Source organism: Achromobacter sp. UMC71 (assembly GCF_014170305.1).
Classification (GTDB): domain Bacteria; phylum Pseudomonadota; class Gammaproteobacteria; order Burkholderiales; family Burkholderiaceae_B; genus Achromobacter.
The window spans coordinates 1-44,871 of record NZ_LZZT01000013.1 but is presented as its reverse complement, the minus strand read 5'-3'; the positions used below and the strand labels follow the sequence as shown (position 1 = coordinate 44,871).

The window sequence follows — 44,871 nt, the reverse complement described above, 5'->3', positions numbered from 1 at the left end:
GGGGAGGGCTGGGCTGCGGGGGGTGTTGCGGTTCTGCATTCGCGGAATTTTATTGGAATAAAATAAGGGTTAACACCGATATTCCCTTGGGCTGGGCTGCGGGGGGTGTTGCGGTTCTGCATTCGCGGAATTTTATTGGAATAAAATAAGGGTTAACACCGATATTCCCTTACCTCATCAAAGTTCGAATGCCGTTAGGCAGAACCCGATTCCAATGCCCGATCTCGACGACCGCGACCGTAAATTATTAACGCTGCTGGCTGATGACGCCTCGCCGAGCTATGCCGACCTGGGCAAGCAACTGAACCTGTCGGCGCCCGCCGTGCACGAGCGGGTCAAGCGCCTGAAGCGCGACGGCCTGATCAAGGGCATCGCCGCCAAGCTGGACGGCGCCCGCATCGGCCGTCCGCTGCTGGCCTTCGTGCACGTCGACACCAATAACTGGAGCATCACCCAACAGGTGCTGGGGCTGGCCGAACTGACCGAGGTCGAAGAGATCCACACCATCACCGGCAAGAGCGCCATGCTGCTGAAAGTGCGGGTGCGCGACACCCAGGCGCTGGAGGCGCTGCTGGCGCGCATCCATCAGATCGACGGCATCACCAACACTACCAGCGATATTGCGCTGACCAGCTACCTGGAACGCGGGCCGCTGCCGGATGACGCGGCGTAAAGGGCGCGCCGGGCCGCAAGCAGGGGCCCGGCGCGCCCTTTAACGCGCTGGGGCGCGGCGCAGCCGCAGGCGGGTGATTTCCGACGGCGCGCCCAGGCGCTTGGGCGGGCCCCAGTAGCCGGTGCCGCGGCTGGTATAGACCCACATCCTGCCTTGGCGGTGCAGGCCCGCCGTGAATGGCTGCTGGAAGCGCACGAAGAACCCCCACGGGAAGAACTGGCCGCCATGCGTGTGGCCGGACAGCTGCAGGGTATAGCCCAGCGGCTCGGCCGCGGCCGCGCTGCGCGGTTGGTGCGCCAGCAGGATCTTGGGCAGGGCGTCTTGCGGGGCGCCGGCCAGCGCGGCCTTGGGGTTGCTGCGCTGTTGCGGATCGAACGCGCCCGCGCTGTAGTCGGTGACGCCCGCCACCACTACGGGCAGGCCGGCGGGGTGGATCACCACGTGTTCGTTCATCAGCACGCGCAGGCCCATGCGGCGGAATTCCGCCACCCAGGGCGCGGCGCCCGAATAATATTCATGGTTGCCGGTGACCAGGTACACGCCGAACGGCGCGCGCAGCTGGCCCAGCGGGCTGGCCTGCGCCGCGAGCTGTTCCACGCTGCCGTCCACCACGTCGCCGGTGATGGCGATCACGTCGGCGGCCTGTTGGTTGACCGCGTCGACGATGGCCTGCACGTAGCGCTTCTTGATGGTGGGGCCGACGTGGATGTCGCTGATCTGCACGATGGTGAAGCCGTCCAGGTCGGCCGGCAAGCCGGCGATCGGCACGTCCACCGTCACCACCTGGGCCCGCCGACGGGCGTTGTAGAAGCCGACCAGCGTGGCCGCCAGCGCCAATGCGGCCACGGCTAGCGCGCTGCCGCGCCGCAGCCCGGCCCAGGGCAGGCCGATGCCGGCGGCCAGGTCGATCAGCCAAGTGACCAGCAGCAGCACGTCGCGCAGCACCGTCAGCACGAATAGCGACGAGAACAGGCCCATCGCAATCAACCCGACCCAGGCGATGCGGTCGCCCCAGGGCGGATGCACCGACGAGCGGCCCAGCATGCCCAGGGGGATCAGGATGCACGACAGGATCAGCAGCAGGATGGCGGTGGCGGTGCCCGTGCCGGCAAAGCCGGCATCCGGAATGAGGCGGGCGCCGACATACACGTGGGCGAGGGCGCCCAGGGTCAGAAAGCGCAGGAAGAATGAGGATTGGCGTAGGGACACGGGCGGCGGGGCACGGGCCGGCCAGGGAGCCGTCCCACGGGTAGCGAAGGAACTCCCATTCTATGCGTTGTGCGGGACGCCCTGCGCGCGTAGCGGCCGCCTGACGGGCAGCCGGCAGCGGGCTCTCGACGGGGCTGCCGCTCAGGCTGGCGCCAGCAGCTCGGTCCCCAGCTCGGCCAGGCCGTTGACGCCCAGCATGGCCATGTTGCGGTCGACCTCGGCGCGCAGCAGGCCGATCGCATGCGACACGCCGGCCTGGCCGCCCACCGCCGCGGCGTAGTTGAACGGGCGGCCGACGAACACGAAGCGCGCACCGAGCGCCAGCGCCTTGAGCACGTCGCCGCCCCGGCGCACGCCGCTGTCCATCATGACCGGCATGGCCCCGGCCGCGGCCACCACGCCCGGCAGCGCGCGCAACGGCGAGATGGCGCCGTCCAATTGGCGGCCGCCATGGTTGGACACGATCACGCCGTCCGCGCCGTGCTCGCGCGCCAGCCGCGCGTCATCCGGGTGCAGGATGCCCTTGATGATCAACGTGCCCGGCCACTGGCGCCGGATGCGCGCCACGTGTTCCCAGTTCAAGTGGTCGCGCGCGCTGAAGTCGCGCAGCACGGAGGCCGACACGATCGGCGCGCCGCGGGTCGCGAACGAATTTTCGAAATGCGGCATGCCGTGATTGAGCAGCGTGCGCAGGAAGGTGCCGGCCAGCCAGCGCGGCCGCGTCAGGCCGTCCCACGCCAGCCGCAGGCTGGGCTTGAGCGGGGTGGAAAAGCCGGTGCGCACGTTGTTCTCGCGGTTGGCGGACACGGGGATGTCCACCGTCTGCACCAGCGTTTCGTAGCCGGCCCGGGCGGCGCGCGCGATCAGCGCATCGATGCGCGCCGGGTCGCCGGGCAGGTAGGCCTGGAACCAAGTGCCGGGCGCTTCGCGGATCACGTCTTCCAACGGAATCAACGCCGTGCCGCTAAGGATGGCGGGGATGCCTTGTTCGCGCGCGGCCCGCGCCAGCACGATGTCGCCGCGGTAGGCCGACAGCGCGCTGATGCCCATGGGTGCGATGCCGAACGGGGATTCGTAGCGGCGGCCGAACAGCTCGGTATGCTGGCTGCGGCTCGACACGTTCACCAGCACGCGCGGCTGGAAAGCGTAGCGGCCGAAGGCCTGGCGGTTGGCGAGCAGGGACTGGTTGTCTTCGGCCGCGCCGGCCACGTAGCCGAAGATCGGGCGCGGCAGGCGCCGGCGGGCGGCCGCCTCGAAATCGTCCAGCGACAGCATGCGCGCCAGGGCGCGGGGCAGACGGGCGGGCGCAGCCGCGGCGGCGGGCGTGGCGGGGAGGGTCGTGGTCATGGCGGGCGGCTGAAAAGCCCACAATCTACCGGCACCACTTCATCGTATAAAGCGAATAAATACGGATAATCTATTTCGCTTTTATGGATATAGGACAGTCTGAGACCCGCGGCCGCCGCCAGCGCTGTTCTGCGTCCGGCCAAATAAAAGGCGCCTTTGCCCAAGGGCGAAGGCGCCTTGCGTGCCTGGACAGCCTTTTAGCCGTGCGCCGGCAGCGCCAGCAGCTCGCCCATGCGCACGGGGCCGCGCACGGACGGCGTGTCGGACCAGCGCACCTTGCCCGGTCCGAACAACACGATGGCGGTCGATCCGAGTTTGAAGCGGCCCATCTCGGCGCCTTTTTCCAGATGGATCGGCGCGCGCGCGGCATCGTCGTAGCGCACGGCCTTGACGCGGCGCTTGTACGGCGTGACCAGCCCGGCCCAGACGGTTTCGATCGAGGCGACGATCATGGCGCCGACCAGCACGACGGCCATCGGGCCGTGTTCGGTATCGAAAATGCAGACCACGCGTTCGTTGCGCGCGAACAGGCGCGGCACGTTGCGGGCGGTCAGCGGATTGACCGAGAACAGCCGGCCCGGCACGTGGATCATTTCGCGCAGCGTGCCGGCCACCGGCATGTGGACGCGGTGGTAGTCCTTGGGCGACAGGTAGATGGTGGCGAATTCGCCGCCCTGGAACGGCGCGGCGCGCTCGGCGTCGCCGCCCAGCAGATCGGCCAGGCCGTAGCTGTGGCCCTTGGCCTGGAAGATGCGGCCATGTTCGATGGCGCCCATCTGGCTGATGGCGCCGTCCGCGGGACAAAGCACGCCGCCGGGTTCTTCATCCAGCGGGCGCGCATCGGGCTTGAGCGCGCGGGTGAAGAAATCGTTGAAGCAATCGTAGGCCAGCGCGTCTTCTTGCTCGGCCTCGCGCATGTCCACGCCGTACTTGCGGACAAAGCGCGAGATCATCCAGTTCTTGACCGCGGGTTCTCGGCAATCGGAGGCGACTCCGAAGAAACGCGACACCAAGTGGTGCGGCGCGAGATACTGGCTGGCAAGGAATAGTTGGTCTTTGATCGGCATCTAAGAGCGCTAAAAAACGCGTCCCGCGGACAGCGGGACGTGGTTGGAGGTTGTCGCGCGCGGATCGGCCTGTGGGGGCCGGGCCGCAAGGGCGTGCGCGCGTGCAATCGGCGAGATTGTAACGCGTTCAACCGCGAATGGACGGCCAATCGCGCAAGGGCGCCGCGGCCCCATGCGATGCCCGATCCGCACGCCGCGTCAGGCGGTGGCCTTGGCCGCCAGCTTGGTCTTGTAGAGCCATTCCTTGTAGTCGTCCAGGTCGCCGTCGAACGGGCTGACGCGGCCGTCGGCCACGATGATGAACTGGTCGGTGGTGGCGCGCAGCAGGTGGCGATCGTGCGAGACCAGCACCAACGTGCCCTCGAACTGCGCCAGCGCGGTGGTCAGCGCTTCGCGGGTTTCCAGGTCCAGGTGGTTGGTGGGCTCGTCCAGCAGTAGCAGGTTGGGGCGCTGCCAGACGATCAGCGCCAACGCCAGGCGCGCTTTTTCGCCGCCGGAGAACGGCGCGATCGAACTGGTGGCCATGTTGCCGTTGAAGTTGAAGCTGCCCAGGAAGTTGCGCAGTTCCTGTTCGCGCACGGTGGGCGCGATCTTGGTCATGTGCCACAGCGGCGATTCGTCGTGGCGCAGCATCTCGACCTGGTGCTGGGCAAAGTAACCGATCGACAGGCCCTTGTTGAACTGCGTGTCGCCGGCCAGCGATTCGAGGTCGCCCGCGATGGTCTTGATGAAGGTCGACTTGCCGGCGCCGTTGATGCCGAGCAGGCCGATGCGCTGGCCCGCCTGCAGCGAGAAATTGATGCCCGACACGATGATCTTGTCGGATACCGCGCCGCTGTCCTCGTCGGTGTTGCGATAGCCGGCGCTGACCTTGTCCATGGTCAGCAGCGGATTGGGCGCCCGCAGCGGTTCGCGGAACTCGAACGAGAATTCCGCGGCCGCGCGCAGCGGCGCCACTTCTTCCATGCGGGCCAGCGCCTTGATGCGGCTTTGCGCCTGGCGCGCCTTGCTGGCCTGCGCCTTGAAGCGGTCGATGAAGGACTGCAGGTGCGAGCGCTGGCGCATCTGCTTTTCCATCATGCCCTGGGCCAGCTCCAGCTGGGCGGCGCGCTGGCGCTCGAACGAGGAGTAGTTGCCCGAGTAGCGCTTGAGCTTGCGCTCGTCGATGTGGACGATCACGTTGACCACGCCGTCCAGGAAGTCGCGATCGTGCGAAATTACGATCAGCGTGCCCGGGTAGCGCTTGAGCCAGTCTTCCAGCCAGATGATGGCGTCCAGGTCCAAGTGGTTGGTGGGCTCGTCCAGCAGCAGCAGGTCGGACGGGCACATCAGCGCCTGCGCCAGGTTCAGGCGCATGCGCCAGCCGCCCGAAAAACTGGTCAGCGGCAGATGCATCTGCGCCTGCGTGAAGCCCAGGCCGGTCAGCAGCTGTTCGGCACGCGAGTGCACCGTATAGGCGTCGGCATCGGCCAGCGCCGCATAGATGTCGGCCATGCGCAGGCCGTTCTCGGTGCTTTCGGGTTCCGCTTCCAGCGCAGCCAGCTCGGCTTCCAGCTTGCGCAGGGTCACATCGCCGTCGATCGCGTATTCGATGGCGGGGCGGTCCAGCGCCGGGGTTTCCTGCGCCACGTAGGCCATGCGCCAGCTGGCGGGATAGTCCAGGTCGCCCTGGTCGGCATGCAGCGTGCCGCGCAAAAGCCCGAACAGGCTGGACTTGCCGGCGCCGTTGGCGCCGATCAGGCCGATCTTGTCGCCGGGGTTCAGCAGCAGGTCGACCTTGTCGAGCAAGGGCTTGACGCCGCGCATGAGTGAAACTTGTTGGAAGCGGATCATGAATCGTGTGGCTGGGGTGGCGCGGCAAGGCGCGCGGCTAGGCTCCCGCCACAGGGTGCGGCGCAAAAAAAGGAACCTGGGAGAGATCGCGCGGGCGGCGCAGGCCGTATCAGCAAACTAGCGGCAATTGCCGGGCGCGAAAGGCGGAACGAGGCAGCGCCTGTCCGATCGTGGCCAGTATTGTAGCTGGCCGCGCGCGCCGGCGCTTGGGCAGGCAGGCCCGGGCGTTTGCGGCGGCGTTGGTGGCCGCATCGCGGCGGGGCCGCGGCGCCCGCTGTCAGGCCGCCATGGCGGCGATGGCCGCGGCCAAGGCCAGCAGGCGCTCGGCCTCTTGTGCGTGCAGGTTTTCCACCAAGGCGCCGTCCACCACCGCCACGCCCTGGCCGGCGGCCTGGGCCGCGCGCCAGGCGTCAAGGCGCTTGCGGGCGCTGGCCAGTTCGGCCTCGCTGGGCGCAAAGGCCGCGTTGGCCGCGGCGATCTGCTTCGGGTGGATCAGCGTCTTGCCGTCGAACCCCTGGTCGCGCCCTTGGACACAAGCGGCGGCCAGGCCGGCGTCATCGTCCAGGTCCAGGTGCACGCCGTCCAGCACGGCCAGGCCATGCGCCCGGGCGGCCAGCACCGCCATGGATCGGGCCACCAGTGTTTCGTGGCGCTGCGGCGTGTGGCGGGCATGCAGGTCCTTGACCAGGTCCGAGGTGCCCACCACGATGGCGGCCAGCCGGGCATGGCCGCCGGCAATCGCGTCCAGCCGCAGAAAGCCCAGCGGCGTTTCCAGCATGGCCCACAGCGGCAGCGTGGCGGGCGCGCCGGCCGCATCCAGGGCTTGCGCCAAGGCCTGCAGTTGCGCGGCCGACTGCACCTTGGGCAGCAGCACGGCATCGGCGCCGGCCTGCGCGATCGCGTGCACGTCGTCCTGGCCCCACGGCGTGTCCAGCGCGTTGATGCGCACCACGCATTCGCGCCGGCTATAGCCACCGGCGCGCAAGGCTTCGGCGACTTGCTGGCGCGCCTGCGCCTTGGCGTCGGGCGCCACGGCGTCTTCCAGGTCCAGGATCAGCGTGTCGGCCGGCAGGCTGCGGGCCTTGTCCAGCGCGCGGGCGTTGGCGCCTGGCATATACAGGACGGAACGGCGGGGGCGGGCGGTAACGGGCATGGCAGGCGGATTGAAAGCGTCAGGGTTTGTTGTTGCCGACGATCTGCACCGGCATGGTGCAGACATAGCCGACGCCATAGACGGTGCGGATGCCCATGTCGCCGCCGGCCTGCGCACGCAGCTTGCGCCGTAGCCGGTGCATGTGGGCATCCAGCCGGTGGGTGTCGTAGGCCTCGGCGCTGGCGCCCAGGGCCTCGACCAGGCGGCCGCGCGACAACGGCAGCGGCGCGGCCTGGATCAGCGCGCCGATCAGGCGGCTTTCGGTATCGGTGATGTCGACGTGGATGCGCTTGGGCGAGACCAGCACGCGGCGGCCCGGATCGAAGCGCCAGGTCTCGGCGGCGGGGGCCTTCGGGTCGGTGGCCGGCACCACGCGCAGGCGCCGCGACAGCGACACCAGCGTCGCGCCCAGCTCGGCCAGGTTGACGGGCTTGGTCAGGTAGTGGTCGGCGCCCAGGCTCAGGCCCGACACTTTGTCTTCGCTGAGCAGGCGGCCGGTGAGCATGATGATGCCCATTGACGGATAGGTGGTACGCAGATGCGACACGCGCGCCAGGCCATCGCCGTCCGGCAGCATGGCGTCCAGCACCAGGATGCCGGGCGTGATGGTCAATAGCAGTTGGTCCAGTTCGGAGAGCGAGCCCGCGGTGAGGATGGCTTCGCCCAGGCCGAGGTCGTGGATGTATTCGGCAATGGTGTCGCGCCAGTCCCCGTGATCGTCAACGATGATGATGGTCACGGCGCCGGGCTAGTCAGTACGTAAGGCGCTCCGAGGGCAAACACGCTTTCCGCTCCTTTCATGCAACGGCTTCTTATTAGTGTGGATGAGTCCGCCTGGCGCGATGCCGGCTGGCGCGCCATCCGGCCTGATCCCTGGCGGCGCTTCGCGGAGAATATCACTATCGACGTTGCGGCGGCGCAGCGAATCCGCGCGGCTTCGTCTCGGGGGCCGGGAGCGCGTGCGCGGGGATGGGGTTGCTCAAAAATTGACCAGCCCCTGCGACAGCCTTGTGACGGCCACCAGGCCTGCGCGTGCGTTGTTTTTATCCACAGTTTCTGTGGATAAAAACAACGCACAAAGTTATGCACCGCGGCGTGTCATCACGCGGACCGCGTACGGTGTTTCACGCCGTGGGCACGGCGGGCTCCGACAGGTACTCCACCGGCACGCCTTGCGGCACCTTGCGCACGCGGTCGCGTTCGATGCGGGGCGGGGCGAAGCGGGTCTTGCGCGCGGCGGCGTTCTGCAGCAGCACCGACAGCACGGCGCCCTTGTCCTGAATCCAATGGGTTTTGCCGCGCAGCAATTTCATCGCGTTCTCGGCGGTTCCCAATTTGTAGGACATGGAGTTGATCTGGACCGAGGTCTTGCCGTTGAAGACGGCCTCGTCCTGTTCCGTGATGGCCGCGGCGTCCAGGTTGTTGCTTTCGTGGTCGATGCGGTAGACGAACTTGATATTGCTGAACGGGTCCAGCACCACGACGAGCTTGTCCGATCCCGAGACGTCGGACAGCATGCCGATGACCATCGATTCGACCAACTGGTTGCCCCGTTGTTCTTCGGTGTAGATGAAGATGCTGCGGCGATTGTGTCCGAGCGGCGCGGGCGGGGCGGGGGGAGAACGATCCATACCTGACTTGAAAAGTGCGGGACGGGCGGTGGAAAGCTTGCCCCGCTGCACTGCGTTAACGGCGCCCGGTTGCTGGAACTTGAGCGCCGGCCGAAACAAAGAGCAAGGATCGCGGGGGTGACGGCTACTGGCGGCGCAGGCGGGCCTGCAGGCGCGCTTTGACCGAGGGCCAGTCCTCGTCGAGGATGGCGAAATAGACCATGTCGCGGGTACGACCGGACTGCGCGATCAGGTGTTTGCGGAACACGCCTTCCTCGACGCCGCCGATGCGCAGGATGGCCTGCCGCGATCGCGTGTTGGACGCCTCCGTCTTGAACACGACCCGCATGATACCAATTGTTTCAAAGGCGTGCTGCAATAAAAGCATCTTGGCTTCGGTATTGGCGCCGGACCGCTGGCTGGCGGGCGACAGCCAGGTGGCGCCGATCTCCAGGCGCCTATGCGGCAGGGCGATGTCCATATAACGCGTGGTGCCGATGACCTGGCCGTCGCTGCGGCGCACGATGACGAACGGCAGACAGGTGCCCGCCGCCTGGCCGGCCAGCGCGCGCTCGACATAGCGGCGCATGTCGCCGGCCGATTCGACCGGTTCGGGCTGCAGGCGCCACAGCTCCGGGTCCAGGCCGACGGCGGCCAGCGCATCGGCATGGTGCAAGGCCAATGGTTCAAGGCGCACGATAGCGCCTTCAAGGGTGACGGGCTGCAAGGGGGCGGGCGTAGGCATGCACGGGGCTCCGAAAGGACGCCGCAGCCGGTGGCGGGCCACCGCGGCCAGCCCGAGGGCGCCGCCAGATTCTACGCCTGGCGAACGTGCTTGCACGAACCTCGCGCCGGGGCGCAGAATGCCGCGCATGAAAACAGACGTGATAGTCCTGGGCGCCGGCATCATCGGCGTGAGTACCGCGCTGCATTTGCAGGCGCGCGGCCGTTCGGTGACGTTGCTGGACCGGCGCGGTCCGGGCGAAGAGACCAGCTACGGCAACGCCGGCCTGATCGAACGCGCCAGCGTCATTCCCTATGCCTTTCCGCGCGACTGGCGCAGCCTGCTGCGCTATGCCGGCAACCAGACGCCCGACGTCAGCTATCACCCGCGTTTCCTGCCGCGCATCGCGCCCTGGCTGCTGCGCTACTGGTGGCATTCGGCGCCGTCGCGGCTGGCGCGCGCGGCGGCGGCCATGCTGCCGCTGATCGAGCGCAGCGTGGCCGAACATGACGCGCTGAAAGACGCCGCGGGCATCGGTCATCTGTTTCGCCGCAATGGCTGGATCGACGGCATGCGCACGCAGCAAAGCCTGGACCGCGCCGCGGCCGAGGCCGCCGCCTTGGCGCCGTATGGCCTGGACTACCAAGTGCTGGACCGCCAGGGCCTGACCGCGCTGGAACCCTCGCTGTCGCCGCGCATGGTGGGCGCGATTCATTGGCGCGATCCGGTCAACGTGTCGGACCCGGGCGCCGTGGCGCGCGGCTACGCGGCGCTGTTCCAGCAGCGCGGCGGCGCGCTGGCGCGCGGCGATGCGCGCAGCCTCGAAGCCGCGGGCAGCGGTTGGCAGGTGAAGGGCGTGACGGGCAGGGTCGAGGCGCCGGACGTGGTCGTGGCGCTGGGGCCGTGGTCGCCCGACGTGCTGCGGCCGCTGGGCTACCGCATTCCGATGGCGGTCAAGCGCGGCTATCACCAGCATTTCGCGCTGGAGGACGGCGCGGCCTTGTCGCATCCGGTGGCCGATATCGACAGCGGTTTCGTGGTGTCGCCCATGACGCTGGGCTTGCGCTTGACCACGGGGGCTGAATTCGCGGCGCGCGATGCGCCGCCGTCGCCGATCCAGATCGAGCGCACGCGCGCGCTGGCGGCGCAATTGCTGCCGCTGGGCGAGGCGGTGGAGAAAAAACCTTGGATGGGTTGCCGGCCCTGCATGCCGGACATGCGGCCGGTGATCGGCGCCGCGCCGCGCCACCGCGGGCTATGGCTGGCGTTCGGCCACGCGCACCACGGCTTCACGCTGGGGCCGGTGACCGGCAAGCTGCTGGCCTGCCTGGTGACGGGGCAGGAGCCGGAGATGGACCCGGCGCCGTATGCATTGAACCGCTAGGGCCTGTTAATACTAGAAGGAGCCTCGCGGGTTTGCGCAAGCGGCGCCGCTTCCCGGCGGGGCCGGCAAGCGGCGCGTTGCGCGCGGCAGGATCAGGCGCCCAGCTTTTCGCGGCGCTGGCGCACCGCCAGGGCCAGCGTATCCAGCACGGGCAGCGTCTGGCTCCAGCCCAGGCACGCGTCGGTGATGGACACGCCGTGGCGCAGCGGCTGGCCGGGCTTGAGGTCCTGGCGGCCTTCCTCGAGGTGGCTTTCGATCATCACGCCGGTGATGCGGCTGTCGCCCTGGGCGAGCTGGGCGGCGATGTCGCGCGCCACGTCGATCTGGCGCAGGTGCGACTTGTTGGAGTTGGCGTGCGAGCAGTCGATCATGACCTGTTCGCGCTGGCCGGCCGCGCGCAGCACCGCGCAACAGGCGTCGACGCTGGCGGCGTCGTAGTTGGGGCCTTGCTTGCCGCCGCGCAGGATCACGTGGGTGTCTTCGTTGCCGCGGGTTTCGAAGATGGCGGCCATGCCCATCTTGGTCATGCCCATGAAGGCGTGCTTGGCGCTGGCGGCGACGATGGCGTCGGCCGCGATCTGGACGCCGCCGTCAGTGCCGTTCTTGAAGCCCAGCGGGCAGCTCAGGCCCGAGCTCAGTTGGCGGTGGCTGGGGCTTTCGGTGGTGCGCGCGCCGATGGCGCCCCAGGCGATCAGGTCGGCGATGTACTGCGGGCTGAGCAGGTCCAGGAATTCAGTGGCGATGGGCAGGCCCAGTTCGCTGATGTCCAGCAGCAGTTCGCGCGCGCGGCGCAGGCCTTCGTTGATGCGGAAGCTGCCGTCCAGGCGCGGGTCGTTGATGTAGCCCTTCCAGCCGACAGTGGTGCGCGGCTTTTCGAAGTACACACGCATGACGATCAGCAGGTCGTCCTGGTATTGGTCGGCGGCGGCGCGCAACTGGCGCGCGTATTCCATGGCCTGGCCGTGGTCGTGGATGGAGCACGGGCCCACCACCAGCACCAGGCGGTCGTCGCGGCCATGCAGCACATCGGCGATGCGGGCGCGGCTCTGCTCGACCAGCGTCTGGATGGCCGGCGAAACCGGCAGCTCGTCCTGCAGCAGGGCGGGCGAAATCAGTGGGCGCACCGCACTGATGCGGGTGTCGTCCGTACGGGTATTGTCCTGGGTGGAGTCGGCCGTACCGACCTCGCGGTCGTGCAGGGGGTCGTCAATGCGGGTCAAGGGAAGCTCCGTGCCGTAGATGCGGGAAAGACCACTATTATCGCACCGGCGGCGGGCAGGCCGTACCGGCGGCGTCGTGCGTGTGCGTGACGGCGGGCCTGGGCAGCCTTCACTAATTAATAGTGACTAGCCCGTCCTGGGTCAAGGCGCGGCCGCCGAAGATGCCTTAGCATTAGCAGAACGCGTTCCAGCAGCCCGCCGGAAAGGCCTACGATCCAGGATTTGCGCGATGCCCAAAACCGACACCGGCGCGAACCGGCGGATTCTCCTCGTGGAAGACCACCCGGTGGAACGGGCTTATCTGCAGAACCTGCTGCTGGCGCTGGGCTATCGGCGGGTGGCGGGGGTGGGCAGCAGCAACGAGGCCATCGGCACCCTGGCGCGCCAGTCCTACGACGTGGTGGTCAGCGACATCGTCATGGGCGAGGGCGACGGCACCCGCCTGCCCAACGAACTGCGCCGGCTGTTCGACAGCGGCCGGATCAAGCACATGCCGCCCATCATCTGGATCAGCAGCTTGTCCGACGAACTGCTGCAATCACACGTGCGGCTGGCCCTGCAGGCCGGCTGCCCGGCATCGCAAGCGCTGTCCAAGCCGGTGTCACGCACCGCCATGCAGCACGCCATCAAGCACGCCTTGCACAGCATCGACGACGACCTGGCGTCGCCGCGCCAGACCTCGGTGCGGCGTGACCTGTTGGAAGCCGAACTGGGCCAGGCCCTGGCCTCGGGCGAGGGCATGAGCGTGGTGCTGCAACCCCAGGTCAACCTGACAACGGGCCGCGCCGTGGCCGCCGAGGCGCTATCGCGCTGGCGTCATCCCGCCCTGGGCGCCATTTCCCCTGCCGACTTCGTGCCCGCGGCCCACCGGCTGGGGCTGGACCTGATGCTGTTCAATCGCGTGGCCGGCCGCGTGGTCGAAGTGCTGGCCGCGATGCATGCCGAGCACATCGCGGTGCCGATCGCCATCAACGCGTCCGCGTCCACCTTGTGCGCGCCCGACCTGCCCGAGATGCTGGAGCAGCGCGTGGCGCAAGCGGGCCTGCCGGCCCGGCTGGTCAAGGTGGAACTGACCGAAGACGAACCCGTGACCGACTGGCTGATGCTGTCGTCCGCGCTGAACCTGTTGCGGGTGCGCGGGTTCGAATTGGCAATGGACGATTTCGGCGCGGGCATCGCGTCCATGCGGCTGTTTTCCGCCATGCCTTTTACCGAACTGAAGATAGACCGCGATTTCATTGTGCACATGCACCGCGAGCCGGCCTCGCGCGCCGTGGTGGCGGCGGCCATCGAAATGGGCCGCGCGCTGGGCCGCCGGGTGGTGGCCGAAGGCGTCGAGCAAGAGCGCGATCTGCAGCTGCTGCGCGAGCTGGGCTGCACGGTGGCGCAGGGCTACGGCATTTCCATGCCGCTGGCCCCGGCCGATTTCATCGAGTTCTGCCGCCAGCACTAGGCGCTGGCGGCGGCGCCGTGGCCGCTCAGAGGCCGGCGACGTCGATGTTGCCCGGATAGTCGACCGAGAACTTCAATACGGTGTCGCGCGATTTGCCCGGCTCCAGTTCCCAATTCCAGGCCAGCACGCCGTCGTCCTCGCGCTTGATGTCGCGGTCGGCCGGCGACAGCAGCTTGACCTCGATCTTCTCGTTGCGCGACACCGGCAGGCGGTCCTTGAAGGTGACCTGTTCCTTGGTGGCCTTGTTGTTCTTGACGGTGATCTTGTACTCGTAGGTCACGCGCTTGCCGTTGCCCGAAAAGCCGGTGCTTTCGGTAAACCGGTTGACCAACTGGCGCTTGATCGAAATGCCGTCATCGGCACCCATCGACAGCTCGACCTTTTCGCCAGGCATCACGGCCTTCATGGCCGAGGCAGCCACGAAGGCGTCGTCCAGGAAGGTGTTCAGCGTGCCCGCCAGGAACGGGAACTCGGTGTTGTTGCTGGCCTGCGCGGTCAGGTACACGGCTTCGCGCAGCGACGGCGTGGACTGGTATTGCAGCGTCGCGGGCAGCTTGGCGGTCGTGATGGCCACGCGCTGCACGCTGTTGTCGGATGGCAGCGTGGCGGGGGTGCGGATCTGGAACGACGCGCTGGTGGCGGCGGACTGGACCTCGGCGGTCGAGACCTGGGCCGCTTCCGGTTCGGGTACCGCGTCGACATAGGCCATTTCGGCCGGCGCGGCCTTGGGGGCGAGCTTGGCGCGGGCGTCGTTGCGCATCACCGGCGCCGCGGCGGCCACCGGCGTGGGCATAGGCGGCGGCGGGGCCGCCACGTCGATGATCCAGGGATTGAGCTTGGGTGCGCCGCCGCCCAGTGACGGGCGAGCCGTGGACAGCGTCAGCTTGACGTTGTTCCAGTCTTCGCCGGTGCTTTGGCGGATGACGCCGAAGTAGCCCAGGTCGACGCTGCGGTCGGCGGGACGCAGGCGCGCGTCGTAGGCGGGCGTCCAGCGGGCGCCGGCCACGGCATACGACACGTCCAGGTCGAGCTTGCCGGCGCGCGCCAGGTTCACGCGCAGCGTGACGGTCTTGGTGCGGCGGTTCAATTGACCCTGCAACTGGCCCAGCTCGCTTTGCGCGGCGCTCAGTTGGCGTTCGAGGTCTTCGCGCTGTTCGGCCACGCGGCGCAGGCCGGCCAGGGCGCTGCTGAGCGTGTCGGCGCTGAGCGCCTGGATGGCTTTCAGTTCGTCCAGGGTGGGGCGCGGGCCGTCCTTGGCGGGCTCGGTGGCGCCGCGCTGCATCATGGCCACCAGTTCGCGCTGGTTATCCAGTACCGCGGCCTGGTCATCCAGGGCGGCCTGCTGGCCCTCGAGCTTGCGGATCTGGTCTTGCAACTGCTTGACGCGGTCGTTGGCGGCGTCGGCCTGGAACGCGTCGCGCACCTTTACGTCGAGCAGCGTGGCCTGGCCGGTGCTCTTGGCCGAGACCTGCAGCGAGTTTTCCTGCAGGCTGGCCGGCAGTTTTTCCAGCACCAGCTCGTGTTCGCCCGCGGGCAGCTCGCTGCTGGCGCTGCGGGTGACGACCGCGCGGTCCTGGTAGACCGTGACCGCACCGATGGAAGAAGCCAGGCCGGCGGCGGCGGCAAGGCCAGGAAGCGTGGCAATGGCCAAGGCCAGGAGAGTACGTTGCACGAGAGCACCTTTGGGCAGGTTGACCGGGTCCGGCCCCCCGTGATGGATCGGCCGGCCCGGCGATAGCGCGACAATTTACAGGGCGCCGCGCCGGTCGGGTTTACAGAAGATGACAAAAGCGACAGGGCGATACTGCCCTGTTTTTCAAGCATCCGCGGCCGGGTCGGGATGCGCCAATTGCCGCAGCATGTCGACGGCGTTGCGAGCGGCAATCGAACGGTCGTGGCGGCGGTAGGCCATGTCCAGCAGCGCATGCGGCGCGTCGCCCTTGATCTGCCGGTATTCGATGCCTTGGGCGCCCATGTGACGCATGGCGGCGGGCACGATGGAAATACCTACGCCGGCCGCCACCAGGCTGACGATGGACGCCATCTGCGGCGCTTCCTGGATGACCCGGGGGGCGAAGCCGGCGCGCAGGCACGCGCTTTGGATCGCGTCGTACAGACCGGCGCCGATCGGGCGTGGATAGAGGACGAAATCCTCGTCGGCCAGGGCGGCGATGGGCACGCTGCGCTTGCGGCTGAGCGGATGGTCGGGGGGCAGGGCGATGAGCATGGGCTCGTCCAGTACGCGTTCGGATTCGAACTCGGCGTCCAGCACGTAGGGCGGGCGCACGAAAGCCACGTCGACCGCGCTTTCGCGCAGGCCGCGCAGCAGGCTCTGGGTGTTGCTTTCGGTCAGGGTGATGCGCACGTCCGGGTAGCGGTCGCGATAGGCGCGGATGGCTTGCGGCAGGTAAGGGTGGAATACGGCTGATGCGGTGAAGCCTACGGTGATCGCGCCGCGTTCGCCGCGGCCCAGGCGGCGTGCGGTGTCGATGGCGCGCTCGGCGTTCAGCAGGATGGCGCGCGCGTCTTCCAGGAATTGCGCGCCGGCCTCGGTCAGCTCGACCCCGCGCGGCAGCCGCAGGAACAGCGGCGTGCCGATTTCGCGTTCCAGCTGCTGGATCTGCTGGCTGAGCGGCGGCTGGCCAATGCCCAGGCGGGCCGCGGCGCGGGTGAAGTGCAGCTCCTCGGCGACCACGGTGAAATAGCGCAGGTGTCGGAGTTCCATCGTTTTAAAATATAGCTAGTGCCGGTTTCATATATTGGACATATGCAGGGGAAATGTCTACCTTGAATGTACGGGCGATTGCCCGGTGTTTTCGAGAATTCCGATGTCTTCCCCCTCAGCCGAATCCGGCGCCTCGCGCAATACCCCGTCCACCTCAGGCGCCAGCCCGCCCGCGTCCGACTATCTGGCGCGCGGCACGCCCGGTTTGCGCCGGGCCCAGTGGGCCTTGTTCGCCGCGGGCTTTTCCACCTTTTCGCTGTTGTATTGCGTGCAGCCGCTGATGCCGCTGTTCACCCATGCGTTCGACGTGTCGCCGGCGCAGAGCAGCCTGGTCCTGTCGCTGTGCACCGGCCTGCTGGCGGTGGCGATTTTCCTGGTGGGCCTGTTTTCGCAGGCCTTGCCGCGCAAGCGCATCATGGCGCTGTCGCTGTTTGCCTCGGCCGTGCTGGGCACGGTGGCCGCGGTGGCGCCCGACTGGCATAGCCTGCTGGTGCTGCGCGCCTTGCAGGGCGTGGCGATGGGCGGCGTGCCGGCCGTGGCCATGGCCTACCTGGCCGAAGAGGTCGAACCCGATACGCTCGGCTTCGTCATGGGCCTGTACATCAGCGGCAGCGCGTTCGGCGGGCTGTCCGGCCGGGTGATCACGGGCCTGGTGTCCGACCATTTCGGCTGGCGCGCGGCCCTGGGCACGCTGGGGCTGCTGGGCATCGTGGCGGCCGTGCTGTTCGTGTGGCTGCTGCCGCCTTCGCGCCGTTTCGCGCCGCAGCGCGCGCGGGGCTGGGCGGGGGTGTTCGGCGACGTGCGCGCGGGGATCGGCGCGCATCTGAAGAATGGTCCGCTGTGCAGCCTGTTCGCCATGGGCGGCCTGCTGATGGGCGCGTTCGTCACGATCTACAACTACGTGGGTTTCCGCTTGCTGGCGCCGCCGTTCTCGCTCAGCCAGACCTTCATTGGTTTCATCTTCGTGGTGTATCTGGTGGGCATTTTCGCCTCCACCTATTTTGGCCGGCTGGCCGACCGGCATGGCCGCGGCGCCATGCTGATGGCCGCGACCGGCCTGGCGCTGGCGGGGTTGCTGCTGACCTTGTCCGACGCCTTGCCCGTGCTGATCGCTGGCATTGTCGTCTTTACCTTCGGCTTTTTTGCGGCGCACGCGGTGGCCAGCGGCTGGGTCGGCCAGATGTCGCGTGGCTACAAGGCCTTGGCGGCGTCGCTGTATCTACTGGTGTACTACGTGGGTTCCAGCGTGCTGGGATCGCTGGGCGGCCAGTTCTGGACGAGCGGGGCCTGGCCCGGCGTGGCCGCCATGGCAGGCAGCCTGCTGGGCGTGGCGCTATGCATCAGCGCGGGGCTCTACTGGCGCACGGCGCGTGCGCCGCAAGCGTCCGTGGCGCAGCGCGGCGCGTCGTGATCCGGTCAGGCAGGCAAGAGCGTCAGGCGGGCGCGCGGCTGGGGACTTCTTCGGCGGTCAGCGTGGCATCCATGCCCTGGCTCAGCGCCGCCAGCAGGCGGTGCGGCGCCAGGTCCAGCTGCGCCAGCAGCACGCTGCATCGGGCCAGGCGGGTCAGGTCTTCATGCCTCAGGCCCACGAGCCATCGGCTGGCCTCGACGGATATCTGCAGGCCCGCCAGCGCCTGAAGATTGCCGGTGCGGGCCAATCGCTGCAGCAGCAGCAAATACATCAGATTGGTTTCGTGGATATCGCGCAGAAGTTCGGCGGATTTGTGCATCGGGCGCCCCTTCCTTCGTTGAATCCGCGGTCCGGCGGTTGCACGGACCAGGAACAAGCAAAGCAACAAGCTGGGCGCGAAGCGTCCTAGGGCGGGCGTCTCGTCAAGCTGTAAAAAGCTTGCGGCCGGTATGATTTGTCGATCATATTTAAGCGATCTGACGCCGTCAGTAATGGATTTCCCTGTGCCGCATACGGCACATATCGATATAAATTAAAAGCGACTCATTCTCATTTATAATGCCCGGCAAGTCGGACGGCGCTGGCATGCGCCCGCCGTGTTGTATTCACCGAATCCGAGGCCCGTGATGACGTTATCTTTCCAGGCGCCCAACTCCCTGCAGCGCGAACACGCGGCCTTGCTGGCCGCCTACGGACAGGCGCAAGCGCGTTGCAGCCGCCTGCTCAGCGCGCAGGCCCAGCGCATTGCGCACCTGGAAGCCGAGGCGATGCGTCTGCGGGCCGCGGTGATCCAGCGCGATACCGCGCTGGCCTGGGCCCGCGAAGACCGCGCCGCACTGGAAGGGGCGATTCCCGGGCTGCCCAAGCGCGTGGCGTTGGCGCGCCGCGTGACGCAATTGATGGACCGGGTGCAAAGCCTGATGCGCGAGCGCCTGGCCTGGCAGGACCGCGCCGCCCAGGCGCGCCAACGTTCGCTCGATAGCGCGGCCGAACCGGCGGCGCGGCCGGCGGTGATCGCCGCGGCGGCGCTGCGCGAAAAGTCCGTGCTGTGCGTGGGCGAGGACGCGATGGCGCTGATGCTGACGCGCAAGGTTGTCGAAATGGCCGGCGGCCGCTACCTGGGCCACTGCGGCGGCGAAAACACCGACGGCGACACGCTGGAGGCCAGCCTGGTCGCGGCCGACCTGGTCATCTGCCAGACGGGGTGCGTCAGCCATGGCGCCTACTGGCGCGTGAAAGACCACTGCACCCGCACGGGTAAGCAATGCGTGCTGGTGGACAAGCCCGAGGCGCTGACGGCACTGGAACTGGCGCGCGACCGCGTCGAAGTGACACGTTAGTTTGCGGCTTGCCGGATGCCGCGCCGCACACGGCCCGGCGCACGGCACGTGCACACCGCCCCGCGCTGTAGCGTCGAGTTACCGAGGGTTTCCGACAAGGAGGCGATCCCGCAATACAGTCGGGAAACCCTCACGGAGAGCCCATGCTGACCCAGCGAGACCGCGTATCGCACCCCTGGACCGACACGCTTGCGCGGTTGGAAGACGAACGGATCATGCTGCAGCGCATTGTCGCGGGCGAGCCGTTGGCCGAGGTGCTGGCGCATATGCTGCACTTGATCGAGGCGCAGTCCAGCGTCGAGTTGCGCGCGTCAATCGCCTTGATCGACGACGCCGGCCGCGTGCTGCTGCACGGGGCCGCGCCGAGTCTGCCGCAGGCCTTCAACGCCGCCGTCGACCGTGCGCCGATCGGACTGCAATCGGCGTCCTGGGGCCAGGCCGCCCACACTGGCAGCCCGGTGTATGTGGAAGACATCGCCAGCCATCCTGCCTGGGAGGGGTGGCGCGACCAGGCCCTGGCGCATGGGCTGCGGGCCTGCTGGTCGACGCCGATAAAATCGGCCGACGGCCGGCTGCTCGGCGTGTTCTCCAATTACTACGGCAGGCCGCGGTCGCCGTCGGCGCACGACATCGATGCGATCGCGGTGGTAACGCGCAGCGCGGCGCTGGCGATCGAGCGGCACTTGACGGAACTGGCCCTGCGGCGCAGCGGCGAACGCTGGCGCGCCATGTTCGAGGGCATGCAGGAGGCCTTCTTCCTGAGCGAGGCCTTGCGCGACGCCCAGGGCCGCATCGTCGATTTCCGCTTCCTCGAGGTCAACCCGGCCTTCGAACGTCAAAGCGGCATGAAAGAGGGCGACACATTGGGCCATACGCTGCGCGAGATGATCCCCGGCGTGCCGGGACGGATCATGGACGCGTTCGCGCAGGTGGTCGAATCGGGTGAGTCGGCGCAGTTTGAATTCGCGGTGCCCGGACCGCGCCCGGCCTGGTACGAGGCGCGCGCCCGCAAGGAAGGCGCGGACGGCATGATGGCGCTGTTCCTGGACGTCACCGCGCGCAAGACGGCCGAGGCCGAACTGTGGGAAGGCCAGCATCGCAAGAATTTCCTGATGGCGCTGGGCGACCGGCTGCGTGAGCTGCCGCTGCAGCCGGCTATCGAACAGACCGCTTGCGACAGCCTGGGCCAGCATCTGGCGCTGGGCCTGGCCGCGGTGGTGGATTGGCCGGACGAGAGCGCCGAACCCGTGGTGTCGACCTGCTGGCGGCGCGATGCCGACCGCGATGCAGCCCTGGGGCCCGGCCTGTATACCGATGCGTTCTACGAAGCGCTGCGCACGGGGCGCACCACGTTTCTGGAGCCCCTGCTGGCGCAGGCGGATGGCGACATCCTGCCGTCCGCGATCGTCGTGCCGACCGCCCGCTGGGGCCGCCACGGCGGCGCGCTGGTGGTGCGGCCCGCCATCGACAGCCGCTTCAAGCGTGGTGACGTCGCCTGTATTGAAGAAGTGGCCGAACGCATGTGCGGCGCGGTGGAGCGGTCGCAGTATGCGCGCATGCTGGAGCAGCGGGTCGAGCACGCCATCGCCGAGCGCGACCGCATCTGGCGTCTGTCGCCGGAACTGCTGGCGGTGATCGATGGCCAGGGCCGCTACGTCAGTGTCAATCCGGCGGTGCGGCCGATTCTGGGATGGACGCCCGCGCAATTCCTGGCCATGGGGCTGCGCCAGCTTATCCATCCGGACGATTACGAGGCCACACGCGGCGCGTTGGCGCAGGCGCGCCGCACGGATGGGCCGCAGGGCGTGCGCCATCTGGAGAACCGGGTGCTCAAGCGCGACGGCGGCTACGCCTGGATCACCTGGAGCATGTCGTGGGCGCAAGACAGCCTGTACATGACCGGCCGCGACGACACCGACATGAAACAGCAGGCCGAGACGCTGCTGGAAACCGAGAACGCGCTGCGCCAGGCGCAGAAGATGGAAGCGGTGGGCCGGCTGACCGGCGGCATCGCCCATGATTTCAACAACATGCTGCAGGGCATCACCGGGGCGCTCTACCTGATCCAGCGCAAGCTGGCGGCCGGCACGCCGGAGCAGGCCCCGCGCTTCATCAACGTGGCGATGGAATCGGCCAACCGCGCGGCCCACCTGACACAGCGGCTGCTGACGTTCTCGCGGCGCCAGCCGATCGATCCGCAGCCGTTCCGCGTGGCGCCGACGCTGCAGTCGATGGCGGACTTGTTTCACCGTTACACCGGCGAGGGCGTGTCGTTGGCGTTCGATCTGGAGCCGGGCCTGTGGCCGGTGCGCTGCGACCGCAACCAGTTCGAGAACGCGTTGCTGAACCTGGTGATCAACGCCTGCGACGCCATGCCGGACGGCGGCGTGCTGACGGTGGCCGCGTTGAACACGCGCCTGGACGCGGGGTTTCTGCGGCCGTATGCCGGCGTGCAGCCCGGTCCCTTCGTCGAGGTGTGCGTGACGGACATCGGCTGCGGCATGTCGCCCGACGTGCTGGCGCATGCCTTCGATCCGTTCTTCACCACCAAGCCGCTGGGCCAGGGCACGGGGTTGGGGCTGTCGATGATCTATGGGTTTGCCAAGCAGGCCGGCGGCATCGTGACGCTGGACAGCAAGGTGAACGTGGGCACCTCGGTCAGGATATTCCTGCCGCGCTATGACGGCGAACTGGCCGATGCGGCGGCGCCGGGCCCGGACGTCAGCCAGCCCGCCGAGCACGCGCGCCAGGCCGTGGTCGTGCTGGTCGAAGACGACGTCAATGTGCGCGAGATGGTGCGCGAATGCCTGGCCGAGCTGGGCATGCGGGTGGTCACCGCGAACGACGGCGACGCGGGCCTGGAACGCGTGCGCGCCATGACGGACATCGATCTGCTGGTGACCGATGTGGGGTTGCCGGGGCTCAACGGCCGTCAGTTGGCCGATGCGGCGCGCGCCGCGCATCCGGGCCTGAAGGTGTTGCTGATGACCGGCTACGCGGAAAGCGCCGCGCGCGGCTCGGGCTTTCTGGACAGTGGCATGGAACTGATCGTCAAGCCGTTCGCGCTGAATGTACTGGCGGCGCGCGTGCAGCGCATGCTGGACGCGGCGGCAGGGGACTCGGGCCCGGTTCATGCTCCGGTCACGCCGGCCGTGCCTCACGGGTAACCGGGCTTCAAGCACCGGTAAAAATTTCCTGCCAGGCCGGGCGCGCCAGGGCGGCATGCGTCTGGGCATGGGGATTGCTGTAAGGAAATGGCAATCCAACAAGGAGTCTATCTATGAAGATCCGTGCCTTGACCTATGCAATCGTGATGGCTGCCAGCCTGGGCGCCTCCGGCGCCGCCTTGGCGCAATCCGCCAGCCCGACGGCCCCGTCCACCACACCCAATGACGGCACCGCCGTACAGCCGAACCGGCCCGTGCCGCCGGGGCAGGCCGCGCCGGCGCCCAATGCCGCGCCCAATACGATGACCACGCCGCCGAACCTGGACAAGAACAGCGCGACGCCGTCCGACAAGCGTAGCGGCGAAATGCCTGCGCGCCATCGCGAGGCCAACGATAACGTGCCGCGCACGCCGGCGGCCGGCGCGGCGCCGCCTCCGGGATATCCGAACAGCGGCGGCAGCAAATAGAGATGCCTCCACGCTGCGCGCTTGCAACCCCCAAGGGGGCTGTCCGGCCTCCGGGCGGCTGGGTGGCCGGGCGGCATTTCTTTGCGCAGGTTGTTGCTGCGCAGTATGGGTGAGACCGGCTTTATCTTGCGCTCAAAAGGATGCCCTCATTGCGAGGGCATCTTTCTTGTGCCGGGCCTAGGGCCTGTTGACACCCAAAGGCGCCTCGCGCAGGCCCTAGTGCTCCCGGCGTAGTTCGGCCGGCGGAAGGCGGAGTTGGCCGCGGTACTTGGAGACGGTGCGGCGGGCGAGGACGATGCCGCTGCTGGCCAGTTGCTGGGTCAGGGCGACGTCGGACAGCGGCATGGCGGGGTCTTCGGCGTCGATCAGTTCCTTGATCAGCGCGCGGACCGCGGCGGCCGAGCAGGTGCCGCCGGAATCCGTGTGCAGCTCGCGCGAAAAGAAATGGCGGAATTCGAAGACGCCGCGCGGGGTCACCATGTACTTGCTGACCGTGGCGCGCGAGACGGTGGATTCATGCATGTCCAGGTCGTCGGCCACTTCCTTGAGCATCAGCGGGCGCAGCGCGACCTCGCCATATTCGAAGAAGGTCTGCTGGCGCTTGACGATGGCTTCGGCCACGCGCTGGATAGTGGTGTAGCGCTGTTCCACATTGCGCACCAGCCAGCGCGCTTCCTGCAATTCCTGCGCCATGGGGCTGCGGTCGTCCAGCCGGGCGTGGCGGAACAGGTCGGCATAGACGCGGTGCAGCCGGGCCTGCGGCATGGCGCTGCGGTTGGGCACCACGCGCCAGCGCGAATGGTATTTGTCGACGAACACATCCGGCACCACATAGGCCGGCGCCTGCACGTCGTAGCGCCGGCCGGGCTTGGGGTCCAGGCCGCGGATCAGCGCGCACGCCTCGCGCAGCTGGTCTTCCGAACAGTTCAAGGCCCGGCGCAGGCCGGCGGCATCGTTCTTGGCCAGCCGCTCGATCTGCTCGCAGACGACGCGCAGCGCCAGTTCGCGCAGCGGCGCGCTCACGCCGGGCATGGCGTCCAACTGCAACGACAGGCATTCCTGCAGATCGCGGGCGCCCAGGCCGGGCGCGTCCAGCTGCTGCACCAGGCGCAAGGCGGCGAGCCATTCGCCTTCGTCCGGCGGCGGTGTGAAATCCGGGCTGAGCGCGCTGCACAGATTGGCCAGCGGCGTGCGCAGGTAGCCGTCTTCATCCAGGGCGTCGATGATGAATTCGGCCAGCAGGCGTCCGCGCGGCTCCAGCCGGTAGTTGCCCAGGTCCAGCGACAGTTTTTCGCGCATCGACACGGGTGCGCTGGCCCATTGTCCCAGGTCGTGGTCTTCGCCGTCGGCGCGGCTGGCGGTCGGGTAGTCGCCCGAGTATTCCGGCGCGGCCGGCGCATCGGCCATGCCCTCGGTGTCGGACGGCTCGGCAGCGGCAGAGACGGACACGTCCGGCTCGGCGGCGGACTGCGCCGGCGGACCTCCACCGCTGTCGGCCTGGGTCGAAGGCGGGTCCGCGACTTGCTCATCGCCATCCTCAAGAAAGGGATTGGTGGCCAACGCGAGCTCGACCGCGGTCGTGAATTCCAGCGCTGACATCTGCAGCAGCTTGACGGATTGCTGCAGCCTGGGGGCCAACGTCATTTGCTGGCGCAGCCGCAGTTCTTGCATGGGATGTCCCAATCTCGTCTCCTGGAGCGGGCGCCGCCGGAAGGCGGCTCATCCTTCTATCCATGCAAGAACCATGCCTGCTTTGCGGCCGGGCGGCGAGCCGCCCGGGGACGGCGCGTGTCCGTTCAGGTTTACAAGGGGACGGTAAAAACTGCGCTGCGCGGGGGGCGATCAGGCGGCGGCCGGGCCGCCCTGTTCCTTTTCGTAGACGTCCAGGCGGTTGTAGAGGGTCTTCAGGCTGACGCCCAGGGTCTCGGCCGCCAGGCGCTTGTCGCCGCCATGATGAGCCAGCGTGGCCAGGATGAAGTCGCGCTGGGCATTGCCTAGCGCCGTGCCCACCGGCACGTTCAGGGCACCGTCCTTGAACTCGGCGCGCTGTGCGGCGCGAGGACGGGGCAGCGCGATGTCCAGGACGTCGTCGCACAGGATATAGGCACGCTGGACGGCGTTGCGCAGCTCGCGCACATTGCCGGGCCAGTCGTGCCGGGCAATCGCGTCGAGCATGGGTTTGGCGAAGCTCTTGCGGGTGCCGTGCTGACGGTTCAGCGCATCCAGGAAGCGCTGCGCCAGGATCAGCGCGTCGCCAGTGCGTTCGCGCAGCGGCGGCACGCGCAGCGGAATGACCAGCAGCCGATGCAGGAAGTCCTGGCGTAACCGTCCGTCGGCCACCGAAGCGGCCGGATCGCGGTTGCTGGCGCAGATGATGCGCACGTTGGCGCGCAGCAGGTCGGCGCCGCCCACGCGCTGATAGGTGCCCACTTCCAGTACCCGCAGAAAATGTACCTGCATGTCGGGCGGCATTTCGGTCACTTCGTCCAGGAACAGCGTGCCGCCGCTGGCGTATTCGAAATACCCCGCGTTCTGCGCCACCGCGCCGGTGAAGCTGCCTTTTTCGTGGCCGAACAATTCGGCATGCGCGAGCGAGCCGCTGATGGCGCCACAGTTGACCGCCACGAATGGCCGGTCGCGGCGTTCGCTGGCGTCGTGGATGGCGCGGGCGACGACTTCCTTGCCGGCGCCGCTTTCTCCCACGATGAACACGCTGGCATCGGTCGCGGCGGCCAGCCGCAACTGCGTGGCCAGCTTTTGCATGATGGGGGACAGTCCGGAGACATCCATGGCGGCGGAATCCGGCGCCGCGGTCTCTCCGCGGTCGCCGGCGGAGCGATCAGGCATGCATTTTCCTCGGCCCGGCTGGGGCGCGTGACGGTTAGGTCGATGGTAGAGGCTGCGATGCCATGCGGATGCGACCAGTTGAAAGCATTAGAAAACTTTAGTGGATCGTATCGAATATTTACGTCCGCGCTTCGCAGACTGGCTATGCTCGAACTTGGTCGGAAAAGGCCCGGGCGCCGCCCGGGCGGCCGTGCCATGGAGCCTTCATGCCTCACTTGTTGATCGTCGAAGACGACGACGCCATCCGCGAAACGTTGGCCGAGATCGGCCGCGACAGCGGCTTCACGGTAGCCTTGGCGGCCAGCGTGAAGGACGCGCTGATCCAGCTCGAGCGCCAAGCGCCTGACCTGGTGCTGACGGATGTGCGCCTGCCGGGCGGCAGCGGCATGGATATCTTCAAGAACGTGGCCGTGGCCAGCGCCGAAGTGGTGGTGATGACCGGCCATGGCACGGTCGACAATGCCGTGCAGGCGCTGCGCCTGGGCGCGACCGACTACCTGGTCAAGCCGATCTGCATGGACCGCCTGAACGAGATCCTGGCGCGCATCATGACCAACGCGGGCGGCGAACTGCCCGGCACGCCCTTCGAAGAAGCGGGGCGTTTCGGCAAGATGTATGGCGCGTCGCCGCCCATGCGCGAACTGTATCGCCAGATCGGGCGGGTGGCGCCCACCAACGTCACGGTGCTGCTGATCGGCGAAAGCGGCACCGGCAAGGAACTGGCGGCGCACGCCATCCACGAACTGAGCACGCGGCGGCAACGCCCCTTCATCGCGGTCAACTGCGGCGCGATTTCGCCGCACCTGATCGAAAGCGAAATGTTCGGCCACGAGCGCGGCAGCTTCACCGGCGCCGATCGCCAGCACAAAGGCTATTTCGAGCGCGCCGACGGCGGCACGCTGTTCCTGGACGAAGTCACCGAAATGCCGCTGGACCTTCAGGTCAAGCTGCTGCGGGTGCTTGAGACGGGCCAATTCATGCGGGTGGGCACCAACCGCGAGATCGGTTGCGACATCCGCATCATCGCCGCGACCAACCGCAACCCCGAGCAGGCCGTCCAGGAAGGCAAGCTGCGTGAAGACCTGTATTACCGGCTGAGCGTTTTTCCCCTGGAACTGCCGCCGCTGCGCGAGCGCGGCGAAGACATCGCATTCCTGGCCGACCGCTTCCTGCAGGCGCAGAACCAGGAAACGGGCAGCGCCAAGGCGTTTTCGGCGCGGGCCGCGGCGGCGCTGGCGCAATACGAATGGCCCGGCAATGTGCGCGAGCTGAAGAACTTCGTGCGGCGGGCCTTCATCATGGCCGAAGGCGACGAACTGGATGCCGACCTGCTGGCGCCGCAGGTATCGCCCAGCGGCGACCTGGGCGGCGGACAGGTCAGCGTGCCAGTGGGTGAAACCCTGGCCGATGCCGACCGCCGGTTGATCCTGGCCACGCTGGAACGCTGCAAGGGCGTCAAGAAGCAGGCCGCGGCGATATTGGGCATCAGCCCCAAGACGCTCTACAACCGCCTGGAAGAATACGCGGCGGCCGGCTACACGCTGCCGGGCGAGCCGCCGCCGTCCTCGCGCTGACGCCCGCCAGGCGGCGGGCGGCGCGGGGCATTATTTGCCGTAGCGCGTCTTCAGGTCAGCCACGCACGCGTCCTTGGCGTTGCCCGACATGGCGTCGCATTTCTCCTTGCCGACCTTGTAGTCGGCATCGTTGCGCACCTTGGCGGCGTCGTGATTGGCTTCGGCCTTTTCCTTGCCGGCCTTGGCGTCAGCCTTGGCCTTGTCGCGGGTGGCTTCGGCCTGCTTCTGGCAGACGTCCTTCTGGTTGCCCTTCATCGCGTCGCACTGCTTCTTGTCCATCTTGTATTGATTGTCGATCTGTTCGCTGCTGCGCACCTGCGCGGTTTGCGCGGCGGCCGGCAGCGCCAGGAAGGACAGGCACAGGGCCGCGGCGGGAATAAGCGTCGTGGACAGACGGGTCTTGGACAGATTCATGGATGACTCCTTTGGATGAGGTCGGCCGGATGGTTGGCCGTCCTGCGCCAGTCCTTTAGCAAGCGTCGTTCCCGCATTGGCCAGGCATGGCGCTTGCGCCGGCAGGGGCTGGGCGTCGGCTGGATTGGGCTGGCGCGGCGTAAGGAGAGGCAAATGAGCCACATCGATGCAAAAAAGACAGCGGCCGGCAAGACGGACGCCGCGCGGGCAGACACCGGCAAGGCGGATGCCGCCAGGACCGGCGACGGCAAGGCGAACACGCCGCGGGACGACACCGACGCCGCCAGCCGTAGCGGCCAGTTCGGTTCGGACAAACCGGGGTCGGACAAGGATTCCGCGCCCAAGCGCGGGGCCGACAAGAAGCCGCATCCGGGCGGACCGGAATATGAGGAAGGCGGGCAGTATCCCGGCACCCGCAAGCCGGGCGCGCGGGGCTGAAGCGACAGGCGACGGAGGCGGACCGCCGCCGTCAGTCGCGCGGTCAGTCGTCTTCCGCGCCCAGCCGGAACAGCAGCACCACGCAATGCAGCGCCGCCAGGCCAACCAGGCCGTAGGCGACGCGCGTGGCCATGGCCGAGGGCAGCACGCGCGCAAAGACATCCAGGTTGACGGCGGCAATCAGGCCGCAATTGACGCCGCCGGCGACCAGGGCAATCAACGCGATCCAGTCCAGCGGCCGCAAGCCGCGCCAGCCGCCGCCATCGGGCACGGCGGCCTCGCCCGGGACGGCGGGCGTTTCGTTGTCTTCGCCATAGGCGTACATGGTCTGTTCCTTTGCCGGCGGCGGCAATGCGCCGCCGCCGGGCCGAATGATGTTCGCGCGTGCGGGTACGCCGCCTCAGCAAGCCGCGTGCCGCGCGCAGGCGGGCATGGCGGTTGCTGCCTTTGCGGCGGGGCGGGCAGCGGGTCTGCTGACAGGTGATTGCCCTGTCCCTGAATATCCGCCCGCCGTGCGGGCAAGGAGACCATCATGACCAGGAAGACGCTGATGCAAGGGCTGGCCGCGGCCTGCCTTTTCGGGCTGCTGGCCGCGCCGCTGGCGGCCGGCGCCGCCGGGTTGCCGGACGCGGATAGTCATTTCCTGCAGGCGGCCGCGGCGGCGGATGCCTTCCAGGCGCGAGCCGCGGCGCTGGCACACGACCGTGCCGCCAGCACAGAGGTACGCACCTTTGCCGCCAAGATGCAGTCGCAGCATCAGGCCGGCGCTGCGGACCTGCAACGCCTGGCCCGCAGCAAGCAGGTAGCCTTGCCGGACAAGCCCGAGCCAGCCGACCAGCGCACGCTGGACGGCCTGGCCGGCAAGACCGGTGCGGCGTTCGATGCGCTGTATATCGATCAGGTGGCGGTGGACGCGCACGTCAAGACAGTGGCCCTGTACCAGGATGCGGCCAAACAGGCCGGCGATGCCCAGGTGCGCGAATTCGCCGCCCGGGCCGCGCCCGCGTTGGCCGACCATCTGGCGCTGGCGCGGGCGCTCAAGCGCGATCCGGCCGCCAATCAAGAACGGATGCCACCCGCGGCCAAGGATGAGCCTGCGGCCATTTCACCGGCGGCGCGCGAGGCGCCGGCCTCGGTGGCGCCGACCAAGTAGGGCGCCCTTGGCACGAGACCAGGCACGCCACTTGCTGAAAGGACGCCGCGCGCGCCGTCCGGCGTTGACGCTTTATCCACGCAATGAGGAATAGCCATGAACAAGGACCAGGTGAAGGGCCGTGTCAACGAAGCCGCAGGCAAGGTGAAGGAAGTGGCCGGCAAGGTCACGGGCAGCACGTCGACCGAACTGAAGGGCGCGGCCCAGAAGGTCGCGGGTAAGACCCAGGCGGCATACGGCGACGCCAAGGACAAGGCGCAAAAGTAAAAAAACGGGACGCGCAGGTAAAACAGGCATGCAGGCGCCGCGCCCCGGCGGGCGCGGCGCTCGTGTCTATTGCTGCCGGCCCACGATGACGCCGAACAGGAAGGCGGCGCCGGCCACCAGGCCAACCGCTTGCCAGGGGCGCGCGTGGATGTATTGCTCGGTGCAGTCCAGCGTTTCTCGCACCATGTCGTGCGCCGTATCGGATGCGTCGCGCAGACTGCTGCGCGCGTCATGCAACTGGTCCGCCAGGCGCGCCTTGAGCGCCTCGAGGTCGGTGGAGGTTGCGTCGCCGAGCGTGGCCTCCAGATCGTCGATCCAGCTTTCCGGATGCCGCCGGCGCCGGCGTGTGCCGCGGTCGTCGGGGCCGTGCTCGGGAAAGTCGGAGGGTAGCGGGGTAGGGTTGTTGGCCATCGTTAGCTCCTGGGGGGGTGTGGGGGGAATTTCCTTTTTACCCAGCAAGCGCCGCGCCTGCCATCAACGCCACATCCGCTTGCAATTTTTGGACGCCGCGACGCGTCAGGCCGCCGATGCTTTGGCGGCGAAGTTCACGCGCGCTTCAAGAAAGCCAGCAGCCGGCGTTCGTCGGCGCTCAGGCCGCGCGGGCTGGCGGGCGCCACGCCGCGCGGCGGCAACTGCCCCGCCAGATAGGTGTCGATGATCGACGGGTGCACGTAGCACGCACGGCACACGGCCGGCGTGTTCGCCAGGCGTTGCGCGACCGCCTTGATTACCTCCACCACTTCCTGCCGGGCCTGGCGCTCGTCGACGTAGGGCCGGCGTTGCAGCGCGGCGTAGGCCAGCACGGAGCCGGCCCAGGTGCGGTAGTGCTTGGCGGTGAAGTCGGCCGCGCCGGCTTCGCGCAGATAGGCGTTCACGGACTCCGAGTCCACGGCGCGGGGCTCGCCGTTGTCGTCCAGGTACTGGAACAGCTGCTGCCCGGGAATATCCAGGCAGCGCTTGATCACGCGGGCGATGCGCCTGTCGGTCACGGTCACATCGTGCTCCACGCCGCTCTTGCCGCGAAAGCGAAAACGCAGCCGGTCGCCGCTGACCGTGGCGTGGCGCCGGGTCAGGGTGGTCAGGCCGTAGGAACGGTTCGCGCGCACGTATTCGCGGGCGCCGATGCGGATCAGCGTGTCTTCCAGCAGCTGCACCACCACCGCGATCATCTTCTCCTGCGCCAGCCCCTGGGCCTGCAGATCGCGCCGCACGCGGTTGCGGATGCGCGGCAGGCGGGCGCCGAATTCGGTCAGGCTCTGGTATTTGTCGGCGTCGCGCAGCCGGGCCCAGGCGGCGTGGTAGCGGTACTGCTTGCGGCCGCGCGCGTCGCGCCCGGTGGCCTGCAGATGGCCGTGGGGCAGCGGGCAGATCCAGACGGATTCATAGGCCGGTGGAATGGCCAGGGCGCGAATGCGGTCCAGCTCGTCTTTGCGGGTGATGCGCTTGCCGGACGCATCCAGGTAGCGGAAGGTCGTTCCGTCGACGCGCACGCGGGTATAGCCGGGCCGGGTGTCGTCCATGTAGACCAGCTTTGCGGCGGCGGGCGCCTGCGGTTTGACTTGCCTGCGCTCTGGCATCGTGCCCTCCTGAAGGTCGCGGCAGCCCTCGCAAGCCGTGTGCCCAGGGCATGGCCGCCGGCCCGGGCACGCCGCTTGCTGACAGGCGGTTCACGGCAATACAGGAGCTTTGCATGGCGAAGACACTACAGGACTTCAATGTGGCCATCCTGGTGGTGGATGGCTTTGAACAGGTCGAGCTGACCGGCCCGCGCGACGCGCTGCACGAGCAGGGCGCCCGTACCGTCATCGTATCGGCCAAGCGCGGACCCGTGCAGGGCATGAAGCACAACGACAAGGGCGACCGCTACGAGGCGGACCTGATGTTTGCCGAGGCGCGCGAGGATGCGTTCGACGCGGTCCTGTTGCCGGGCGGCGTCGTCAATGCCGATGAGATCCGGCTGCATCCCAAGGCGCGGGAGTTCGTCCATGCGATGCACGAGGCTGGCAAACCGCTGGCCGTGATCTGCCATGGCGCCTGGTTGCTGATTTCCGCGGGCTTGGTCAAGGACCGCAAGATGACCAGTTGGCCGTCGCTGGCCGATGACCTGCGCAATGCCGGCGCCGACTGGGTGGATGAAGAGGTGGTGGTGGACGGCCGGTGGATCAGCAGCCGCAAGCCGGATGACATCCCCGCCTTCAACCGGGAATTACTGCGCGTATTTGCGCTGGCGCGCCGTTGAGTGCCGGCGCGTTGCCGGATTCGCGCGGCCGGAGGTTTCCGGTCGCGCCCAAAGCAGCACCTTTACAGGAGAGTGCCATGTCAGCCGATCTGTTCTTGCATGTTCCGCCCAAGCCGGACCCGATTCCGCCGGGCTCGCCGCCTGGCGATCTGCCGGTCGATCCCGATACCGATGAGCCGGAGGTGGATCTGCCGCCGCTCGAGCCGCCGGTGAAGGAAAAGCTGTCGCGGACCCGTTGGACCCATTAATGCGGCTTGGCCGCAACGACAAATCAACCAAGAATAAAGGGTGAAGCCATGTCCACCATTTTGCTGATCATTCTGATATTGCTGCTGGTCGGCGCCGTGCCGGCCTGGCCGCACAGCCGCAGCTGGGGCTACTACCCCAGCGGCTTGCTGGGGATCGTTGTCATCGTGCTGATCGTGCTCTTGCTGATGGGACGGATATAGCGCCGGGGCGCCCCAGCGTTTTCCGGCGGTTCAGGCGCGCCCGGCCTGCGGCCTGGGCGCCTGGGCCGCCGCTTGCCGTCCGCGGTGCTTGAGCCGCCGGCGGCTGATCCAGATCACCAGTCCCGTCACGAAGAACAGCAACGGCAGCAGTCCCAGCACAGCAGTCAGGATGCGGGTGGGCAGCCCGAAGAGACTGCCGGAATGCAGGGGAAACATCACGGCCAGGAAACGCTGGCCGGCCGTGCCTGACAAGGGGTCGGCCGCCGACACGCGTTCGCCGCTGCGCATGTCGATGAACAGGCGCAGGGTGCCGACCGGTTGCCAATCGTCAGCGCGGCGCACGCGGGCCTGGTAGACGCCGCGCGCGGCGTCACGGCGCAGCATCACCAGTGTCGCGTCCGCGGGCGCCAGTTCGCGCGCCTTGGCGGCCGCGCCATCCCAACCCAGTTCCGGGTCGCCCGCGGCCAGCGGCGCCAGCGCCGCCGCGCGCGCGTCGGCCGGCACGTTGGCCACGCTGGCGACCAACTGCCGCCCCAGTTGCGGCAACCCCATGAAAAAGCCCGAGCCGGCCACCACCAGCAGGAACACCGCCGAGATCAGGCCCGCCGCGCGGTGCAATTCATAGCTGGTGCGAAACGCGCCGACCCCGCGCGTGACCGACACCGACCGGCGCCAGTGGCCGGGCCGCGGCCAGGCCAGGTACACACCTGCCAGCAACAGCACGATCCAGGCCACGGCCAGCCAGCCCAGCACCTCGCGGCCGGTCTTGCCCTGCAGCAGCGTCATGTGCCAGCGCAGCAGCAGCGGCATCAGGTGGGCGCGGTCCAGCGACACCGCATCGCGGTCGCGGCTGGCCAGCAATTGGCCCGAGCACGTGTCGACGCCGGCTTCGTTGTCGGCGGTGGCGGCGTGCTTGAATTGCACCCGGTAGCTGTCGGCGGGCGCCTCGGGCAGCGTGATGGCATTGATGCTGGCGCCCGGCCAGGCCTGCCGCACGGCATGGGCGGCGGCCGAAGGCGGCAGCGGGGCGGCGCAGACGCCGGTGCTGTTGCGCAGCATGGCCGAATTCAGCCAACTGTCCAGTTCGTGGTCGAAAGCGAGCAAGCTGCCGGTCAGGCCGGCCAGCACCAGCACCCCCCCCAGGATGAATCCCACCCACCGGTGCAGGGTGGACAGGGCGGTGCGCAGGGACTTGCGTAGCTTGGCTTTCATGACGCGTTCAAAGGCGGGACAGTCGGGTGGCGCGCAATTGTACCGAGGCGTAATATCTGGCAGCTAATTTTGGCGCCACTGGCTTTCATGCCGACGACATGGCCGCGCTGCCCAAGCTGGAGCTGGTCTGTCCGCTGGGTGTGGGCTTCGAAAACATCGGCCTGGCGGCGGGTGCCGCCGGGTCCCAGGCCCTAGTGCGAGAACATGATCGGCACGGTCATGCTTTTCAGGATCGACGCCGTGGCGCCGCCCATCGCCCATTCGCGGAACTTGCTGTGGCCGTAGGCGCCCATCACGATCAGGTCGGCGCTGTGGTCGGCCGCCGCGTTCAGGATGGTGCTGCCGACGCCTACACCCTTGATGTCGCGACGCACGTGGCCGGGCGCCGGCATGCCCTGGGCGATGCAATAGGTGGCCAGGTCTTCGAACGGCACGGCTTCGTCCTTGCGCGTGGCGGCGCCTTCGTCCATGGTCAGCACCGCCAGGTGCGAGGCCGAGCGCAGCAGCGGCGCCGCGTCCGCCAACGCGCGGGCCGCTTCACGGCTGCGGTCCCAGCAATACAGCACGCGTTCGCCCACGACAGGGAAGTCGCCGCTGGACGGCACCACCAGCACGGGACGGCCGGCGGTCAGCAAGGTCTGTTCGACGAATTCGGTTTCGTGCGCGGCTTCGATGTCCTCGCGGTTCTGCTGGCTGACGATGATCAGGTCGCTGCTGCGGCCGAACAGCGCCACGCTGGCGCTGGGCGTGCTGTCGCCGGCCCGCACCACCGCCGGCACGTCGGCCCTGGCCGCGGCCTCCAGGAAGGCGTTCTGCACCGCGCCGCGGTTCTGTGCCTGCAGGTCGCGCATCACGCTCAGGGTCTTGGACATCAGCACCGATTCGCCGTAGTAGTACTGCGGCGGCGCCGAGCTGGCGTAGATGCCGACCAGTTCGGCCTTGTGGCGCTTGGCCAGGGCCAGCGCGACCTGGGTGCGGCGTTGGCAATCGAACCCGTGGTCCAGGTGTACGGAAATGCGGCGATACATGGCGGCCTCCTTTTCAGCGCGACAGGCCTTTATCGTGGCGCGTCCCGGCCATTGCGCCTTTGACCCGCGTCAAGCAGGACGCAGATTGACGGGGCTGGCGCAAACGCGGGCCCCTTGCGGTCCGGCGGGCCGGGGTCTCAGGCTTGCTGCACCCGTTCGCGCAGTTGCCTGACCTGGCGCGCCTGCTGGGCAATGCGGTCCAGCGGGCCGGCCAGGCCCGGCGCGGCAGCCGCCAGCGCGGCTGGCACCGCCAGTTGCCGGATGGCCGCGGGGGGCTCCGCCTCCTGCGGATGCAGGGCATGCGCCAGCACCAGGCCATAGTCGCGCAGGGCCGGGGCAGCGGGGCTGTCCGGCGGCAAGGCGGGCTGGATCTCCAGCACGGTGCCGGCCGCGGTGACCCGGCGCATGGCATTCAGGAGATTTACCGCAGTGTCCACGTTGCGGTCGCGGTGCACGGGGTTCTGCTGCAGGCGTTGCAGCGAGGCCTCGGCGTTGTCGGCCGACAGGCAGGCCAGGCGGCGCAAGCCGACGATGTCCTGGCCGCCGCCGGCGCCGCTCTTGTCCTGCGTCAAGGCCTGGGCATAGGCGGCGTGGCGTTCCAGCGCGCGGCTGAGCGCGCCGGCCAGTTGGCGCGGTTCTTTCTCGGGCCACACCAGAAAGCCCACCAGCAGGGCCAGCACGCCGCCCAGTACGCTGTTGAAGGCGCGCAGCGCCGCCAGCATCGGTTCGTAGATGTCGGGTTGCTGGATATGGCTGACGAGCACGAACTGCGAGGTCAGGAAAAAGGTGAACAGCGCGTAGTGGATGGTACGGGCGGCGAAAGTGCCCAGGGCGATGGGCAGCACCGCCAGCGCCACCGACAGCGGCGTGCTCAGCAGCAGCCCCAGCAGCGACGCGCCGATCGCGCCGGCCACGCTACCGATCACGCGCTCGACGGTGCGCTTCCAGGTGGTGGCGAAATACGGCTGCAGGATGAACACCAGCGTCAGCGACATCCAGTAGCCGTGGTTGACGGCAAAGGTCTTGGACAGCGCCACCGCGATGGTTGCGCCGATGCCCACGCGCAGCGCATGGCGGAAAGCGTCGGATTCAAAGCGCAGGTTCTGGCGCAGGCTGCGCCAGGCCGCGCGCGCGGGCGATTCGGCGCGCGCGGCCAGCGCGGGGGCATCGGGCGCGCCGTCCCGGTCGAACAGCGCCTGCATCACGGACTGGGCGTTTTGCTGCATGCGGTCCAGTACCGGCACCATGGTCGCCAGGTCCGGGGCGTAGGCCATGGCCGCGCCGCGCAGCTCGTGCAGCCCCGCGCCAAAGTGCGCCAGGCGTTCGCGCAGGCATTCGGCCTGCTTGGCATCGGTGACGTCCGAGGTGCTGGCGATGGCGTTGGCGACGCTGGCGTAGCGGTGGAACGCATGCGAAAGGTTGGCGCCGGCGCCGCGGCCGAGCCAGCGCGGCGCGTTCGATTCCAGCAGGTCCGCCGCGGCCACCAGCGCAATGAAGCTGTCCTCGGCGTTATCGAGCAGGTAGAACAATTGCTGGGCCCGGGCCCGCCGCGACGGGCGCGCGTCCTGCACCTCGCGGATGCGGCCGCGGGCGGCTTCCAGCGCGGCGCGCAGGCTGCCGCGCTGCGCCCGGGTGACGGCGCTCCAGGCTTGCGGACCGCCGGCGGGCGCCAGGCCCGAATACAGGCGCGCCAAGGCGTCGGCAAAATCGGCCAGGCCGCGATAGCAATGCGCCACCGCGTGGGTCGCGTCCTTCCAGGGGCGGCGGCGCCAGACCAGGGCCGTCATCAAAATGGCCCACAGCGCGCCCGCTACGAAGAACAGGGTATATGACAGGCTGGCCGCCAGGGTGGGCGCGGGCAACTCGGCGGCCACTACGAAACCGGCCGACAGCAGCGTGCCGACAATGGCCGCCGCCGGCCCCAGCACCCGCAACAGGCCGCCGAAGGTGCAGCACAGGAAGGTCAGCGGCAGCAGCAGCCACAGATGGCCGGCGCTGATGCTGGCCAGAAAGCAGAACAGCGCGCCGATCAATCCCAGCGCCAGCATTGACCCGGCGCGCTGGCGCAGCGGGCCGCCCGGATCGCCGAAGCAGGCCCAGAACGCGGCGATGGCGGTCCAGCCCAGGCGGGGTTCGTGCACCAATACGGCCAGGATGACGGGCGCGGCGCTGATGGCGGCGGCTTGCAGGGCGTCCAGCCAAAGAACATTGCGCAGGGAGTTGCGCCAACGGGAGAGCAGGGTAGTCACTCGGAAAATACGACGGCAATGGGGCCGGATCGGCGGAAAAGACGCAACGCTACCATGTCGACAAGACAAAAAAATAATGAATTTTCAGAGCGTCCGATTATTGGGATTTTCATGAATACACGGCGTTGAATACTCATGGTTACATATGTGTGACTTTGGCGCCGCAAGGGAGCACAATTGCCTGGAATAAATGTTCGAAATCGCATAAAAAACAATGGCGATCAAATGAGATAGCGATTGGTACATAACGCTAGGCAGTAAGAATATCCATCCCTGCAAGCCGAATGTGAATATTCATGTCCAATGTGCCTCGGTCTGCGCCCGGACAGCGCAGGCCGTACTCCGGGGCGCTTCAGGAGCGAACATGATGCCAAATCACGAGGCTTCCACAAGCTCGGTGGTCAGCGACGAAGAAGTCGCTGCCATGATTACCGGCAAAGAGGGCCTGAGGGTGCTGCTGCAACCCCAGGTCGATTTATTGACCGGCCGTATCGTATCGGCCGAAGCGCTGGCGCGCTGGCAGCACCCCCGGCTGGGCATCGTGATGCCGGCCGAATTCATTCCCACCGTCAATCGGCTCGGGCTCGACCGCATCTTGTTTGAACGGGTCGCGCAGCGGGTCATCGACATGCTGCAGACCATGCGCCGCACGGGGATGGCCATACCGGTGGCCATCAACGCGCCGGCCTCCACCTTGTCCGACGAGCGTTCGGTCGATTTTCTGCTGACCCGTATTCACGCCGCGGAATTGCCGGCGTCGCTGCTACGCGTTGAATTGACCGAAGACCAGCCCATCAAGGAACTCGAGGCGTTGCGCGCCACCTTGGCCCGCCTGGAAGAGGCCGGTTGCGAGGTCAGCCTGGACGATTTCGGCACCGGCCACGCGTCCCTGAAGCTGCTGTCGGCGATTCCGCTGTCCGAGGTCAAGATAGACCAGTATTTCGTGACCCGCATGCGCCGTAGCGCGGTGGCGTTCGAGGTGCTGCGCACCGCCGCCGAATTGGCGACCCGGCTGGGTTGGCGCGTGGTGGCCGAGGGTGTCGAAAACGTGGCCGACATTCCCGCCTTGCGGGCCGCGGGATGTCGTTACGGCCAGGGCTACGCGCTAGGGCGGCCCATGCCGCTGGAAGACCTGATCATGCGGCTGCGCATGCAACGCGATGGTGGCGAGCCGCTGGCGGCGCCGGCCAGCTACGCCTCGGCCTGGCTGGACGCCTTCGACCCGCAGGACGCAGAAACCGGGCTGCCGGTGCACGTCACGACGCAATAAGGGCCAGGGCTGCACGCTCGCGCCGCCGCCATTTCTACTCGTCATTCCCCTAATTTACCGGGGCCGGACCGGCCTTACGGGGCGGCGCGCGCCGTTCGCCCAGGCGGCGGCGCGGTTGGGCACGGCAGTTGCTACGTCAGGGTTGGCGGAATGGTTCCGCCTACTAGGAGACTTGCAATGGCAAACCCGAATCAGCCCGACCAGCAAAAGCAGCCCCAAAAGCAGCAAACCCAGGAAAGCCCGAAGGACGGCAACAAGTCCCCGGGCCAGCAGCAGCCCGGTCAGGGCGGCCAGCAAATGGACAAGGACGGCAAGCCGGGCCAGCAGCCTGGCCAAGCCGGCCAGCGTCCGCAGACGCAGCGTTGATGCGCTAGCAATACCCGATTGAGCCCGCGTGGCAGCGCCTGATGGCGTTCGCCGGGTGAGTAGCGGCGATGCCCGCGTGGACTATCCGCGCGGGCATCGCCGCATCCGCCGTTTGGATGGTCATCGCCTTGGTGGCCCCGCACCGGTAATGGCGCAAGCCTTGCGCCACGGCTGGGGCGTCGGTAAGGTGCCGGGGGGGAGGGCCGCAGGCGCTCCGCGGGGCCCGAGTCGCGGCCCGGCCATCGAACAGGATCTTCAATGGGCACGAATACCGCTACCGCGCGCCGCCGCTCGCCTCTGGGCATGGCGCTGGCCATCATCGTGCTGGCGGCCGCCGTGCTGGCGGTGCTGGCGCTGGCCGGCACCCGCATCGTCGAACTGCGTATCGCCAATATGCTTGGTCCGCGCGCGCAGGTGGGCAACGTGCAGGTCGGTTTCAAGCAGCTGGTGCTGACCGACGTGAAAATCGCGGGTAGCGCGGATGCCGCACCGGCGAGCGCGCGGCGCGTGGTGGCCGAACCTGAATGGACGTCATTCCTGCGGCACGAGGCCGTGTTCCGCAAGATCACCATCGAGGGCTTCGATTTTGCCGTGCTGCGTACCCCGGATGGCGACATGCAGATATCCCCGGCACTGCAAGCCGCGTTGCGCGAGGCCGACGGCGGCAGCGATGGCGTCACGCGCCGCAAGCATCCCATCCGCGCCGACGACATCGTGCTGACCGACGGCCGGCTGGACTTCCTGGATGCCGCCATCGCCAAGCCGCCGCACCGCATTCCGTTCAATCGCGTATCGGCCCGCCTGACGCCACTGGTGCTGCCGGCCGGGGGCCAGCGCAGCGACATGGAATTCAAGGGCTCGGTCGAGGACAACCGCAACGGTGCGGCTACGGTCACCGCCACGGGGTCGCTTGAAGTCGGCGGCACCGACGCCGATATCAAGGTGGCGGTGCGCAACATGGATATCCGTTACGCGGCGCCGTATCTGGCCGAAAACGGCGCGGGGTCGCTGTCCGGCGGCGCGATGGACCTGGACATGCAGACCCGCATCGCCAAGCGCCAATTGAAGGCGTCCGGCGTGGTGGCGTTGCGCGACCTGAAATTCAGCGGCGACGGCTCCTTGTTCTCGTTGCCGCGCAAGGCGGTGCTGGCCGCCATGCAAGACCGCAGCGGCGCGCTGCGCATGGAGTTCAGCCTGTCCGGCAGCCTGGACAACCCCAAGTTCTCGGCGTCGCGCGGGTTCGCGGCGCAGATCGCCCGGGGTGTCGGCCACATGATCGGCGTGGGCGCCGAAGGCGCGGCCGGCGGCGTCGCCGGCGCGGTCAAGGACGTGGGCGACGCGATCTCCGACCTTTTCTCGCCAAACGATCAGAAGCGGTAGTTCGCGCTGAGCTCCACCCGGCGTCCTTCGCCCAGCAGCCATTGCGTCTGGTTGTAGTAGGCGGTTTCGGCGTACTGGCGGTCAAACACATTGAACGCGCGTAGCGCCAGTGTCAGGTCGCGGCGTGGCTCCCATTGCAGGGCCAGGTTGGTCGTGGTGTAGCCCGCCATCTCCAGCCGGTTGGCGGCATCGGCAAAACGCCGGCCCACGTAGCGCAGGCCGGCGCTGGCGGTCCATCGCGGCGCGAACTTCCAGCTGACCCAGGCATTGGCCACGCGTTCGGGCACGTCGGTGGGCACGTTGCCGGCTCGCGAGACGGCCGTGCCGTTGACCGATTCGCTGAAGTCGTCGTAGCGCGCCCGCAGCACCGCGGCGTTCAGGTCCACCCGCCAGGCCGGGGTCAATTCGACGCCCAGCGTGGCTTCCAGCCCGCGCGAGGATTGCTCGCCCACCTGGATGCGCAGCGACGGGTCGTTCGGGTCGCGCGTCACCAGGTTGTTCTTGCGGATATGGTAGGCCGCCAGGGTCCACTGGCCCATGTTGTCCCAGAACGTCTGCTTGACGCCGACCTCGATCTGGCGCCCCTTGGACAGCTCGAAATCCTTGTTGGCCGGCGACAGCAGCAGCAGGCTGCCGATCGGGTCGGCGGCCTCGGCATATTGACCGTAGACGGACAGCGTCGGCAACACGTCGTAGACCGTGCCGATGCGCCAGCCGACGTTGTTGAAGGTGGTGTCGAAGGCCGTCTGCCCGGCGACCAGGTCGCGCCGCTTCAGGTCGATGTGGTCGTAGCGCAGGCCACCCAGCACCGACCAGCGCTCGGTCAGCATCAGGCGGTTTTCGGCGAACAGGGCGTACTGGTCGGCCGTGTTGCGGTAGCGCGGCGTGGTACCGGCCACGTTGATGAAGCGGCCATGGTCCACGTCGTATGGGTCCACCAGCGACGTGCCCGAATAGGGCGAGTTGTTGGTGTGCTTGAGCGAGGCGCGGTTGACTTCAAACCCCATCGCCACCTTGTTGGCCAGGCCGAACAGGTGGCCGTCGAAGCTGGCGTCGGTGACGGTGCCGACCTGTTCCTGGTCGTGGCGGATGTCGGTGTAGGCGCTGCGCTGGATCAGGCCGCTGGCCGGCTGCCACGTATAGTTTTCGGCGTCGCGGTAGTCGCGGTCGCTGCCGATGTAATAGACGCGGCTGCGCACCCGGGTGGCGGGATTGGGCGTCCATTCCGCCTTCAGTTCCGTGCGGCTATCGCGGTAGATGATCTTGCTGTCGGCGGCGTTGTAGTTCTTGCCGCGCAGGCTGTAGTCGATATCGCCGTTGATCAGCGGCGTGCCGAAGTAGCGCATCGGCTCCTGCCAGGCATAGGCCTGGGTCAGGGTGAAGTTCAGCTCGGGCGACACGTCCAGGCGCAGCGCGGCGGTTACGGCCAAGTCGCGCGAATCGCCAAGGCTGATGCCCGAATCGCTGTGGTTGCCGCTGATGTCCAGCCGGTACGACCACTTGTCGTCCAGCGCACCGCCGCTGCCAAAGCCCAACCGCTGCGTGTCGTGGGTGCCGATAGTGGTCTGGATCTCGTTTTCGATCGGGCCGCGGGTGGGCTTCTTGGGAATCACGTTGACCACGCCGCCGATCGCGCCTTCGCCATACAGTACCGACGCCGGGCCGCGCAGGACTTCGATGCGGTCCACGGCCCAGGGGTCGTAGATGAACGTCTGGCCGACGCCGCCGAACTGCCGCACGCCATCGTACAACTGCGCCACGGAATTCGAATCGGTGAAGCCGCGCGACGACAGCGACGAGCCGCCGTTGCCGGGATGGCGCATGGCGCTGATGCCGGCCGCCTGGGTGATGGCGTCGGTCACGTTGACCGCGCCGCGTTCACGTAGCTGCTCGTTGCTGATGACCTCGATGCTGGCCGGGGTGTCGAAGGGCGTCAGGCCCAGCAGCGTACCGGTGCTGGCTTGTTCCAGCAAAGTGGCGGAGGGCGCTTCGGCCGAGACGGAGATGGCCGGCAGCGTGGCGATGCCGCGGGGCGCGGCAGCGGGTGCGGGGGCAACGGTCTGCGCGTGCAGCGCGGGCGTGAAGGCGAGCGCGGTCCAGACGGCCACGCGCCGTTTCAGGACGCGGCGCGTCCTGGCGGAAGAAAAAGACATGGAAACTCTCGGTAAGCCAATAAAGCCGCAAGGGGGCGGCGGAGCGACTAGCTGAGGACCGAGACAAACGGAGGGGCGCGGGCGCCTAGCGGCGGGCCGCGCAGGAAGCCTTCGGCGACGGGCGGCGGCGCGCGCGCGGCCAGCGGATGGGCCATGACGGCGCTGCTGGCCAACCGCGGCGCAGGGGACGGCGGTAACGCCAGCGCCGCCAGCATGGCGCCCATCGGGCAGGCGGCAGCCTGGGCCGCATGGCGTTCGTCTGGGGCATCGCCGTGCTTGGCGGGACCGGCCACCCAGATGGTGCCAGCAGCCGAGCATAGCTGGATCAGCGTGCCTTGCTGGGCGGCGGGCATGAAGCCCTGCGGCACCAGCGCCTTCAGCGCGAACAGCGCCAGCACCAGCCAGAGGGTGGCGGCGTTGCGGGCGATGGACAGGAACGGGCGGCGCATGGTCGGCGCCCATTCTAGAGGGTTTTGGGGGCGTCGTCGCCCTTGCGGCGGGCCTGGGCATGCGACGCATCGCCGCATGCCGCCAGGCTGGCGCTTGCGGCGTTACACCGTCCTGGCGGCCCAGAATGCCGTGCGGATGCCGGGCGCGGCGGCAATGCGGGCGGTGACGCGGTCCAGGTCCAGTTCGTCCACCGAGGCTTCGCTCAAGGCCGCTTCGATCTCGACCTCGTTCTCGCCGAACTGGTCGATCTTCAGTTCCGACAGGGGCAGCTGTTCGTCTTCCAGCACGTCTTCCAGGACGGCCATGGCGGCTTGGCGCTGGTCGACATGGGCGATGACGTGGATGACGGTGGTGACTTCCGTGGTCTGTGCGTCCACCGGCTGGCGGTTGACGTAACTGACCACTGGCCGCAGCAGCGTGTTGGCCGCCAGGACAAAGGCGGTGGCCGCCACCGCTTCGAGGATCAGCGAGGCGCCCGCGCAAGCGCCGATGGCGGCCGAGCCCCACAGCGTCGCCGCGGTGTTCAGGCCGCGAATGCTGCCACCTTCGCGCATGATGGCGCCGGCGCCCAGGAAGCCCACGCCGGACACAACGTACGAGACGACGCGCGCGCCGCCATCGGGGCCGCCGATGCGAAATGCCATGTCCACGAAAATGGCCGCACCCACCGCTACCAGGGCGTTGGTGCGCAGGCCAGCAGTGCGCTGGCGGACTTGGCGCTCGAAGCCCACGATGGACCCGAGCACGAAGGCCGTGGCCAGGCTGATCAAGGTGTTGGCCAGCGTCAGCAGCTGGATGTTTTCGAAGTTCTTCATCTTGTTGTTCTCGGGTGCAGCATGTGTTGGGGTACTGCCGGCCAGAGGCTGGCGGCGCTCAGGGCAGTTGCCAGACCGAGAGCGCCGTCAGCACGAAGGCCAGCAGCCAGATGAGCAGCAGGGCCGCCACGCGGGCGACGAGGAGGCATTTGTACGGATCTTTCATGACAGTCTTCTTTCCGTCACTCGGTTCCGTCGTTCAGGCCGGCAGCACGGCGATGCTGGCGCCGGCTTCGTTTTCCCAGTGGACCCGGCGCACGTCGGGGCTTTGGCCCAGGCGCAGCGCGACGGCGTTCAGCAGGCTGCGCAGCTGCGGCGGGCATTGCAGCGTGACCGTGGTGCTGGCCAGCTGGCCGGCATCCTGGCGCGAGATGCGCACGTTCAGCACGCGCAGGTCCAGGGCTTGCAGCTCGTAGTACAGCTGCTTGCGCAGCACGTTCAGCGTGTCGGCGACGCTGACGATGGTGAATTGGTAGGTGGGAGCCGAGGGGCGGGCAGCGGGCGCGGCAGCGTGGGCCGCGCCGCGCGCGGCGGCGGCTCCGTCCAGGAAAGGGAGGAATTTCTTGATGCGCATGATCGTCTCCAGGGGGAGTACGGTGGAAGGTCCACATGCATGCGCCGCTTGCCCGCTACGTGGCGGGCGCAACAAAGCCCGCGAATCGCGTCGGTAAAGAGGGTCTTAGGGGGAGGGCTGCGGCCTGGGCAGTGCGCGCATCGCGCGGGGGCTGTCCGAGGCCGAATGGCCTTGTCCTGGCTTTACGCAGGACTCGGCAGAAAACTCTGCGGATCCTGCGTCAAGCGGCGCTAGCAGTCGTGTATCGACTACATCCGTCGTTGTCCACATTGATCTCGGGGTGGTTGAAAGTGCTGCGATTATAAGAAGGGATTAGGGAAAACACCAAGAAAAAAATGGACCCCAAGACGGAGCCCACGGGGATCGGCTGTTCAGTGCGCGGCTTCAGCGCGCTCCGGCGTAGTACTGGCCCAGCGCGTCGACCTCGGCGTCGGTCAGGCGCTGCGCGAACGCCCGCATCACGCCCACGTCGTCGTTCTGGCGCGAGCCGTTGCGAAAGGCGTTGATCTGGTCGGCGAAATACTCCTTGGACTGGCCGGCCAGCCGGGGCAGCAGCGGCCCTTCGCCCATGCCGCGCAGGCCGTGGCAGTTGGCGCAGGCGGGCAGGGCGCGCGCGCCGTCGCCCACCTGATCCAGCTTGCGCGCCGCCTCGCCGCCGGCTTCCCCGACGTGCAGGGGCGGCCCCGCCAGGGTGCCGTAGTAGGCCGCCAGTTGCCCGATCTCCTGCTCGGTCAGGGCCTGGGCGATGGTGTTCATCAGCGGCTGCTTGCGCGTGCCCTGGCGGAAGTCGGCCAGCTGCTTGGCGACGTATTCCGGCGTCAGGCCGGCGAGGTTGGGGAAGATGCCGCTGGCGGGCGTGATGCCGGCCTGCCCGTGACAGGCCACGCAAGCCTGGACGCCGGCCGCGGGCTTGCCGGTGGCGGCCAGTTGCTTGCCCGCCGCCGGGTCCGCGCCCTGCAGATAGCCTTCCCAGGCGGGCCGCGAGGCGCTGAAGTCCAGCGCGCTGCGGCCGGGGACGGGGGGAGGCGGGGCGGGAAGGCTATCTGCAGGGCGCGGACCCGGCGGCGGGCAAGCAACTGGCCGCCACCGGCAAGCCCGCGGCCGGCGTCCAGGCTTGCGTGGCCTGTCACGGGCAGGCCGGCATCACGCCCGCCAGCGGCATCTTCCCCAACCTCGCCGGCCTGACGCCGGAATACGTCGCCAAGCAGCT

General features: G+C 68.1%; 43 protein-coding genes. 17 read left to right on the top strand and 26 right to left on the bottom strand.

What is annotated here, in order from left to right; translation table 11 throughout:
• Positions 1-214 precede the first annotated feature (214 nt).
• Complete coding sequence (locus tag A9974_RS05860; protein ID WP_183003213.1) at positions 215-673, top strand: Lrp/AsnC family transcriptional regulator; 459 nt, start codon at positions 215-217, stop codon at positions 671-673.
• A 39-nt stretch (positions 674-712) separates the two neighbouring features.
• Here the strand turns inward: A9974_RS05860 and A9974_RS05855 are convergent, their stop codons facing one another.
• From A9974_RS05855 to A9974_RS05820, 8 genes are all read right to left on the bottom strand, one after another.
• A complete protein-coding gene (locus A9974_RS05855; protein ID WP_183003212.1) occupies positions 713-1,882 on the bottom strand; it encodes a metallophosphoesterase in 1,170 nt (389 codons plus the stop codon).
• A 141-nt stretch (positions 1,883-2,023) separates the two neighbouring features.
• Positions 2,024-3,229: an alpha-hydroxy acid oxidase gene (locus A9974_RS05850; RefSeq protein WP_183003211.1), complete on the bottom strand. Its 1,206-nt coding sequence runs from the start codon at positions 3,227-3,229 to the stop codon at positions 2,024-2,026.
• 197 nt (positions 3,230-3,426) lie between these two features.
• Complete coding sequence (gene asd, locus A9974_RS05845; RefSeq protein ID WP_183003210.1) at positions 3,427-4,296, bottom strand: archaetidylserine decarboxylase; 870 nt, start codon at positions 4,294-4,296, stop codon at positions 3,427-3,429.
• Between the two features lie 198 nt (positions 4,297-4,494).
• The gene (locus A9974_RS05840; RefSeq protein WP_183003209.1) at positions 4,495-6,129 is read right to left on the bottom strand and encodes an ATP-binding cassette domain-containing protein; all 1,635 of its coding nucleotides are present in this window, start codon (positions 6,127-6,129) and stop codon (positions 4,495-4,497) included.
• A gap of 277 nt (positions 6,130-6,406) precedes the next feature.
• Entirely contained in the window at positions 6,407-7,282 is an 876-nt protein-coding gene (locus A9974_RS05835) for a CoA ester lyase (RefSeq protein ID WP_183003208.1), read from the bottom strand.
• 19 nt (positions 7,283-7,301) lie between these two features.
• Positions 7,302-8,021: a response regulator transcription factor gene (locus A9974_RS05830; protein WP_183003207.1), complete on the bottom strand. Its 720-nt coding sequence runs from the start codon at positions 8,019-8,021 to the stop codon at positions 7,302-7,304.
• A gap of 385 nt (positions 8,022-8,406) precedes the next feature.
• A complete protein-coding gene (locus A9974_RS05825) occupies positions 8,407-8,913 on the bottom strand; it encodes a hypothetical protein (protein WP_183003206.1) in 507 nt (168 codons plus the stop codon).
• A 124-nt stretch (positions 8,914-9,037) separates the two neighbouring features.
• Positions 9,038-9,637: a GNAT family N-acetyltransferase gene (locus A9974_RS05820; RefSeq protein ID WP_183003205.1), complete on the bottom strand. Its 600-nt coding sequence runs from the start codon at positions 9,635-9,637 to the stop codon at positions 9,038-9,040.
• Positions 9,638-9,764: 127 nt separating this feature from the next.
• On the opposite strand from A9974_RS05820, the gene A9974_RS05815 reads away from it, so the two are divergent.
• A complete protein-coding gene (locus A9974_RS05815; RefSeq protein ID WP_183003204.1) occupies positions 9,765-11,000 on the top strand; it encodes an FAD-binding oxidoreductase in 1,236 nt (411 codons plus the stop codon).
• 92 nt (positions 11,001-11,092) lie between these two features.
• On the opposite strand, the gene A9974_RS05810 is transcribed toward A9974_RS05815, so the two are convergent.
• Entirely contained in the window at positions 11,093-12,220 is a 1,128-nt protein-coding gene (locus A9974_RS05810; RefSeq protein WP_304503306.1) for a 3-deoxy-7-phosphoheptulonate synthase, read from the bottom strand.
• Positions 12,221-12,449: 229 nt separating this feature from the next.
• Here A9974_RS05810 and A9974_RS05805 point away from each other — a divergent pair, with 229 nt between their 5' ends.
• Positions 12,450-13,673, top strand: coding sequence for an EAL domain-containing protein (locus A9974_RS05805; protein ID WP_183003203.1), 1,224 nt, complete (start codon positions 12,450-12,452; stop codon positions 13,671-13,673).
• Positions 13,674-13,698: 25 nt separating this feature from the next.
• Here the strand turns inward: A9974_RS05805 and A9974_RS05800 are convergent, their stop codons facing one another.
• Both A9974_RS05800 and A9974_RS05795 read right to left on the bottom strand, forming a co-directional pair.
• The gene (locus A9974_RS05800; RefSeq protein WP_370539578.1) at positions 13,699-15,345 is read right to left on the bottom strand and encodes a mucoidy inhibitor MuiA family protein; all 1,647 of its coding nucleotides are present in this window, start codon (positions 15,343-15,345) and stop codon (positions 13,699-13,701) included.
• Positions 15,346-15,489: 144 nt separating this feature from the next.
• Positions 15,490-16,398: a LysR family transcriptional regulator gene (locus tag A9974_RS05795; protein WP_183003202.1), complete on the bottom strand. Its 909-nt coding sequence runs from the start codon at positions 16,396-16,398 to the stop codon at positions 15,490-15,492.
• A 103-nt stretch (positions 16,399-16,501) separates the two neighbouring features.
• Between A9974_RS05795 and A9974_RS05790 the strand changes: the two genes are divergently transcribed.
• Positions 16,502-17,809 carry an MFS transporter gene (locus A9974_RS05790; RefSeq protein WP_255468046.1) on the top strand — a complete coding sequence of 436 codons (1,308 nt, stop codon included), beginning with the start codon at positions 16,502-16,504 and terminating at the stop codon, positions 17,807-17,809.
• 22 nt (positions 17,810-17,831) lie between these two features.
• On the opposite strand, the gene A9974_RS05785 is transcribed toward A9974_RS05790, so the two are convergent.
• Positions 17,832-18,128 carry a flagellar transcriptional regulator FlhD gene (locus A9974_RS05785; RefSeq protein WP_183003201.1) on the bottom strand — a complete coding sequence of 99 codons (297 nt, stop codon included), beginning with the start codon at positions 18,126-18,128 and terminating at the stop codon, positions 17,832-17,834.
• A 307-nt stretch (positions 18,129-18,435) separates the two neighbouring features.
• On the opposite strand from A9974_RS05785, the gene A9974_RS05780 reads away from it, so the two are divergent.
• From A9974_RS05780 to A9974_RS05770, 3 genes are all read left to right on the top strand, one after another.
• Positions 18,436-19,149: a DUF2325 domain-containing protein gene (locus A9974_RS05780; protein ID WP_183003200.1), complete on the top strand. Its 714-nt coding sequence runs from the start codon at positions 18,436-18,438 to the stop codon at positions 19,147-19,149.
• 143 nt (positions 19,150-19,292) lie between these two features.
• Positions 19,293-22,316: a GAF domain-containing protein gene (locus A9974_RS05775; RefSeq protein ID WP_183003199.1), complete on the top strand. Its 3,024-nt coding sequence runs from the start codon at positions 19,293-19,295 to the stop codon at positions 22,314-22,316.
• A 113-nt stretch (positions 22,317-22,429) separates the two neighbouring features.
• Entirely contained in the window at positions 22,430-22,783 is a 354-nt protein-coding gene (locus A9974_RS05770; RefSeq protein ID WP_183003198.1) for a hypothetical protein, read from the top strand.
• A gap of 216 nt (positions 22,784-22,999) precedes the next feature.
• Here the strand turns inward: A9974_RS05770 and A9974_RS05765 are convergent, their stop codons facing one another.
• Positions 23,000-24,454, bottom strand: a complete 1,455-nt coding sequence (locus tag A9974_RS05765; RefSeq protein WP_183003197.1) for an RNA polymerase factor sigma-54 — start codon at positions 24,452-24,454, stop codon at positions 23,000-23,002.
• 171 nt (positions 24,455-24,625) lie between these two features.
• Positions 24,626-25,573, bottom strand: a complete 948-nt coding sequence (locus tag A9974_RS05760; protein WP_255468049.1) for a sigma-54-dependent Fis family transcriptional regulator — start codon at positions 25,571-25,573, stop codon at positions 24,626-24,628.
• A gap of 263 nt (positions 25,574-25,836) precedes the next feature.
• Between A9974_RS05760 and A9974_RS05755 the strand changes: the two genes are divergently transcribed.
• Complete coding sequence (locus A9974_RS05755; protein WP_183003196.1) at positions 25,837-27,204, top strand: sigma-54 dependent transcriptional regulator; 1,368 nt, start codon at positions 25,837-25,839, stop codon at positions 27,202-27,204.
• Between the two features lie 30 nt (positions 27,205-27,234).
• Here the strand turns inward: A9974_RS05755 and A9974_RS05750 are convergent, their stop codons facing one another.
• On the bottom strand, positions 27,235-27,618 hold the full coding sequence (locus A9974_RS05750; protein WP_183003195.1) for a hypothetical protein: 384 nt from the start codon (positions 27,616-27,618) through the stop codon (positions 27,235-27,237).
• A gap of 153 nt (positions 27,619-27,771) precedes the next feature.
• Here A9974_RS05750 and A9974_RS05745 point away from each other — a divergent pair, with 153 nt between their 5' ends.
• Positions 27,772-28,056 (top strand): hypothetical protein, encoded by a 285-nt coding sequence (locus A9974_RS05745; protein WP_255468045.1) that lies wholly within the window; start codon positions 27,772-27,774, stop codon positions 28,054-28,056.
• A 43-nt stretch (positions 28,057-28,099) separates the two neighbouring features.
• Here A9974_RS05745 and A9974_RS05740 read toward each other — a convergent pair whose 3' ends face one another.
• Positions 28,100-28,381, bottom strand: a complete 282-nt coding sequence (locus A9974_RS05740) for a DUF378 domain-containing protein (protein WP_183003194.1) — start codon at positions 28,379-28,381, stop codon at positions 28,100-28,102.
• Positions 28,382-28,588: 207 nt separating this feature from the next.
• On the opposite strand from A9974_RS05740, the gene A9974_RS05735 reads away from it, so the two are divergent.
• Positions 28,589-29,209, top strand: coding sequence for a DUF4142 domain-containing protein (locus A9974_RS05735; RefSeq protein WP_183003193.1), 621 nt, complete (start codon positions 28,589-28,591; stop codon positions 29,207-29,209).
• A 96-nt stretch (positions 29,210-29,305) separates the two neighbouring features.
• The gene (locus A9974_RS05730) at positions 29,306-29,476 is read left to right on the top strand and encodes a CsbD family protein (RefSeq protein ID WP_183003192.1); all 171 of its coding nucleotides are present in this window, start codon (positions 29,306-29,308) and stop codon (positions 29,474-29,476) included.
• Positions 29,477-29,542: 66 nt separating this feature from the next.
• On the opposite strand, the gene A9974_RS05725 is transcribed toward A9974_RS05730, so the two are convergent.
• Together A9974_RS05725 and A9974_RS05720 are read right to left on the bottom strand one after the other, a co-directional pair.
• Positions 29,543-29,887, bottom strand: a complete 345-nt coding sequence (locus tag A9974_RS05725; RefSeq protein WP_183003191.1) for a YqjD family protein — start codon at positions 29,885-29,887, stop codon at positions 29,543-29,545.
• Between the two features lie 134 nt (positions 29,888-30,021).
• The gene (locus tag A9974_RS05720; protein WP_183003190.1) at positions 30,022-31,053 is read right to left on the bottom strand and encodes a DNA topoisomerase IB; all 1,032 of its coding nucleotides are present in this window, start codon (positions 31,051-31,053) and stop codon (positions 30,022-30,024) included.
• A 113-nt stretch (positions 31,054-31,166) separates the two neighbouring features.
• Here A9974_RS05720 and A9974_RS05715 point away from each other — a divergent pair, with 113 nt between their 5' ends.
• From A9974_RS05715 to A9974_RS05705, 3 genes are all read left to right on the top strand, one after another.
• Complete coding sequence (locus tag A9974_RS05715) at positions 31,167-31,715, top strand: type 1 glutamine amidotransferase domain-containing protein (RefSeq protein WP_183003189.1); 549 nt, start codon at positions 31,167-31,169, stop codon at positions 31,713-31,715.
• 77 nt (positions 31,716-31,792) lie between these two features.
• On the top strand, positions 31,793-31,963 hold the full coding sequence (locus tag A9974_RS05710; protein WP_183003188.1) for a hypothetical protein: 171 nt from the start codon (positions 31,793-31,795) through the stop codon (positions 31,961-31,963).
• 48 nt (positions 31,964-32,011) lie between these two features.
• Complete coding sequence (locus A9974_RS05705; RefSeq protein ID WP_183003187.1) at positions 32,012-32,164, top strand: DUF3309 family protein; 153 nt, start codon at positions 32,012-32,014, stop codon at positions 32,162-32,164.
• 30 nt (positions 32,165-32,194) lie between these two features.
• Here the strand turns inward: A9974_RS05705 and A9974_RS05700 are convergent, their stop codons facing one another.
• From A9974_RS05700 to A9974_RS05690, 3 genes are all read right to left on the bottom strand, one after another.
• Positions 32,195-33,376: a PepSY domain-containing protein gene (locus tag A9974_RS05700; protein ID WP_183003186.1), complete on the bottom strand. Its 1,182-nt coding sequence runs from the start codon at positions 33,374-33,376 to the stop codon at positions 32,195-32,197.
• Positions 33,377-33,567: 191 nt separating this feature from the next.
• On the bottom strand, positions 33,568-34,404 hold the full coding sequence (locus tag A9974_RS05695; RefSeq protein ID WP_183003185.1) for a universal stress protein: 837 nt from the start codon (positions 34,402-34,404) through the stop codon (positions 33,568-33,570).
• Positions 34,405-34,541: 137 nt separating this feature from the next.
• Entirely contained in the window at positions 34,542-36,653 is a 2,112-nt protein-coding gene (locus tag A9974_RS05690) for an FUSC family protein (protein ID WP_183003184.1), read from the bottom strand.
• 364 nt (positions 36,654-37,017) lie between these two features.
• On the opposite strand from A9974_RS05690, the gene A9974_RS05685 reads away from it, so the two are divergent.
• The 3 genes from A9974_RS05685 (at position 37,018) to A9974_RS05675 (ending at position 39,669) form a co-directional block, all read left to right on the top strand.
• Positions 37,018-37,923, top strand: a complete 906-nt coding sequence (locus A9974_RS05685; RefSeq protein ID WP_183003183.1) for an EAL domain-containing protein — start codon at positions 37,018-37,020, stop codon at positions 37,921-37,923.
• 177 nt (positions 37,924-38,100) lie between these two features.
• Positions 38,101-38,289, top strand: coding sequence for a hypothetical protein (locus A9974_RS05680; RefSeq protein WP_183003182.1), 189 nt, complete (start codon positions 38,101-38,103; stop codon positions 38,287-38,289).
• 258 nt (positions 38,290-38,547) lie between these two features.
• Positions 38,548-39,669 carry a DUF748 domain-containing protein gene (locus tag A9974_RS05675; protein WP_183003181.1) on the top strand — a complete coding sequence of 374 codons (1,122 nt, stop codon included), beginning with the start codon at positions 38,548-38,550 and terminating at the stop codon, positions 39,667-39,669.
• Here A9974_RS05675 and A9974_RS05670 read toward each other — a convergent pair.
• From A9974_RS05670 to A9974_RS05650, 5 genes are all read right to left on the bottom strand, one after another.
• Positions 39,657-41,822 (bottom strand): TonB-dependent siderophore receptor, encoded by a 2,166-nt coding sequence (locus tag A9974_RS05670; RefSeq protein WP_183003180.1) that lies wholly within the window; start codon positions 41,820-41,822, stop codon positions 39,657-39,659. The two genes, A9974_RS05675 and A9974_RS05670, sit on opposite strands and share 13 nt — an antisense overlap.
• A 47-nt stretch (positions 41,823-41,869) precedes the next feature.
• On the bottom strand, positions 41,870-42,271 hold the full coding sequence (locus A9974_RS05665; RefSeq protein WP_183003179.1) for a DUF2946 family protein: 402 nt from the start codon (positions 42,269-42,271) through the stop codon (positions 41,870-41,872).
• 102 nt (positions 42,272-42,373) lie between these two features.
• On the bottom strand, positions 42,374-43,087 hold the full coding sequence (locus tag A9974_RS05660; protein WP_183003178.1) for an MgtC/SapB family protein: 714 nt from the start codon (positions 43,085-43,087) through the stop codon (positions 42,374-42,376).
• A 199-nt stretch (positions 43,088-43,286) separates the two neighbouring features.
• A complete protein-coding gene (locus tag A9974_RS05655) occupies positions 43,287-43,661 on the bottom strand; it encodes a hypothetical protein (RefSeq protein WP_183003177.1) in 375 nt (124 codons plus the stop codon).
• A 384-nt stretch (positions 43,662-44,045) separates the two neighbouring features.
• Positions 44,046-44,588: a c-type cytochrome gene (locus A9974_RS05650; protein ID WP_255468047.1), complete on the bottom strand. Its 543-nt coding sequence runs from the start codon at positions 44,586-44,588 to the stop codon at positions 44,046-44,048.
• Positions 44,589-44,871 lie beyond the last annotated feature (283 nt).

What these genes read in the sequence shown, in the direction of transcription:
- A9974_RS05680 (WP_183003182.1), top strand. Translation starts at nt 38,101, where the DNA reads ATGGCAAACCCGAATCAGCCCGACCAGCAAAAGCAGCCCCAAAAGCAG.
- A9974_RS05705 (WP_183003187.1), top strand. Translation starts at nt 32,012, where the DNA reads ATGTCCACCATTTTGCTGATCATTCTGATATTGCTGCTGGTCGGCGCC.
- A9974_RS05760 (WP_255468049.1), bottom strand. Translation starts at nt 25,573, where the DNA reads ATGGATGTCTCCGGACTGTCCCCCATCATGCAAAAGCTGGCCACGCAG.
- A9974_RS05805 (WP_183003203.1), top strand. Translation starts at nt 12,450, where the DNA reads ATGCCCAAAACCGACACCGGCGCGAACCGGCGGATTCTCCTCGTGGAA.
- A9974_RS05745 (WP_255468045.1), top strand. Translation starts at nt 27,772, where the DNA reads ATGAGCCACATCGATGCAAAAAAGACAGCGGCCGGCAAGACGGACGCC.
- A9974_RS05685 (WP_183003183.1), top strand. Translation starts at nt 37,018, where the DNA reads ATGATGCCAAATCACGAGGCTTCCACAAGCTCGGTGGTCAGCGACGAA.
- A9974_RS05785 (WP_183003201.1), bottom strand. Translation starts at nt 18,128, where the DNA reads ATGCACAAATCCGCCGAACTTCTGCGCGATATCCACGAAACCAATCTG.
- A9974_RS05740 (WP_183003194.1), bottom strand. Translation starts at nt 28,381, where the DNA reads ATGTACGCCTATGGCGAAGACAACGAAACGCCCGCCGTCCCGGGCGAG.
- A9974_RS05720 (WP_183003190.1), bottom strand. Translation starts at nt 31,053, where the DNA reads ATGCCAGAGCGCAGGCAAGTCAAACCGCAGGCGCCCGCCGCCGCAAAG.
- A9974_RS05750 (WP_183003195.1), bottom strand. Translation starts at nt 27,618, where the DNA reads ATGAATCTGTCCAAGACCCGTCTGTCCACGACGCTTATTCCCGCCGCG.
- A9974_RS05860 (WP_183003213.1), top strand. Translation starts at nt 215, where the DNA reads ATGCCCGATCTCGACGACCGCGACCGTAAATTATTAACGCTGCTGGCT.
- A9974_RS05850 (WP_183003211.1), bottom strand. Translation starts at nt 3,229, where the DNA reads ATGACCACGACCCTCCCCGCCACGCCCGCCGCCGCGGCTGCGCCCGCC.
- A9974_RS05825 (WP_183003206.1), bottom strand. Translation starts at nt 8,913, where the DNA reads ATGGATCGTTCTCCCCCCGCCCCGCCCGCGCCGCTCGGACACAATCGC.
- A9974_RS05780 (WP_183003200.1), top strand. Translation starts at nt 18,436, where the DNA reads ATGACGTTATCTTTCCAGGCGCCCAACTCCCTGCAGCGCGAACACGCG.
- A9974_RS05795 (WP_183003202.1), bottom strand. Translation starts at nt 16,398, where the DNA reads ATGGAACTCCGACACCTGCGCTATTTCACCGTGGTCGCCGAGGAGCTG.
- A9974_RS05820 (WP_183003205.1), bottom strand. Translation starts at nt 9,637, where the DNA reads ATGCCTACGCCCGCCCCCTTGCAGCCCGTCACCCTTGAAGGCGCTATC.
- A9974_RS05770 (WP_183003198.1), top strand. Translation starts at nt 22,430, where the DNA reads ATGAAGATCCGTGCCTTGACCTATGCAATCGTGATGGCTGCCAGCCTG.
- A9974_RS05670 (WP_183003180.1), bottom strand. Translation starts at nt 41,822, where the DNA reads ATGTCTTTTTCTTCCGCCAGGACGCGCCGCGTCCTGAAACGGCGCGTG.
- A9974_RS05700 (WP_183003186.1), bottom strand. Translation starts at nt 33,376, where the DNA reads ATGAAAGCCAAGCTACGCAAGTCCCTGCGCACCGCCCTGTCCACCCTG.
- A9974_RS05735 (WP_183003193.1), top strand. Translation starts at nt 28,589, where the DNA reads ATGACCAGGAAGACGCTGATGCAAGGGCTGGCCGCGGCCTGCCTTTTC.
- A9974_RS05815 (WP_183003204.1), top strand. Translation starts at nt 9,765, where the DNA reads ATGAAAACAGACGTGATAGTCCTGGGCGCCGGCATCATCGGCGTGAGT.
- A9974_RS05710 (WP_183003188.1), top strand. Translation starts at nt 31,793, where the DNA reads ATGTCAGCCGATCTGTTCTTGCATGTTCCGCCCAAGCCGGACCCGATT.
- A9974_RS05835 (WP_183003208.1), bottom strand. Translation starts at nt 7,282, where the DNA reads ATGCCCGTTACCGCCCGCCCCCGCCGTTCCGTCCTGTATATGCCAGGC.
- A9974_RS05755 (WP_183003196.1), top strand. Translation starts at nt 25,837, where the DNA reads ATGCCTCACTTGTTGATCGTCGAAGACGACGACGCCATCCGCGAAACG.
- A9974_RS05730 (WP_183003192.1), top strand. Translation starts at nt 29,306, where the DNA reads ATGAACAAGGACCAGGTGAAGGGCCGTGTCAACGAAGCCGCAGGCAAG.
- A9974_RS05655 (WP_183003177.1), bottom strand. Translation starts at nt 43,661, where the DNA reads ATGCGCATCAAGAAATTCCTCCCTTTCCTGGACGGAGCCGCCGCCGCG.
- A9974_RS05725 (WP_183003191.1), bottom strand. Translation starts at nt 29,887, where the DNA reads ATGGCCAACAACCCTACCCCGCTACCCTCCGACTTTCCCGAGCACGGC.
- A9974_RS05660 (WP_183003178.1), bottom strand. Translation starts at nt 43,087, where the DNA reads ATGAAGAACTTCGAAAACATCCAGCTGCTGACGCTGGCCAACACCTTG.
- A9974_RS05790 (WP_255468046.1), top strand. Translation starts at nt 16,502, where the DNA reads ATGTCTTCCCCCTCAGCCGAATCCGGCGCCTCGCGCAATACCCCGTCC.
- A9974_RS05695 (WP_183003185.1), bottom strand. Translation starts at nt 34,404, where the DNA reads ATGTATCGCCGCATTTCCGTACACCTGGACCACGGGTTCGATTGCCAA.
- A9974_RS05675 (WP_183003181.1), top strand. Translation starts at nt 38,548, where the DNA reads ATGGGCACGAATACCGCTACCGCGCGCCGCCGCTCGCCTCTGGGCATG.
- A9974_RS05765 (WP_183003197.1), bottom strand. Translation starts at nt 24,454, where the DNA reads ATGCAAGAACTGCGGCTGCGCCAGCAAATGACGTTGGCCCCCAGGCTG.
- A9974_RS05840 (WP_183003209.1), bottom strand. Translation starts at nt 6,129, where the DNA reads ATGATCCGCTTCCAACAAGTTTCACTCATGCGCGGCGTCAAGCCCTTG.
- asd (WP_183003210.1), bottom strand. Translation starts at nt 4,296, where the DNA reads ATGCCGATCAAAGACCAACTATTCCTTGCCAGCCAGTATCTCGCGCCG.
- A9974_RS05665 (WP_183003179.1), bottom strand. Translation starts at nt 42,271, where the DNA reads ATGCGCCGCCCGTTCCTGTCCATCGCCCGCAACGCCGCCACCCTCTGG.
- A9974_RS05715 (WP_183003189.1), top strand. Translation starts at nt 31,167, where the DNA reads ATGGCGAAGACACTACAGGACTTCAATGTGGCCATCCTGGTGGTGGAT.
- A9974_RS05775 (WP_183003199.1), top strand. Translation starts at nt 19,293, where the DNA reads ATGCTGACCCAGCGAGACCGCGTATCGCACCCCTGGACCGACACGCTT.